The organism is Nocardia sp. NPDC059177 (genome assembly GCF_042755165.1).
In the GTDB taxonomy this organism is placed as follows: domain Bacteria; phylum Actinomycetota; class Actinomycetes; order Mycobacteriales; family Mycobacteriaceae; genus Nocardia.
The window spans coordinates 53681-111351 of record NZ_JBHZBX010000020.1 but is presented as its reverse complement, the minus strand read 5'-3'; the positions used below and the strand labels follow the sequence as shown (position 1 = coordinate 111351).

General features: G+C 69.5%; 51 protein-coding genes and 2 pseudogenes (1 of these 53 cut by a window edge). 35 read left to right on the top strand and 18 right to left on the bottom strand.

Going from position 1 to position 57671, the window contains the following annotated elements; all coding sequences use genetic code 11:
* The 3 genes from ACFXK0_RS23290 to ACFXK0_RS23280 form a co-directional block, all read right to left on the bottom strand.
* Positions 1-1640: the 5' portion of a RecQ family ATP-dependent DNA helicase gene (locus ACFXK0_RS23290; RefSeq protein WP_379412796.1), read on the bottom strand. 493 nt of this gene lie to the left of the window's left edge; only the first 1640 of its 2133 coding nucleotides appear in the window; its start codon is at positions 1638-1640; the stop codon falls past the left edge of the window.
* 152 nt (positions 1641-1792) lie between these two features.
* The gene (locus tag ACFXK0_RS23285) at positions 1793-3004 is read right to left on the bottom strand and encodes an RtcB family protein (protein WP_379412795.1); all 1212 of its coding nucleotides are present in this window, start codon (positions 3002-3004) and stop codon (positions 1793-1795) included.
* A gap of 84 nt (positions 3005-3088) precedes the next feature.
* Positions 3089-3961: a ribokinase gene (locus ACFXK0_RS23280; protein WP_379412793.1), complete on the bottom strand. Its 873-nt coding sequence runs from the start codon at positions 3959-3961 to the stop codon at positions 3089-3091.
* 187 nt (positions 3962-4148) lie between these two features.
* On the opposite strand from ACFXK0_RS23280, the gene ACFXK0_RS23275 reads away from it, so the two are divergent.
* From ACFXK0_RS23275 to lexA, 11 genes are all read left to right on the top strand, one after another.
* Positions 4149-5414, top strand: coding sequence for a glutamate-5-semialdehyde dehydrogenase (locus tag ACFXK0_RS23275; RefSeq protein ID WP_379412792.1), 1266 nt, complete (start codon positions 4149-4151; stop codon positions 5412-5414).
* Positions 5411-6289: an AAA family ATPase gene (locus tag ACFXK0_RS23270; protein WP_379412791.1), complete on the top strand. Its 879-nt coding sequence runs from the start codon at positions 5411-5413 to the stop codon at positions 6287-6289. Before ACFXK0_RS23275 ends, ACFXK0_RS23270 begins: the two co-directional genes overlap by 4 nt.
* Before the next feature lie 2 nt (positions 6290-6291).
* Positions 6292-7683 carry a VWA domain-containing protein gene (locus ACFXK0_RS23265; RefSeq protein ID WP_379412790.1) on the top strand — a complete coding sequence of 464 codons (1392 nt, stop codon included), beginning with the start codon at positions 6292-6294 and terminating at the stop codon, positions 7681-7683.
* A gap of 11 nt (positions 7684-7694) precedes the next feature.
* Complete coding sequence (locus ACFXK0_RS23260; RefSeq protein WP_379412788.1) at positions 7695-8030, top strand: MmcQ/YjbR family DNA-binding protein; 336 nt, start codon at positions 7695-7697, stop codon at positions 8028-8030.
* Between the two features lie 152 nt (positions 8031-8182).
* A complete protein-coding gene (locus tag ACFXK0_RS23255; RefSeq protein ID WP_379412787.1) occupies positions 8183-9160 on the top strand; it encodes a hypothetical protein in 978 nt (325 codons plus the stop codon).
* Between the two features lie 11 nt (positions 9161-9171).
* A complete protein-coding gene (gene nadD, locus ACFXK0_RS23250; RefSeq protein ID WP_379412786.1) occupies positions 9172-9813 on the top strand; it encodes a nicotinate-nucleotide adenylyltransferase in 642 nt (213 codons plus the stop codon).
* A gap of 46 nt (positions 9814-9859) precedes the next feature.
* Positions 9860-10276 carry a ribosome silencing factor gene (gene rsfS, locus ACFXK0_RS23245; RefSeq protein ID WP_379412785.1) on the top strand — a complete coding sequence of 139 codons (417 nt, stop codon included), beginning with the start codon at positions 9860-9862 and terminating at the stop codon, positions 10274-10276.
* On the top strand, positions 10273-10932 hold the full coding sequence (locus tag ACFXK0_RS23240) for a histidine phosphatase family protein (RefSeq protein ID WP_379412784.1): 660 nt from the start codon (positions 10273-10275) through the stop codon (positions 10930-10932). The genes rsfS and ACFXK0_RS23240 overlap by 4 nt, the downstream gene beginning before the upstream one ends.
* Positions 10922-12751, top strand: coding sequence for a diglucosylglycerate octanoyltransferase (octT, locus tag ACFXK0_RS23235; RefSeq protein WP_379412783.1), 1830 nt, complete (start codon positions 10922-10924; stop codon positions 12749-12751). The genes ACFXK0_RS23240 and octT overlap by 11 nt, the downstream gene beginning before the upstream one ends.
* Positions 12752-12754: 3 nt before the next feature.
* On the top strand, positions 12755-13597 hold the full coding sequence (locus tag ACFXK0_RS23230; RefSeq protein ID WP_379412781.1) for a DegV family protein: 843 nt from the start codon (positions 12755-12757) through the stop codon (positions 13595-13597).
* A gap of 60 nt (positions 13598-13657) precedes the next feature.
* Positions 13658-14308 carry a transcriptional repressor LexA gene (gene lexA / locus ACFXK0_RS23225; RefSeq protein WP_379412780.1) on the top strand — a complete coding sequence of 217 codons (651 nt, stop codon included), beginning with the start codon at positions 13658-13660 and terminating at the stop codon, positions 14306-14308.
* A gap of 11 nt (positions 14309-14319) precedes the next feature.
* Here lexA and ACFXK0_RS23220 read toward each other — a convergent pair whose 3' ends face one another.
* On the bottom strand, positions 14320-15282 hold the full coding sequence (locus tag ACFXK0_RS23220; protein ID WP_379412778.1) for a DUF2332 domain-containing protein: 963 nt from the start codon (positions 15280-15282) through the stop codon (positions 14320-14322).
* Positions 15283-15461: 179 nt separating this feature from the next.
* Between ACFXK0_RS23220 and ACFXK0_RS23215 the strand changes: the two genes are divergently transcribed.
* Both ACFXK0_RS23215 and ACFXK0_RS23210 read left to right on the top strand, forming a co-directional pair.
* Positions 15462-16394, top strand: a complete 933-nt coding sequence (locus tag ACFXK0_RS23215; RefSeq protein ID WP_379412776.1) for a helix-hairpin-helix domain-containing protein — start codon at positions 15462-15464, stop codon at positions 16392-16394.
* Between the two features lie 501 nt (positions 16395-16895).
* Positions 16896-18929 (top strand): annotated as a pseudogene (locus tag ACFXK0_RS23210) (ComEC/Rec2 family competence protein); the annotation flags it as partial.
* 547 nt (positions 18930-19476) lie between these two features.
* Here ACFXK0_RS23210 and ACFXK0_RS23205 read toward each other — a convergent pair.
* Positions 19477-19842, bottom strand: coding sequence for a hypothetical protein (locus ACFXK0_RS23205; RefSeq protein ID WP_379412775.1), 366 nt, complete (start codon positions 19840-19842; stop codon positions 19477-19479).
* Positions 19843-19849: 7 nt separating this feature from the next.
* Positions 19850-20202: pseudogene (gene tnpA, locus ACFXK0_RS23200) on the bottom strand (IS200/IS605 family transposase); the annotation flags it as partial.
* On the opposite strand from tnpA, the gene ACFXK0_RS23195 reads away from it, so the two are divergent.
* The 4 genes from ACFXK0_RS23195 to ACFXK0_RS23180 all read left to right on the top strand — a co-directional run bounded on the left by ACFXK0_RS23195 (position 20198) and on the right by ACFXK0_RS23180 (position 24481).
* Positions 20198-21364: an RNA-guided endonuclease InsQ/TnpB family protein gene (locus ACFXK0_RS23195; RefSeq protein ID WP_379412773.1), complete on the top strand. Its 1167-nt coding sequence runs from the start codon at positions 20198-20200 to the stop codon at positions 21362-21364. The pseudogene tnpA and the gene ACFXK0_RS23195 overlap by 5 nt on opposite strands.
* 180 nt (positions 21365-21544) lie before the next feature.
* Positions 21545-22516, top strand: coding sequence for a DNA polymerase III subunit delta (holA, locus tag ACFXK0_RS23190; protein ID WP_379412772.1), 972 nt, complete (start codon positions 21545-21547; stop codon positions 22514-22516).
* A gap of 133 nt (positions 22517-22649) precedes the next feature.
* Positions 22650-23096: an SgcJ/EcaC family oxidoreductase gene (locus ACFXK0_RS23185; protein WP_379412770.1), complete on the top strand. Its 447-nt coding sequence runs from the start codon at positions 22650-22652 to the stop codon at positions 23094-23096.
* Between the two features lie 98 nt (positions 23097-23194).
* Positions 23195-24481 (top strand): LCP family protein, encoded by a 1287-nt coding sequence (locus tag ACFXK0_RS23180; protein WP_379412769.1) that lies wholly within the window; start codon positions 23195-23197, stop codon positions 24479-24481.
* 6 nt (positions 24482-24487) lie between these two features.
* On the opposite strand, the gene ACFXK0_RS23175 is transcribed toward ACFXK0_RS23180, so the two are convergent.
* Both ACFXK0_RS23175 and rpsT read right to left on the bottom strand, forming a co-directional pair.
* Positions 24488-24733 carry a hypothetical protein gene (locus tag ACFXK0_RS23175; protein ID WP_379412768.1) on the bottom strand — a complete coding sequence of 82 codons (246 nt, stop codon included), beginning with the start codon at positions 24731-24733 and terminating at the stop codon, positions 24488-24490.
* Positions 24734-24830: 97 nt separating this feature from the next.
* Positions 24831-25091, bottom strand: coding sequence for a 30S ribosomal protein S20 (gene rpsT / locus ACFXK0_RS23170; RefSeq protein WP_019045815.1), 261 nt, complete (start codon positions 25089-25091; stop codon positions 24831-24833).
* Between the two features lie 396 nt (positions 25092-25487).
* Here rpsT and ACFXK0_RS23165 point away from each other — a divergent pair, with 396 nt between their 5' ends.
* From ACFXK0_RS23165 to ACFXK0_RS23150, 4 genes are all read left to right on the top strand, one after another.
* Positions 25488-27023 carry a circularly permuted type 2 ATP-grasp protein gene (locus ACFXK0_RS23165; protein ID WP_379412824.1) on the top strand — a complete coding sequence of 512 codons (1536 nt, stop codon included), beginning with the start codon at positions 25488-25490 and terminating at the stop codon, positions 27021-27023.
* Between the two features lie 5 nt (positions 27024-27028).
* The gene (locus ACFXK0_RS23160) at positions 27029-28006 is read left to right on the top strand and encodes an alpha-E domain-containing protein (protein ID WP_379412767.1); all 978 of its coding nucleotides are present in this window, start codon (positions 27029-27031) and stop codon (positions 28004-28006) included.
* Positions 28003-28845 (top strand): transglutaminase domain-containing protein, encoded by an 843-nt coding sequence (locus tag ACFXK0_RS23155; protein ID WP_379412765.1) that lies wholly within the window; start codon positions 28003-28005, stop codon positions 28843-28845. The genes ACFXK0_RS23160 and ACFXK0_RS23155 overlap by 4 nt, the downstream gene beginning before the upstream one ends.
* A 65-nt stretch (positions 28846-28910) precedes the next feature.
* Positions 28911-29660: an aquaporin gene (locus ACFXK0_RS23150; protein WP_379412764.1), complete on the top strand. Its 750-nt coding sequence runs from the start codon at positions 28911-28913 to the stop codon at positions 29658-29660.
* A 52-nt stretch (positions 29661-29712) separates the two neighbouring features.
* Here the strand turns inward: ACFXK0_RS23150 and ACFXK0_RS23145 are convergent, their stop codons facing one another.
* Positions 29713-30264: a type II toxin-antitoxin system PemK/MazF family toxin gene (locus tag ACFXK0_RS23145; protein ID WP_379412762.1), complete on the bottom strand. Its 552-nt coding sequence runs from the start codon at positions 30262-30264 to the stop codon at positions 29713-29715.
* A gap of 70 nt (positions 30265-30334) precedes the next feature.
* Between ACFXK0_RS23145 and lepA the strand changes: the two genes are divergently transcribed.
* Complete coding sequence (gene lepA / locus ACFXK0_RS23140; RefSeq protein ID WP_379412761.1) at positions 30335-32218, top strand: translation elongation factor 4; 1884 nt, start codon at positions 30335-30337, stop codon at positions 32216-32218.
* 1 nt (position 32219) lies between these two features.
* Here lepA and ACFXK0_RS23135 read toward each other — a convergent pair whose 3' ends face one another.
* Genes ACFXK0_RS23135 through ACFXK0_RS23125 form a run of 3 tightly spaced genes read right to left on the bottom strand, consistent with a single transcriptional unit; the run spans position 32220 to position 34641 of the window.
* Positions 32220-33485: an ATP-binding protein gene (locus ACFXK0_RS23135; protein ID WP_379412759.1), complete on the bottom strand. Its 1266-nt coding sequence runs from the start codon at positions 33483-33485 to the stop codon at positions 32220-32222.
* Complete coding sequence (locus tag ACFXK0_RS23130) at positions 33482-34174, bottom strand: response regulator transcription factor (RefSeq protein ID WP_379412758.1); 693 nt, start codon at positions 34172-34174, stop codon at positions 33482-33484. Before ACFXK0_RS23130 ends, ACFXK0_RS23135 begins: the two co-directional genes overlap by 4 nt.
* A 35-nt stretch (positions 34175-34209) precedes the next feature.
* Positions 34210-34641 carry a hypothetical protein gene (locus ACFXK0_RS23125; RefSeq protein ID WP_379412757.1) on the bottom strand — a complete coding sequence of 144 codons (432 nt, stop codon included), beginning with the start codon at positions 34639-34641 and terminating at the stop codon, positions 34210-34212.
* A gap of 276 nt (positions 34642-34917) precedes the next feature.
* On the opposite strand from ACFXK0_RS23125, the gene ACFXK0_RS23120 reads away from it, so the two are divergent.
* Positions 34918-36924, top strand: a complete 2007-nt coding sequence (locus ACFXK0_RS23120) for a hypothetical protein (protein ID WP_379412755.1) — start codon at positions 34918-34920, stop codon at positions 36922-36924.
* A gap of 73 nt (positions 36925-36997) precedes the next feature.
* On the top strand, positions 36998-38800 hold the full coding sequence (locus ACFXK0_RS23115) for a hypothetical protein (protein ID WP_379412754.1): 1803 nt from the start codon (positions 36998-37000) through the stop codon (positions 38798-38800).
* A 1-nt stretch (position 38801) separates the two neighbouring features.
* Here the strand turns inward: ACFXK0_RS23115 and ACFXK0_RS23110 are convergent, their stop codons facing one another.
* Entirely contained in the window at positions 38802-40781 is a 1980-nt protein-coding gene (locus ACFXK0_RS23110; protein WP_379412753.1) for a glycoside hydrolase family 15 protein, read from the bottom strand.
* Between the two features lie 112 nt (positions 40782-40893).
* Between ACFXK0_RS23110 and ACFXK0_RS23105 the strand changes: the two genes are divergently transcribed.
* Positions 40894-41136 carry a hypothetical protein gene (locus tag ACFXK0_RS23105; protein ID WP_379412752.1) on the top strand — a complete coding sequence of 81 codons (243 nt, stop codon included), beginning with the start codon at positions 40894-40896 and terminating at the stop codon, positions 41134-41136.
* A 117-nt stretch (positions 41137-41253) separates the two neighbouring features.
* Here the strand turns inward: ACFXK0_RS23105 and ACFXK0_RS23100 are convergent, their stop codons facing one another.
* A complete protein-coding gene (locus ACFXK0_RS23100) occupies positions 41254-42303 on the bottom strand; it encodes a M48 family metallopeptidase (protein ID WP_379412751.1) in 1050 nt (349 codons plus the stop codon).
* A 74-nt stretch (positions 42304-42377) separates the two neighbouring features.
* Between ACFXK0_RS23100 and ACFXK0_RS23095 the strand changes: the two genes are divergently transcribed.
* The 7 genes from ACFXK0_RS23095 to ACFXK0_RS23065 all read left to right on the top strand — a co-directional run bounded on the left by ACFXK0_RS23095 (position 42378) and on the right by ACFXK0_RS23065 (position 49436).
* On the top strand, positions 42378-42467 hold the full coding sequence (locus ACFXK0_RS23095) for an Ms4533A family Cys-rich leader peptide (protein WP_019045829.1): 90 nt from the start codon (positions 42378-42380) through the stop codon (positions 42465-42467).
* A 211-nt stretch (positions 42468-42678) separates the two neighbouring features.
* Positions 42679-43728: a sulfate ABC transporter substrate-binding protein gene (locus ACFXK0_RS23090; RefSeq protein ID WP_379412750.1), complete on the top strand. Its 1050-nt coding sequence runs from the start codon at positions 42679-42681 to the stop codon at positions 43726-43728.
* A 119-nt stretch (positions 43729-43847) separates the two neighbouring features.
* Positions 43848-44672, top strand: a complete 825-nt coding sequence (cysT, locus tag ACFXK0_RS23085; RefSeq protein WP_379412822.1) for a sulfate ABC transporter permease subunit CysT — start codon at positions 43848-43850, stop codon at positions 44670-44672.
* A complete protein-coding gene (gene cysW / locus ACFXK0_RS23080; protein ID WP_379412749.1) occupies positions 44669-45475 on the top strand; it encodes a sulfate ABC transporter permease subunit CysW in 807 nt (268 codons plus the stop codon). Before cysT ends, cysW begins: the two co-directional genes overlap by 4 nt.
* Entirely contained in the window at positions 45472-46467 is a 996-nt protein-coding gene (locus tag ACFXK0_RS23075) for a sulfate/molybdate ABC transporter ATP-binding protein (protein ID WP_379412747.1), read from the top strand. Before cysW ends, ACFXK0_RS23075 begins: the two co-directional genes overlap by 4 nt.
* Before the next feature lie 359 nt (positions 46468-46826).
* Complete coding sequence (locus tag ACFXK0_RS23070; RefSeq protein WP_379412821.1) at positions 46827-47834, top strand: diiron oxygenase; 1008 nt, start codon at positions 46827-46829, stop codon at positions 47832-47834.
* A gap of 12 nt (positions 47835-47846) precedes the next feature.
* Positions 47847-49436, top strand: coding sequence for an FAD-dependent oxidoreductase (locus ACFXK0_RS23065; RefSeq protein ID WP_379412746.1), 1590 nt, complete (start codon positions 47847-47849; stop codon positions 49434-49436).
* Positions 49437-49486: 50 nt separating this feature from the next.
* Here the strand turns inward: ACFXK0_RS23065 and ACFXK0_RS23060 are convergent, their stop codons facing one another.
* Positions 49487-50248 (bottom strand): glucose 1-dehydrogenase, encoded by a 762-nt coding sequence (locus tag ACFXK0_RS23060; RefSeq protein WP_379412745.1) that lies wholly within the window; start codon positions 50246-50248, stop codon positions 49487-49489.
* 525 nt (positions 50249-50773) lie between these two features.
* Here ACFXK0_RS23060 and ACFXK0_RS23055 point away from each other — a divergent pair.
* Both ACFXK0_RS23055 and ACFXK0_RS23050 read left to right on the top strand, forming a co-directional pair.
* Positions 50774-53080 (top strand): Hsp70 family protein, encoded by a 2307-nt coding sequence (locus ACFXK0_RS23055; RefSeq protein WP_379412744.1) that lies wholly within the window; start codon positions 50774-50776, stop codon positions 53078-53080.
* 648 nt (positions 53081-53728) lie between these two features.
* Complete coding sequence (locus ACFXK0_RS23050; RefSeq protein WP_379412743.1) at positions 53729-54526, top strand: HAD family hydrolase; 798 nt, start codon at positions 53729-53731, stop codon at positions 54524-54526.
* Here ACFXK0_RS23050 and ACFXK0_RS23045 read toward each other — a convergent pair.
* Positions 54523-54930: a VOC family protein gene (locus ACFXK0_RS23045; RefSeq protein WP_379412741.1), complete on the bottom strand. Its 408-nt coding sequence runs from the start codon at positions 54928-54930 to the stop codon at positions 54523-54525. The genes ACFXK0_RS23050 and ACFXK0_RS23045 overlap by 4 nt on opposite strands.
* 89 nt (positions 54931-55019) lie before the next feature.
* Here ACFXK0_RS23045 and ACFXK0_RS23040 point away from each other — a divergent pair, with 89 nt between their 5' ends.
* Positions 55020-55958 (top strand): helix-turn-helix transcriptional regulator, encoded by a 939-nt coding sequence (locus ACFXK0_RS23040; RefSeq protein WP_379412740.1) that lies wholly within the window; start codon positions 55020-55022, stop codon positions 55956-55958.
* Between the two features lie 354 nt (positions 55959-56312).
* Here the strand turns inward: ACFXK0_RS23040 and ACFXK0_RS23035 are convergent, their stop codons facing one another.
* Positions 56313-56756, bottom strand: coding sequence for a hypothetical protein (locus ACFXK0_RS23035; RefSeq protein WP_379412738.1), 444 nt, complete (start codon positions 56754-56756; stop codon positions 56313-56315).
* An 85-nt stretch (positions 56757-56841) separates the two neighbouring features.
* A partial coding sequence (locus ACFXK0_RS23030; RefSeq protein WP_379412737.1) for a hypothetical protein occupies positions 56842-57671 on the bottom strand: 830 nt, incomplete at its 5' end.

Here is a 57671-nt window from a genome sequence, read left to right as displayed (position 1 = left end):
TTGCCCGACAACGGGATTCCCAGTTTCGCCATGCCGCTGGGCCACTGTTTGCGCGGGGCGAGGTCGAGGCCGGGGCGGTCGAGGCGGGCCCTGGTCGCGGCGACGGCGGCCGCGTCGACGGTGGTGTCGGCGCGGGTGCCGGTGCAGTTGTCGCAGCGTCCGCAGCCGGGGGTGGCGGCGTCGAGCGCGGCCAGGCCGGGGTCGTCGAGTTGCCTGCGCAGGAACGTCATCCGGCAGGCGGTCGTCGACTGGTAGTCGATCATCGCCTGCTGTTCGGTGTCGCGGGCGGCGGCGAGGCGTTCGTAGCGTTCGGTGTCGTAGGTCCAGTCCTGTCCGGTGGACAGCCAGCCCCCGCGCACCCGGCGGACCGCGCCGTCGACATCGAGGACCTTGAGCACCATCTCCAGGCGCGACCGGTTGAGCTCGACCAGCGGTTCCAGCGCCACCGTCGAGAGGGGCCGGTCCAGGTCGAGCGCGGCCAGCACCGCGCGCACGATGTGTTCGCGCGGGAAGGCCACCGAGGCGAAGTAGCTCCAGATCCGGGTGTCCTCCGGGCCGGGCAGCAACACCACCTCGGCCCGATCGGTGCCACGCCCGGCGCGGCCGACCTGCTGGTAGTAGGCGATCGGCGAGGACGGCGCACCCACGTGCACCACGAAGCCGAGGTCGGGCTTGTCGAAGCCCATCCCCAGCGCCGAGGTCGCGATCAGGGCTTTGACCTCGTTGTTCAGCAGTGCTGCTTCCAGCAGCTCGCGTTCGGCCGGGTCGGTCTGGCCGGTGTAGGCGGCGACGGTGTGGCCGTGTGAGTTCAGGACGTCGGCCAGGTCGTGGGCGGCGGCGACGGTGAGGCAGTAGATGATGCCCGAGCCGGGCAGCCGGTACAGCTGCTCGCTCAGCCAGGCGGTGCGCTGTACCGCGTCGTCGAAGCGCGTCACCGACAGGTGCAGGGATTCGCGGTCCAGCGTGCCGCGCAGCACGAGGGTGTCGGTGCCGATCTGCCCGGCGACGTCGGTGACCACGCGATCGTTGGCGGTGGCGGTGGTCGCCAGCACCGGCACAGCCGAGCCGAGATCGGCGATCAGGGTGCGGATGCGGCGGTAGTCGGGCCGGAAATCGTGGCCCCAGTCCGAGACACAGTGCGCCTCGTCGATCACCACGAGGCCGGCGTCGGCGGCCAGCCGTGGCAGCACCTGGTCGCGGAAGTCGGGATTGTTCAGCCGTTCCGGGCTCACCAGCAGCACGTCGACCGCGCCGTCGGCCACCCGCTGATGGATCTCGTCCCACTCGGTGACATTGCCCGAGTTGATGGTGGCCGCCACCACCCCCGCCCGTGCCGCGGCGGCCACCTGATTGCGCATGAGCGCCAGCAACGGCGACACGATCACCGTCGGCCCGCGCCCGGCGCCGCGCAGCAGTTTGGCGGCGATGAAATACACCGCCGACTTACCCCACCCGGTCCGCTGCACCACCAGCGCCCGCCGTCGCTGCACCACCAGCGCCTCGATCGCGACCCACTGATCCTCCCGCAACCGAGCCACGGGCCCAGCGAGCTCCCGCAACAACTCCTCGGCCCGTTCCCGCAGGTCAGGAGCCATCAAGTCGAGCACGTCACTGCCGGCGGCTGAGGTCATGCCACCCATACTGCCCGACCCCTCCGACACATTGATCTCAGAAGAACATGGGTGACTCACCGGGTACGGGCGAACTGGCCCAGCGACCACACCGCCGGCCGCCATGCCAGTTCACCCCGCACCCGAGTCCGGCCAGAATCCCGGAGAGGCTGGACAATCACCTAACCTTTGACGCAGAGGACCTGACGCAGCGTGGCGACGATGTCGACCAGGTCGGACTGCGCGGCGATCACCTCGTCGATGTCCTTGTACGCGGCCGGGATCTCGTCGACCACGCCCGCGTCCTTGCGCGACTCCACGCCCTCGGTCTGGGCGACCAGGTCCGCGACCGTGAACTGCTTCTTGGCCGCGGTCCGGCTCAGCCGCCGTCCCGCGCCGTGCGAGGCCGACTGGAACGAGGCCGGGTTGCCCTTACCGCGCACCACGTAGGACCGGGTACCCATCGACCCCGGGATCAGCGCCAGATCACCCGCGCCGGCGCGCACAGCGCCCTTGCGGGTCACCAGCATCGGCATCCCGTCGATGATCTCCTCGGCCACATAGTTGTGGTGGCAGCTGACCGGCTCGTCGAAGCGCACCGCCCGCTCACCGAACTCCTCCCGCACCGCCCGGCACACCAGCGACAGCATCACCGCGCGATTACGCGCCGCGTACTCCTGCGCCCAGGTGAGGTCACGCCGGTAGGCGTCCATCTCCGGGGTCCCGGCCAGGAACACCGCCAGATCGCGATCGGGCAGCGACTGATTGTGCGGCAGCGCCCGCGCCACCGCCATGTGCCGCTCGGCCAGCTCCTTACCGATATTGCGCGACCCGGAGTGCAACAGAATCCACACGGCGTCGTCCTGATCGAGGCAGACCTCGATGAAGTGATTGCCCGACCCGAGCGACCCGATCTGCTTGTGCGCCTTGGACTCCAGCGACGACACACCCGGATGCAGCTCGCGGAATCCACGCCAGAACCGATCCCAACCCTTCGTCCGCGCCGACTGCCCGTGCGAACCGGCATGCAGCGCACCGACGTTCACCGCCTCCTTGTGCGCGTTGAACCCGACCGGCACCGCCCGCTCGATCCGCGACCGCAGCGACCGCAGATCATCGGGCAGATCCGAGGCGGTGAGCCCGGTCTTCACGCTCTCCATCCCGCACCCGATATCAACACCGACCGCCGCAGGCGCGACCGCGTCCCGCATGGCGATGACCGAACCCACCGTCGCGCCTTTGCCCAGGTGCACATCGGGCATCACGCGCAGTCCATACACCCATTTCAGTTCCGCGATATTGCGGAGCTGACGCAGCGCTGACTGCTCGATCTCGTGCTCGTTGGCCCACATGAGCGTCTGCGCTCGGGTACCGCGCAGCTCGACGGGAAACATGGTCGGTCCTTTCCTGGATGTACTACCCACGGTAGGACCGCGACAGGTGCGGCGCACGTGAATTTCGCAGCCGGACCGGACGGATCAGTCCGCCGCGAGCGCGCGCTCGATCCGGGCGCGGTCGGGGATCGAGGAGCTGGCGCCGAGACGGGTGGTCGCCAGGGCACCGGCGGCATTGGCCCAGGTCACCGCGGCGTGCGGTCCGGTCGCCCAGGTAGCGACGAGAGCGCCGGTGAAGGCGTCGCCCGCGCCGGTGGTGTCAACGACACCGACCCTGCCCCCGGCGACCGTGAACTCGCTGCCGTCGCTGGACCGATACGCCGCACCGTCGCGACCGAGGGTTCGCACCACATGCCGTACCCGGTTCAGTTCGGCCGAATACCGCGCGGACTCCAGCGAATTCACGATAGCGAGGTCGATGTCGGCCCACAGAGCGTCGGACAGCGGTTGCACGGGTGAGGGATTGATCGCGACGATCGTGCCCGATGCGCGGGCGTGCCGGGTGGCCGCGGCCACCGTGTCGAGTGGAATCTCCAACTGGCACAGCAGGATGTCGGCGGCTGCGATCGCCGCGAGTTCGTCTTCGGTCAGGTCGGTCACCCGGCCGTTCGCGCCCGCGACGACGATGATGCTGTTCTCGCCGGTCCCGTCGACCACGATCGTCGCCACGCCGCTGGGGCCGTCAACCGTGCGCAGCAGGGCGGTGTCGACACCGGCCTCGGCCAGCGTGGATCGCAGCGTGGTCCCGAACGCGTCGTCACCGACGGCGCCGAGGAACCGCACCTGGGCGCCTGAGCGTGCCGCCGCGATCGCCTGGTTCGCGCCCTTGCCGCCGGGGACGGTCGCGAAACCGGACCCGAGCACGGTCTCGCCCGGTGCCGGTCGTCGCGCCGTGGTGGTGACCAGATCCATGTTGATGCTGCCGAGCACGACGACGGTGGATGCGGCGAAGTCCATGGCGGCAAATCTAGTGGCGGCGGCACGGTCGGCGGCGATTTCGAGTGGCGAGCGCGGCGTGACCTGTGGACAAGTCCCACGGCGGCGCGAAATCCTGTGGACAACTCGGTCCCGCCGCCGGTCGGAGCCGTATTCCGGGGTCCGGGTGGCGGCGAACCGGACAGCCGCACTGCGTACGCTGATACCCATGACGGTAGAAGTGACCCCCGAGCTCGACATCCGCGCAGCGGTGCACGACGCCGCCCGCAGGGCTCGCGTCGCGTCCCGTGCGCTGGCGCAGCTGACGACGGCGCAGAAGAACGACGCCCTGCAGGCGGCGGCCGACGCCCTGCTCGCCGCCACCGATCGCGTCCTCGCGGCGAATGCCACCGATATCGCGACCGCGCAGGCCGCCGGCACCGAGGAGAACCTGCTCGACCGGCTGCGGCTGACCGAGGCCCGCGTCGACGGCATCGCCTCGGGCCTGCGCCAGGTCGCCGGGCTGCCCGATCCGGTCGGCGGCGTCATCCGCGGTTCCACGCTGCCCAACGGGCTCGAGATCCGCCAGACCCGCGTGCCGCTCGGCGTCGTCGGCATGGTCTACGAGGCCAGGCCCAATGTCACCGTCGACGCGTTCGGCCTCGCCCTCAAGTCGGGCAACGCGGCACTGCTGCGCGGCTCGTCCTCGGCGGCGGAGTCCAATGCCGCCCTGGTCGAGGTGCTGCGCGAAGCGCTTGCCGCCCAGGGCATCCCGGCCGATGCCGTCCAGCTGCTGCCCAGCCACGACCGCGCCAGCGTCACCCATCTGATCCAGGCCCGCGGCCTGGTCGACGTGGTGATCCCGCGTGGTGGCGCCGGCCTGATCAATGCGGTCGTGCGCGACGCGCAGGTGCCGACCATCGAGACCGGCACCGGCAACTGCCACGTCTACGTGCACGCCGCCGCCGACCTGGACATGGCCGAGGCCATCCTGCTCAATGCCAAGACCCGTCGCCCGAGTGTCTGCAACGCCGCCGAGACGGTGCTGATCGACGCCGCCGTCGCCGAGACGGCCGTGCCGCGGCTGAGCGAAGCGCTCGCGGCCGCCGGTGTCACCATCCACGGCGATCTGCCCGGCCAGGTGCCCGCCACCGACGCCGACTGGGGCGAGGAGTACCTCACTCTCGACATCGCCCTCAAAGTCGTCGATTCGCTCGACGCCGCGGTGGAGCACATCAACACCTGGGGCACCGGCCACACCGAGGCCATCGTCACCGCCGATCTGGCCGCCGCGCGCGAGTTCACCACCCGGGTCGACGCCGCCGCGGTGATGGTGAACGCGTCCACCGCGTTCACCGATGGCGAGCAGTTCGGTTTCGGCGCCGAGATCGGCATCTCCACCCAGAAGCTGCACGCCCGCGGCCCGATGGCACTGCCCGAACTCACCTCCACCAAGTGGATCGTGTGGGGCGACGGCCAGACTCGGCCGGTGTGATCGTGACGCTGGTAGAAGAACCGATCTTCACATCGGTCGACGAGGTCGTGGCGCGGCTCGCCGAGACCGGCTATCTGGCCGACAAGGCCACGGCCACCTCGGTCTTCCTGGCCGACCGGCTGGGTAAGCCACTGCTCATCGAAGGACCGGCCGGTGTCGGCAAGACCGAGCTGTCCCGGGCGGTCGCCCAGGTCGCCGGGGCCGAACTGGTCCGGTTGCAGTGCTACGAGGGCGTCGACGAGGCGCGCGCGCTCTACGAGTGGAACCACGCCAAGCAGATCCTGCGGATCCAGGCGTCGAGCGAGAACGACTGGGCCGAGACCAAGGCTGATGTCTTCACCGAGGAGTTCCTGCTCTCGCGGCCGCTGCTCACCGCCATCCGCCGGGCCGACCCGACGGTGTTGCTGATCGACGAGACCGACAAGGCCGATGTCGAGATCGAGGGCCTGCTGCTGGAGGTGCTCAGCGATTTCGCGGTGACGGTTCCGGAGCTGGGCACCATCACCGCGACCAGGAAGCCGTTCGTGGTGCTCACCTCGAACGCCACCCGGGAGCTGTCGGAGGCGCTCAAGCGCCGCTGCCTGTACCTGCACCTGGACTTCCCCGACGAGGAGCTCGAGCGCCGCATCCTGGCCAGCCGGGTGCCGCAGCTGTCGAGCGCGGTCGCCGAGCAGCTGGTGCGGATCGTGCACGTGCTGCGCGGCATGCAGCTCAAGAAGCTGCCCTCGGTCGCCGAATCCATCGACTGGGGCAACACCCTGCTCGCGCTGGGCGCGGAGGATCTCGACGACGCGACCGTGCGCGCCACCCTCGGTGTCGTGCTCAAGCACCGCAGCGATCACCAGCGCGCGCTGGCCGAGCTGAAGCTGGCCTGAGCATGACCGCGCCCGCACCGCACGGACTCGGTGGGCACGTCGCCGGTTTCGTCGCGGCGCTGCGGGCCCGCGGAATCCCGGTCGGCCCGTCGGAAACCATCGACGCGGGCCGGGTGCTGACGGTGCTCGACCTGCTCGACCGCGAGGCCGTCCGCGAGGGTCTGGCCTGCGCGGTGCTGCGCAAGCCCACCCACCGCGCCACCTTCGACGGCCTGTTCGACCTGTGGTTCCCGGTCGCGGTCGGTGATCGCGGCGCCGACAGCCCCGACCTGCCCCGCACCCCCGACGGGCAGATCGATGTGCCCGCGTTGCGTGAGCTGCTCGCCGAGCTGCTGGCCGACGAGAACGCCGGTGCCCAGCTGGAGGCGCTGGCCGGGCAGGTGGTCGAGCAACTCGGTCAGTACCAGTCCGCGCGCGGCCCGTCCTTCTCGGCGTACCAGGCGATGAAAGACCTCGCGCCACAGACGCTGCTGTCGCGGGTGCTCGCGGGCCTGGCCCTGCCACCGGACGCGAGCGCCCGCGACACCGAGGTCGCCCAGCGGATCGCCAGGGAACGCATCGCCGGGTTCCGGGCCAGCGTGCAGGCCGAGACCAACCGCCGCGTGGCCGAACAGATCGGCCGCGACCGGGTCGCCACCTACGGGGTGGCGCGGCAGGCCGAGGACACCGATTTCCTGCGCGCCTCCGAACGCGAACTCGCCGAACTCAAACGCAGTACCCAGCGCCTGGCCCGGATTCTGGCCTCCCGGTTGGCGGTGCGGCGCAAGCGTTCCCGGCGCGGCGAGATCGACCTGCGCAAAACCCTGCGCGCATCGATGTCGACCGGCGGCGTCCCGATCGATCTGGTCAACCGCAAGCCGCGCCCCGGCCGCCCGGAACTGGTGCTGCTGTGTGACATCTCCGGGTCGGTGGCCGGTTTCAGCAACTTCACCCTGCTGCTGGTCAGCGCGCTGCGCGAGCAGTTCTCCCGGGTCCGGATCTTCGCCTTCGTCGACCGCACCGACGAGGTCACCAGCTACTTCGACCCACACGCCGGCCTCGACGACGTGCTGACCAGGATCTTCACCCAGTCGCACATCATCGACGCCGACGGGCACTCCGACTACGGGCAGGCCCTGAGCAGCTTCGCCGACCATTTCGCCGACGCTGTCACCAGCCGCAGTTCGCTGTTGATCCTCGGCGACGGCCGCACCAACTACCGCAACCCGCGCCTGGACACCCTGCGCGACCTGGCCGGTGCCGCCCGGCACGCGCACTGGCTGAACCCGGAGCCGAAAAACCTGTGGGGCACCGGTGATTCGGCCGCGCGGGAGTACAGCGCGGTGATCGAGATGCACGAATGCCGATCCGCCCGGCAGCTGACCGACGTGGTCTCCCGACTGTTGCCCGTATAAAGGAGCTGGTGGTGGATCCGCTGACCTACTGTTTGACCAAACCCGGTGCCTGGGAAGACGAACCGTGGGAAGGCGATGTGGTGGCCAAGGTCGGCGACAAGATCTTCGCCTTCCTCGGCGCGGGGACCTCGATCGGTCTCAAATGTGGGCGCGACCGCGCCGAGGCCGACGAACTGGTGCACGTCTATCCCGGCGATGTCAGTGCGTCGGCCTATATCGGCCGCTACGGCTGGAACAGCATTCGCGTGGACGGCGCGGTGCCCGAGGACGAATTGCGTGAGCTGATCGACGCCTCCTACGACGCGATCGTCGCCAAGCTCCCGAAGTCCAAGCGGCCGAAGGCCTGAGGCGTTTCAGCGGACGTTAAGAACGTCATAGGGGGATACCACCATGATGCCCCCATGCTGGTAGGGGCGTCGCGCGGCGACGAGCGGTCCGATCGACGGGTATCGGACACCGAGGTGACGCCGTCGACGTCGTGGTGGGCGCGGACCACCCGGTGACCGATCCGCACGCCAACGTCGCCGGCGAACCCGGCGAGACCGTCGACCCCGCCCGGACGACAGCGCCCGAACACCCGCTCGCCCCCGGTCTCGCCGTCGCCGAACAACCTCCGGCACCGCGCCCGCCGCGCGCGGGTTCGGGAGCGCGGGCCGCGCGCAGGCTGGCCGCGCTGGCGGCGGTGCGCCTGCTCGACGCCCCCGCGGCGGCCGAGGAGCAGTTACGGCGCGCCCTGGTGGTCGGCGCGGGGGAGCTGGCCGGCCGGGAACTGGCCGAGCTGCGCACCCAGCTGGTCACCGCGGTCGCCGCCCAGCCCGGCCGCGATCGCGACACCGCCCGCGCGGCGGCCGCGGCCGCGGCCTGCTGGCAGCCGATCTCCCCGGCCGACTCGGCCCATCTGTGGCTGGTCGCCGGCCGGGCCTGGCATCGCGCCGGCAGGCACGCCGAGGCGGTCACCGCGTTCGACCGCCCCCTACTGACCGGGCCGCTGCGCTACCCGCCCGGCGAGCTCGCCCAGGTCCGCGCCGAGTTCGCCGAATCGCTGAACCGGCTCGGCCGCTACCGGCAGGCCGCCTGGCAGTTCGCCGAGGCGGCCCGGCTGCTCGCCACCATCCCCGCCGAGCGGCACCGGCACGCCGATCTGGTGTGGTCCTCGGCCGTCGCCCGCGAATGCTGCGGGCAGGAATCGGCGGCGCTGGGCCTGTATCTGCGGGCCGCGGGGCTCTGGGGTGAGCAGGACCGGATCGTGCCGCGGGCCCGGTGCCTGCGCGCGGCCGCCTGGTTACAGCTGCGTGGGCCGCAGGGCCGGGTCCGCGGGCCGTGGTGGATCACCGTCGACGTCCTGATGCGCGAGCTCAACCGGCTCGTCGCCGAGAACCCGGCAGCACACGTCGTCGACGAGCTGGCGCGCACTCGCGCGCAGTTCGCCCAGATGTGCGCGCAGGCCTCCCGCCCCGGTGATCAGCAACCCCGTTAAGCTCGGACCTCATGCACGAAACAGCTCGGCCGCGCCGCAAGCTCGGCGTCATGGGCGGCACCTTCGACCCGATCCACCACGGCCACCTGGTCGCGGCGAGCGAGGTCGCGAACCGGTTCGAGCTCGACGAAGTGATCTTCGTGCCGACCGGGCAGCCGTGGCAGAAGGCGAACAAGCAGGTCAGCCCCGCCGAGGACCGCTATCTGATGACCGTCATCGCCACCGCGTCCAATCCGCGGTTCTCGGTCAGCCGGGCCGATATCGAACGCAACAAGGTCACCTACACGGTGGACACCCTGCGGGAGATGCAGAGCGCCCATCCCGACGACGAGCTGTACTTCATCACCGGTGCGGACGCGCTGGCCAACATCCTGACATGGCAGGATTGGACCGAACTGTTCGAACTGGCGAAGTTCGTCGGGGTGAGCCGTCCGGGGTACGAGCTGAACACCGACCATCTCGAGGAGCATCTGCGGGACCTGCCCGCCGACGCCGTCACGATGATCGAGATCCCCGCGCTGGCCATCTCGTCGAGCGAATGCCGTCGCCGCGCCGCGGAGGGTCGGCCGGTCTGGTACCTCGTCCCCGACGGCGTGGTGCAGTACATATCGAAGCGGCACCTGTATGTGCCCGCAGGAACGGAAGGTAGCTGACGTTGAGCGAGACGAGCGTGGTTCTGGTCTGTCAGGGGGAGCCCGCATGAGCGCCTCCGCCGAATCGATCGAAATGGCCAAGGTCGCCGCGCTGGCGGCCGACGCCAAGCTCGCCACCGATGTGGTCGTCCTCGACGTCTCCGAGCAGCTGGTGATCACCGACTGCTTCGTGATCGCCTCGGCGCCCAACGAGCGCCAGGTCAACGCGATCGTCGACAGCGTCGAGGAGAAGCTGCGCCAGGCCGGGCACAAGCCGGTCCGCCGCGAGGGCACCCGCGAGGGCCGCTGGGCGCTGCTGGACTATGTCGACATCGTCGTGCACATCCAGCACAACGACGAGCGCAACTTCTACGCGCTCGAGCGGCTCTGGCGTGACTGCCCCGCGGTGCCGGTCGACGGCATCGAAACACCCGCCACCCCGGCGGCCGACGACGACGCGCAGGTAGAGGGAATCACCGAGTGAGCAAGTACGCCCATGTGCGCACGCTGATCCTGCTGCGGCACGGGCAGACCGAATGGAACGCCGCGGACAGGATGCAGGGCCAGATCGACACCGATCTCACCGAGCTCGGCAGGCAGCAGGCCAAAGAGGCCGCCCGCGAACTGGTTTCCCGCAACGCCATCGCGATCCACGCCTCCGATCTGCGGCGTGCCAAGGACACCGCGCAGGCGCTCGGCGACATCAGCGGCCTGCCGGTGATCACCGATCCGCGGTTGCGGGAGACCAACCTGGGCGACTGGGAGGGGCTCACCCATCTCGAGGTCGACGCCGACTACCCCGGTGCGCGCGTGCAGTGGCGGCTGGACGCCACCTACACACCGCCCGGTGGCGAGAGCAAACTCGAGGTCGGTGCGCGGGCGCTGCCGCTGGTGCGCGAACTGTACAACGAGCGACAGGATTGGCCCGGTCGGACTATCATCCTGGTTGCGCACGGCGGGTTGATCGCTGCCCTCACGGCCGCGCTGCTGGAACTGCCGCCACAGAGCTGGCCCGCCCTGGGCGGACTGGCGAATACGAGCTGGGTGCAGCTGTCCAGCCACGGCCCTGACATCGATCGACCCGGCTGGCGACTCGATGTTTGGAACGCAGCGGCGAAGGTAGCTCCCGATGTCCTCTGAAGAGCCCGTCCGATCGGTACCGGACGAACTGTTCCAGCAGGTGACGGCCAAGCCCGGACGGCAATTGCCGGACGCGCTGTTCGGCCCGCCACCCGCTCGCCCCACACGTCCCGAGCGTGAGGAGCCGATCCGTTCGGTACCGGACGAACTCTTCAAGCAGGTCACCGCGCGCAGTACGCGCTCGCTGCCGGATGCGCTGTTCGGCCCGCCACCCGCACCGGTCGTGGCGGAGCCCGAGCAGTCCGAGGCAGCCGGATCCGGCGCCGAGACAGGCGATGCGGCTGCGGTGGACGAGTCCGACGGCGTCGACGGATCGTCGAGCTCGGCTGCCTCGCACGATGTTTCCACGACGGTCGGCTCGTCCGCCGAAGTCGCGGTGAGCCAGGTTGCTGAGGCAGACGGCGTCGATGCCGAGGGTGCCGACGGCTCGGATTCCGTTGCCGCGCATTCGGCTACGGCGAGTGCGGCCTCGGAAGACTCCACCGGTGTCGGACAGGGCGCGGACGACGAATCCGCTATTGCGGCAGCGGCGCTCGCGCTGCCGTCCCCGGCGGCGACGATCGATACAGCGTCCACCTCCGACGCATCCGATGCTCGGGTGGCAGACGTCGAAGCGGCAAGCGTCGAAGCGGCCGTAACCACTGACTCTGCCCCAACGGACAAGAACTCTTCTGCCGGAGCGGCTCCCGCTGAAGTAGCGGCCGGCGCGGGCGTCAGCGGAGTGGGCGTTGCCGCCGAGACCACCGTCGACAAGGGAGTTGTCGATGAGGCCGGTGCTGTTGTCGGCTCCGGGGCTGTTGTCGAGGTGGCCGAGGGTGTTGCCGATGCCGGCGGAAGCGGCAGTGCCGCAGCCGATGTCGGCACGCCGCTCGGTGCAGGCGCTGCGGCCGGTGCCCTCGTCGAGGGTGGCATCGGATCCGAAGCCGTCGACGCGGTGCCAGGTTCCGCTACAGCGGACGCGAATTCCGTCGACAACCTGGTCGCCGCCCCGGTCGCCGGTGCCGAGACGGTCCCGGAACAGGTGGTCCCGCAGGCCGAATCGGTGGTCGCGACGGCTGATGGTGCGGGGCTCGTAGAGCCCGCTGCCGCCGAGCTGCCGGAAACGCAGGTGGCGCCGCGTCCGGTGCTGCTGGTGATCGCGGACTCGCTGTCCTACTACGGACCCAAGGGCGGACTGCCCGCCGACGATCCCCGGATCTGGCCGAATCTGGTTGCCGCCGAGCTGGACTGGGATGTCGAGCTGATCGCCCGGATCGGCTGGACCTGCCGGGATGCCTACTGGGCGCTGATCGGCGATCCGCGGGTGTGGGCGTCGGTGCCGCGTGCCGGCGCTGTCGTCTTCGCCGTCGGTGGTATGGACACCCTGCCCTCGCCGCTGCCGACCGCGCTGCGCGAGCTGATCCGCTACATCCGCCCGCCGCGGCTGCGTCGTGGTGTGCGGGCCACCTACAACTGGCTGCAGCCGAAGCTGTCGAAGCTCGGCCGTCCCGTCGCGTTGCCGCCGCGGGTGAGCGTGGACTACCTGGAGCAGTCGCGTGAGGCGCTCGAGCATCTGCGTCCCGAGCTGCCGGTGGTGGCGGTGCTGCCGTCGGTGCACCGGTGTGATGCCTACGGGCGGGTGCATCGGGGCAGGCCGAAGGCGGTCAAGGCGCTGCTGGCCTGGTCCTCGCGCACCAAGGTACCGCTGGTCGACCTCGGCGAAGCCGTGCGGGAGGACATCGACTCCGGGTCGGCGAACCCCGACGGCATCCACTGGGGCTGGGCGGGGCACACCGCCGTCGCGACGGCGATGACCAAGACGCTGCAGGAGGTCCGGTAGTCCGTGACCGTTGTGGTGGTCACCGATTCGGCGGCCGGCCTGTCCGCCGACGTCGTCGCCGAGCTCGGTATCGAAGTGGTGCCGTTGCACATCCTCGTCGGAAAGCGGGAGATCCGGGAAGGGATCGATCCCGTCGAGATCGACTACACCGCGGACTCCGTCACCACCTCCGCCGCCTCGCCCGGTGAGCTGCGCGAAGCCTACGAGCGGGCGCTCACCCACAGCGGCGGCGACGGTGTGGTGGCGGTGCACCTGTCGCGCCGGTTGTCGGCGACCTGGGAGTCGGGCCGCCAGGCGGTCCGCGACATGGGCGCCGAAGACCGTGTGCGCCTGGTCGATTCGCTGGGCGCCGGACTGGCGACCGGGCTGCCCGTCCTCGCCGCCGCGCGTCGTGCGCGGGCCGGGGACGCGCTGGACGCGGTCTACGACCGCGCGGTGGCGGCCGCGACCCGCGCCCGCACGTTCATCCTGGTCAACCGCACCGAACAGCTTCGTAAAGGCGGCAGGCTGAGCAGCGCCGCGGCGTTCTTCGGCAGTGAACTGGTGACCAAACCACTGCTGCAGCTGGTCGAAGGCAAGCTGGAGCTGCGCGAGAAGGTGCGCACCAGGTCGCGGGCCTACGCCAAGCTCGTTGCCGCCGTGGTCGAGGCGGCCGGCGGGGACGGCGCCGCGCTGGGCATCCAGCACCTGGGCGCGCCCGAGGCCGCCGAGAACATCGCGGCGCAATTGCGCGAACAGGCGCCGGACATGACCGAACTCCATGTCGCCGAGTTCGGTCCGACGCTGGGTGTGCACCTGGGTGTCGGCGCGCTCGGCGTGGTGGTGCTGCCCGGCGGCTGTTCCTGAACGGACCGGACCGGCCACGTGGTGCGGCCGTGCGCGCCGCCGGGGATCTACGATGCCCCGGTGACCGCATTCGACGACTTCGACTACCTCGACACCGCGAACCTGCCGCCGCGCAGGCAGCACATCCTCGCCGTGATCAGGGATTCGGTGCTCGCGCACGGCTATCCGCCCAGCGCCAGGGAGATCGCTGACGCGGTGGGCCTGCGGTCCACCTCCACGGTCTCCAAGCATCTGAAAGCGTTGGAGGAGGACGGTTTCCTGCGCCGCAGCGCGGCGATGACCCGCCCCATCGACGTCCGCCTGTTCCTGCGCACCGGCCCCGGCGCCACCACCGACGCCGCGGTGAACGTGCCGGTCGTCGGTGACATCGCCGCGGGCACCCCGATCCTCGCCGAACAGCACACTGACGACGTCCTCACCCTGCCGCGCGAACTCGTCGGCCGCGGCGAGGTTTTCGGCCTGCGCGTGCGCGGCGACTCGATGATCGACGCCGCCATCTGCGACGGCGACCTGGTCGTGGTCCGTCGCCAGCAGGAGGCGAACTCCGGCGACATCGTCGCGGCGATGATCGGCGAGGAAGCCACCGTGAAGGTCTTCCGCCGCCGCAACGGCCACATCCACCTCGAACCCCGCAACCCCGCCTACGCCACCATCGACGGCGACGAAGCAGTCATCCTCGGCCGCGTCGTCTCGGTCATGCGCAGCCTCTGACCACACCGGCGCTACCCCACCCCGAACCAGTCCAGCGACTGCCCGTGCGGGGCGGCGTAGGCCAGCGCCACCTCGTCGAGTGCCGACACCAATCGTGCGGACGGCCAATCTCGTTCGGGCAGTGTGCCGGCCAGCCAGGGCAGAACACCGGTGCCTTCCTGGGAGATCCAGTGACACGGCAGTCCCCGCACTGTCGCCCGGAACTCCGCTCTGGCCGACGGCGGCAGATAGGTGAGGACGGCGCTGTGGAAGACCACCACCGTGCTGTCGCGGGGTGCGGCGCGCACCAGCTCGCTGATCTTGTCGTTCAGGTCGCCGGCGACCAGGGTCGGTGGGTCCGCTGCCGCGATCGCGCAGGCGGCACGTAGGCGTGCCTGCCGTTCGTCCTGGCCCGGCCAGATCAGGGCTGAGAGCCAGTCGCGGTCGGCACTGTCGGAGGCGTCGAGTGGATTCAGGTCCAACCCGGCGCGATGCACTACCTGCGGCAGCCTGCTGGGGATCGGTACCGCGCCGGTTGTCGCGCAGGTCAGCACCACCTGGGACGGGCCGTCGACGGGATCCAGCGCGATGTCGCCGTACCGATAGCTGAATCGGTCCGGGTAGAGACACAACCCTGCCGATGCGCCGGCTTCGATGAGGGACAGCGGTCCTGGTAGCGAGGCGAGGACCGGCAGCAGCGTCGCCGCCCGGCCTGCCTCGTTCGTCTGTGTCCGGCGGGCCATTGCTGTCGCCGCGATCGCCGCCCAACCGACGGCGACCTGCTCGCGGAACTCCGTGTACGGCACTGCGTTCGCGCCGTGTATCCGTGCGGCGGCCAGGATCAGGTTGGGTTGCTGCTTGTCCGAGGGTAATTGGGCGATCAGGGCCAAGATGTCGGGGTCGGCGGCGATGTCCAGGGCTCGCCGATGGTAGAGCGGGGAATTGCCGCGTGCTTCGCGGAGCGCGAACTCGCGGAATCGTTGTGCCAGGTGCATACCGTCCTGCGTACTGCGGATTCGTCATGCGCGCACCGTATCCATTCACGCCGTGCCGAACGGGTGCGTGAAGGCCGGGAAATGCCGAGTTGTCCACAGGCTCGGAGTTATCCACAGGTTGATTGAAATGCCAGGTCGCCGCCGCGGTTGTCGGTGGCGGACGGCATAGCGTCGGCGCCATGTCACGACACGAAGAGCACGAGCGGGTACGGCAGCGGCTGGGCGGGATGGCGGTTCGCGACGGGGTGCGGGTCGGTGGGCCGCCCGGTCGGGAAACCGGAAACGGCGCCGGTGCGCGCGACGGGCACTGGGACGACGATGAACTCACACACGAACGGGCAGGGGAGGTGCGGCTGCCGAGCTGGCTCGACGACGGGGAATCCCGCAAGCGGAATCGATTCGTGCCGGAGCGGTTTCGTGAGGCCCGGCTCGACCCCGGCCGCCGGGGTGCGATGGCGCTGGGCGTCGTCGGGATCCTCGCGGTGATGGTGACCGGTGTGCTGGTGCTGCGCGATCAGCCGATCGCGCAATCGGTTCCGCCGGTCCCGGTGGTGCGCGCCGAAGCCGCCGCCGCGCAACCCGAGACGGTGGCGGCGCTCGCCGCCGTGGCGGGTGCCGGGCCCGCCACGAGTTCCGAAGTGGTGGTCAGTGTCGTCGGGTTGGTCCGGCACGCGGGCCTGCATCACCTGCCCAGCGGATCCCGGGTCGCCGACGCGATCGAGATGGCGGGCGGCACCCGAGAGGGCGCCGACCTCGCCGGCCTCAACCTCGCCCAGCGCCTCGCCGACGGCGACCAGGTCGTCGTCGGCGCCGCCACACCACAGTCGGATCCACGCCTCGGCAGCGCCATGATCAGCTCCGGCGCTCCCGCCGCCACGTCGGCGGGTGGCACCAGCGCTACCCCGAGCACCCCCGGCAAGTCCCGCGTCGACCTGAACACCGCCACGGAATCCGACCTCGACGCCCTCCCCGGCGTCGGCCCGGTCACCGCCAAGGCAATCCTCGCCTGGCGCACCACCAACGGTCGCTTCACCGATGTCGCCCAACTGGGCGAAGTAGACGGCATCGGCCCCGCTCGTCTGGCCCGCCTCCGAGACCTGGTGACGACATGACCGCCCACCCCCGCACCGTCCTACGCACCGAAACCCTGTGCCGCGCAGGGGCACCAGCGCACGACGATTCCCCGTCGAAGCAATCCGCCGGCAGCGGTGATGGTGCCCGGAGCTGCCAGTCGTCCGGTTCCGCCGATGTCCAGCCGGACAACAGCACATACCCCGGCCTTCGCCGAACCGAAGGGAGTGACGGTGGTTGTTCACTTTCTGCTGTGGAGAGCCGGGGCGGTGGCGTGGCTGTGGATTGTGTTGAGGGGTGGCCGTGGCGATCCGGTCGGTCCGCCGGATTCGCGGGGACGGGTGTGGGCGGGCTCGGGTGGTCGTGGCCGGTCGGTGCGGTGCTGGGATGAGCGGTCCGGCTGGGATGAGCAGTCCGGCTGGGCTGGGTGGTCCGGCTGGGCTGGGTGGTCCGGCTGGGCTGGGGTGGGGTGAAAGCGGGTGCAGGAGAGTGCGATCGGAGGATCGGGATGAGGTCGCCGGGCCGGGTTGTGCGGTGAGTGGATGAAGGTGGGGGTGGAGGTCGACGCGAGGGCCGATGAAGGGGAGCGGCAGGTTCTGGATATGCGGCTGGTGCCTGCCGCGGTGGGGTGCTGGGTGGTGACGATCGTCGCGATCGGCGGCGGCTGGTTGGTGGGGGCGGTGGTCGCGGTGGTCGCCGTGGGGGTGGCGATCGGGCTGTGGGTGGTGTTGCTGTGGGCGATGGCGCATCGGCGGGAGCGGTGGCGGGTGGTGGCGGTGGCCGGGCTGGCGACGATGGTGCTGACCGCGGGGTTCGGGGCGGCGGGGGCATGGCGGGAGCATCAGGTGCAGGCGCATCCGTTGCGGGACATGTTCGGGCGCTCGGTGAGTGTGGTGGCGGTGGTCACCGATGACGCGAAGCCGATGCGCGGGGGCGGGTTCGGTGGACAGCGGCGGTGGATCGTGCACGCCGAGCTGCGGGAGTTCGGTGGGAGTGCGGGATCGACACGGGCCGGTGGCGCGGTGGTGGTGCTGGCCGGCGGTACCGCATGGGCCGAGCTGTCACCGGGGCAGACGGTGCGGTTCCGGGCACAGGTGAGCCAACCGAATCGGGCCGATCTGACCGTTGCCGCACTGAACGCCTCGGCGCCACCGGAGCGGCTCGGCGAACCACCGTGGTGGCAGCGGATGGCCGCGGGGGTGCGGGCGGATCTGGTGGCGGCGTCGGCGCGGGCGCTGCCACCGGACGCCGCCGGGCTGTTGCCCGCGCTCGTCGTCGGTGACACTGTGGCGCTTCCCGATCACGTGCGGGATGCGTTCGAAATCGCAGGCCTGCAACACCTATGCGTGGTCAGTGGCGCGAACTTCACGATTCTGCTGACCGCTCTGCTGGCGCTCACTCGACTGCTCACGGCGGGTCCACGGATCAGCGCCGCGGCGGCGGCAGGTGTGCTCGTCGTGTTCGTGGTGCTCGCGCGTCCGGATCCGAGCGTCCTGCGGGCGGCGGCCATGGGGTCGGTGACCGTGCTCGCGTTGCTCACCGGGCGGCGTAAGCAAGCGCTGCCCGCACTGGGCGGCGCCGTGATCGGATTGCTCGCGATTGCACCACAATTGGCGATGAGCGCGGGATTCGCGCTGTCCGTGCTGGCCACCGCCGGGCTGATCCTGCTCGCGCCGAGCTGGGCCGACTGGTTGCGGGCACGGGGCTGGTGGCGGGCGCCGGCGGAGATCGTGGCGGTGTCGGCGGGCGCCTTCGTCGTCACCCTGCCGCTGATGGTGGCGCTGTCCGGACGGGTGAGTCTGGTGGCGATCGTCGCGAATGCCCTGGTGGCGCCGGTCGTCGGGTTGATCACGGTGATCGGGGCGGTGGGCGCGGGCGTGGCGTGTGGGTGGGGTGATGCGGCGGTCTGGGTGCTGTGGTGTGCGCGGCCGCCACTGTGGTGGTTGCTCGAAGTCGCCGATCGCGCGGCCGCGGTGCCCGGGGCGACGGTATCGGTGCGGTCCGGTGTCATCGGGGGAGTGGTGACGGCGGTGATCGTCGTCGTGCTGGTGGCGGCGCTGCGGTGGTCGCGGGCGCGTCGGCTCCTCGCCGTCGTCGTCCTCGGTATCGCGATAGTCCTCGTCCCGGTGCGCCTGTGGAATCCCGGCTGGCCGCCCGCCGGGTGGGTTCTGGCCATGTGCGATGTGGGCCAGGGCGACGGGCTCGCCCTGGCGGTCGGTCCCGGCGCCGCCGTGGTCATCGACACCGGCCCCGACCCGCGGCTCATGCGGCGCTGTCTCGACCGCCTGCACATCACCCGCGTCCCGCTGCTCGTCCTCACCCACCCGCACGCCGACCACATCGACGGTCTGCCGGGCGCGGTCCGCGGCCGCACGGTCGACGCCATCGCCACGGCCCCGGGCGAATTACGCGCCGACCCGACCACCATGGACGCGCAAGTCGCTGGCCCGGCGACAGCACCGGATCGACAGCTCGAAGGAGGGGATTCCGCAGTGGCGAGTGCGAATTCCGACAAGGCGATATCGCGCGAACACTCCGGGCACGGGCACGGGCACGGGCACGGGCACGGGCACGGGCACGGGGAAGGGCACGGGCACGGGGACGGGGCAGGGGACGGGGACACGGATGAGCAGGGCGGGATCAAGGCAGTCGCCGCGATCGCGCACGCCGAGGGCATTCCCACCATGGAGCTGTACGCAGGCCAGGTGATGACCTTCGGGACAGTCGAATTGGCCGTGCTGGCACCGGCAATCCGGCAGCCGACAAGTCTGTCGGTCGACGAGGCCAACGATCGGTCACTGGTGCTGCGGGCACGAACGACGATCGGCAGCATTCTGCTCACCGGCGATATCGAGGCACCCGCCCAGACCCGGATGATGCGGGACCACGACCTCCGCGCCGACATCCTCAAGGTGCCCCATCATGGATCTCGGACCACCACGCCGGAGTTCTTCCGAGCCGTCCATCCCCGGCTCGCACTGGTCAGCGCGGGCGAGGACAACACTTTCGGCCACCCGCACCCGACCGTGACGGCAGCGCTCACCGAACTCGGCGCCACCATCGCCCGAACCGACCGGGACGGCGATGTGGTGGTCTACGGCAGCACCGCGAACCTGCGGATCGTCACCGCTCGCCGGCGCGCTCCGCGACCGCGCGACGGACCCGTTCCTCGATGGCATCGAGCACATCGACCTGCCCGGCCGGAACGCCGATGCGCAGGACCACGTCGGCACCGGCACGGAAATCGAAGGCGAAGAACGAGCAGCAGCCCGACTCGCGCGCCGTGAGATCCCGGGCACCGGCCTCGGCATCGCGCGGCAGGGTCAGCTCGAGCGCGGTCGGTCCGGGCCGGGCGAAGGACAGGACGGAGGTCGCGAACAGCTGATCGAATTCGGCGATGCGCAGCGGAACCTCGCTGCTCGGCAAGGTGCACGAGGACGGCGCCCAGCCGGTGACCAGGAAACGTAGCGCGCAAGCCCGGTCCTTCATGGCCGGGTCAGCGCATCAACTTCGGCCTTCCTGGGGCACGAGGTGGCCGTTGCTGTTGCTCGATGTACTGCCTCACGATCGAGATCGGCGCGCCACCGAGGACGCGGCGAGGTAACTGGGACTCCACAGGTGTCCGTCCATGCTGTGCTGGTTCACCCAGTACCGGTACTCGTCACGAAGGCGGCGAGCCGACACCCCCTTGAGGCTGTTCACCAGCCTCGATACCGCGACCTTGGGCGGGTACTCGACGAGCAGGTGCACATGGTCGGTTTCGCCGTTGAATTCGACCAGGGTCGCTTCGAAGTCGGTGCACACCTCGCGCATCACCCGCTCGCAGGTGGTGAGCATGTCGTCGGTGAGTACAGTCGATCTTGTGCAGCTCCGGTACAACTACCGCGTGTATCCGACGTCGAGCCAACAGGATTCGTTGGCTCGGGTGTTCGGTTGCGCACGGGTGGTGTACAACGACGCATTACGCGCCCGGCGGGATGCGTACGCCGCGGGGCTGCCGTACATCAAGGATTCGGTGTTGCAGACCAGGGTGATCACCGAGGCCAAGCGGACACCGGAACGGGCGTGGCTGGCCGAAGTGTCGTCGGTGGCATTGGTTCAAGCGTTGGGCGACCTGCACACCGCGTACCGCAACTTCTTCGCCTCGGTCACCGGGAAACGCAAGGGCGGCAGGGTCGCGGCTCCGAGATTCCGGTCGCGCAAGGACAACCGGCAGGCGGTCCGGTTCACCCGCAACGGTTTCTCGCTGCGCCGGAACCGGCGACTGTATGTCGCGAAGGTCGGCGAATTGAAGGTCGCGTGGTCGCGGGAACTGCCGGCCGACCCGTCGTCGGTCACGATCGTCAAGGACGCGGTGGGCCGGTATTTCGCGTCGTTCGTTGTCGAAGTCGCCGCGCAGCCGCTTGCGCCGGTCGACCCCGAGGTCGGTATCGACCTGGGTCTGACCACGTTCGCGGTCCTGTCGAACGGGAAGATGATCACCTCGCCGAGGTTCCTGCGGCAAGCGCAGCGCCGGTTGCGGAAGGCGCAGCAGTCGTTGTCGCGCAAGGAGAAAGGTTCGAAGAATCGGGTCAAGGCGCGGCTGCGGGTCGCGAAGGCTCATGCGAGGGTGGCCGATACGCGCCGGGATTGGGCGCACAAACAGTCCACGACGATCATTCGCGACAACCAAGCGGTGTATGTCGAGGACTTGTGTGTGAAGGGTTTGGCGCGGACCCGGTTGGCGAAGTCGGTGCACGACGCGGGGTGGGGCATGTTCATCTCCATGTTGGAGGACAAAGCTGCCCGGTACGGGCGTACCTTCGGCCGGGTGGATCGCTGGTTCCCGTCCACCCGCTTGTGCTCGGTGTGCGGAGTCGTGGGGGAGGGTAAGCCGTTGCATGTGCGGGAATGGACGTGTGGGTGCGGTGTGGTCCACGACCGGGATCGCAACGCCGCGATCAATATCCTCGCCGCCGGGCAGGCGGAGAGGCTAAACGCCTGCGGAGGGACGGTAAGTCCGGCCGCCTAGCGGAAGGTACGTCCCTGTGAAACAGGAACCCACCGGAGGACCGCGAGGTTCAGGAGGAATCCCGGCCCTTCAGGGCCGGGAGGATGTCAAGGGAAGGTCGATGGCCATAACCAAGGGTAGGCGCGCGAACCACGGCACGCGGTCGGACCAGTTGTCGGAGCCGCTACGTAGGATCGGCTCGTGAGCGAACGCCCTGCCGCGGTACATCTGGTTCTCGGTGACGAGGAGCTGCTGGTCGAACGCGCGGTAGCGCAGGTGACCGCGGCCGTCCGGGCGAACGCGCCCGATCCGGAGTCGGTTCCGGTCGACCGGTTGCGCGCCGGTGACGCGAGCACCGCCGAACTCGCCGAACTGCTCAGCCCCTCGCTGTTCGCCGAGGACCGGGTGATCGTGCTCGAGTCCGCGGCCGAGGCGGGCAAGGACGCCGTGGCGGTGATCACCGAGGCCGCCGTCGACCCGCCCGACGGCGTGGTGCTCATGGTGCTGCACTCCGGTGGCGGCCGAGCCAAGGCGCTGGCGCCTGCCCTGCAGAAGCAGGGCGCTCTCGTGCACGAATGCGCCAAGCTCACCAAGGCCGGTGAGCGGATGGAGTTCGTGCGGGCTGAGTTCCGGGCGGCCGGGGTCAAGGTCCCGGCCGATGCGGTGCAGGTGCTGATCGAGTCCGTCGGCTCGGAACTGCGCGAATTGGCCGCGGCCTGTTCGCAACTGGTGGCCGACACCGGCGGCCGGATCGACGTGCACGCGGTCCGCCGCTACTACTCCGGACGAGCCGAGGTGACCGGATTCGACGTCGCCGAGCTCGCCGTCGCGGGCGATCGGCCCGCCGCGATGGAGGCCCTGCGCTGGGCCACCGACCGTGGCGTTCCGCACGTGCTGCTCGCCGATGCGCTCGCCGATTCGGTGCACACCATCGCCAAGGTCGGTTCGGCGGGCCGCGGCGATCCGTTCAAACTCGCCCAGCAACTCGGCATGCCACCGTGGAAGGTGAAGAAGGCGCAGGCCCAGGCTCGCGGCTGGAACCCCGCGACCATCGGCACCGCGCTCCAGGTCGTCGCCACGCTCAACGCCGACGTCAAGGGCGGCGCCGCCGACGCCACATACGCCGTCGAACACGCGCTCTCCCGCATCCTCGACCTGCGCGCCACGAGCTGAGATCCACCCTGTTCGGGCCGCCGCCTCGGGTCGCTCGGACATGGGTGCCCGGCGACGCGACGGGACCGTCGAAAGTGCGGTCACTCACGAATCTCTTGACCTCAACCATGGTTCAGGAAAGACGATTTCGGCCATGGACACGAACACGACACAGCCCCCGGTTCTCGGCGATCACACCGTGGATCACACCGCCGACATCGCCGCGATCCGCCAGATCATCGCCGACAACCAGACCGCGATGAACACCAACGACGCCGAACTCCTGACCGCCCCGTTCGCCGCGAACGCGACGGTCGGCAATGCGGTGGGCATGTTGATCAGCGGCCGCGACGCCGTGCTCGCGGCGAATCAGCGCGGGCTGGCGGGGTTCCTGAAGGACGAGTACGTCCGCTATGACGTCACCGACATCCTGTTCCTGCGGCCCGACGTCGCCCTCGCGCACAAGACCGCCCGCGCCACCACCCCCGAGGGCGACCTGATCGACACCGAACCGGCCATGGTCGCACTGTATGTGCTGGTCAAGGAGAACGGCCGGTGGTGGACGGCCGCCCGGCAGAACACTCCGGTCCCGGCAGCCTGATCCCGATCGCCACGGCCGTGCCGGCGATCCGCCGCCATCCAATCGGGACGTAATCGCGATCTCCGGTCACTCCTCCCGCTGGCAGAGTCGATCATGACATGGACGAGCCGAGCGCCAGCCGAACCGATGAGCGCGCGAGTGGTCGACGCGCTCGTCGTTCGGCGAGGGAATGGACCAGGGGAATCGTCAAAGGCGTCGCCGCCGGGTTGTCGGCGGCCGTCGTCGCGGTGACCGCCTACGGCTGGTCGACCGCGGGAAACTTCGACGACGGCTTCCTGCGCTCCTACGCACTCGGCGAGGACGCGCCCCATTCGCTCGGCGGCGACCTCAATGTGCTGCTGATCGGCCTGGACACCCGGCGTGATCAGAACGGGGACGAGCTGGCGCCCGAGGTGCTCGAACAGTTGCACGCCGGTGACGGCGACGAGGGCGGCTACAACGCCAATACCCTGATCCTGGTGCACATCCCGGCGGCCTTGGACAAGATCGTCGCGGTGTCCATCCCGCGCGACAACTATGTGCCGGTCAGCGGTATCCCCGGCTACACCCACGTCAAGATCAAAGAGGCGTACGGGTTGAAGAAGGCCGCGGTGCAGGACCAGCTGATCGCCCGCGGGGTCACCGACCGGGGCGAGCTCGAACAGGCGGGGCGGGAAGCGGGCCGGGCCTCGATCGTCGGCGCGGTACGCGAGCTGACCGGGGTGCCGATCGACCGCTTCGCCGAGATCACTCTGGCCGGTTTCTACGATCTGGCCTCGGCCCTCGGCGGAGTGGAGGTGTGCCTCAACGAGCCGGTGCGCGACACCGAGTTCTCCGGGGCCGACTTCCCGGCGGGCAGGCAGCGGCTGGACCCGGCGCAGGCGCTGGCGTTCGTACGGCAACGGCACGGGCTCGACAACGGCGACCTGGACCGCACCCACCGCCAGCAGGCCTTCCTCACCGCGGTCGCCCAGCAGTTGCGCAGCGCGGGCACCCTCACCGATCCGGGCAGGCTCTCGGCGCTGATGGACGTGGCGCACCGCAATATCGTGCTCTCCGACGGCTGGGACATGACCGAGTTCGTCCGCACGCTCGGCGGCGCCGAGGACCCGCAGGTCGAGTTCCGCACCCTGCCGGTGCTGCGCTACGACGTCATCAACGGTCAGGACGTGAACATCGTCGACCGCGCGGCCGTCCGCCGCGAGATCGCCACCGCATTCGGCACGCCCGTCGCCGCGCCGACGACCACCCGGTCACGCCGGGCGACCCCGCCGGCGGCCCTGCCCGCCGAGGCGACCACGGGCGCCTGGCAGACCGGCACGACCACCTCGGTGACCAAGACACCCGACGTGGGCAGACCGGTCCGCAGCGACATCACCTCGGGGAAGATCCCCTGCGTGAACTGAGCCGGATCACTCGCCGACGAGCGCGAGCTCGTCGTCGGAGTCCTCGATGTCCTCGTAGCGGCCCTCCCACTCGTCGTAGAGCGGGACTTCCTCTTCGCGGGTGACGATCCAGGCCGCGGAGTAGCCGCCCTCCTCGTCGGGCACCATCACGTTCTCGATCTTGAGGCCGAACCCCAGGATCTCCGCGGCGCGGATCACCTCGGCCAGGTCGTCGCCTCGTACCACCGTCTGATTCGCGTACACCGTCAACATGCGCGGAATGGTAGCCGACGACAAAAGCCGCCGTGGTCATCGAGGCCACGGCGGCTGCGTCTTGCGAAGTATTGCTGAGCGGGTAGGCCCGCTCCGATCAGATCTTGTTCAGAGCCAGCGCGAGCGCGGACTTCTTGTTGGCCGCCTGGTTGGCGTGGATGACGCCCTTGGAAGCGGCCTTGTCGAGCTTGCGGCTCGCGAACTGCAGCTGCTCGGCAGCCTTTTCCTTGTCACCGCTCGCAGCGGCTTCACGGAAGTTGCGGATCGCGGTGCGCAGCGCGGACTTGACCGACTGGTTGCGCTTGCGCGCCGCCTCGTTGGTACGGATCCGCTTCATCTGGGACTTGATGTTGGCCACGCCTGTATCCTCTGGTTTCCTGTCGCTGGGTGGTATGTCTTGAAAGCTCGTCGGGCGCGCGCCCACGATGCAGCAGATGGTGCTGAACTACGGGTAACACCGCGCCGAAGATCGAGGTTACCAGCTCGGCACCGCCCGGCGAAATCGGCCCTGATCCACGCCGCCGCCCGCACACTCGATTTCACCCGTTTCAGGTGATGCAAGAAATTTACCCGTGTCTCACACGACCCTGCGGCCAGGTGATGCACAGTTTTTCTCATGACCTCCACCACAGCGCCGAGTACTGCTCGATCCGCAACACCGGCGTTGGTGAGATCGAACGGGCACCCGGTCACCGCGCACACCGGCCTGTTCGAGGGCTACCGGCCCGGCCGCTTCGCCGAGGCCTTCGACGAGATGTTCGACGCGGCGGGCCGGGTCCGCGCGCCGTACCGGGGCATCCACGCCGCGATGGCCGCCAACGATGTCGACGACCTGGCCAAGCGGTCCGACGCATTGGACCGGGCCTTCATCGACCAGGGCATCACCTTCTCGCTGTCCGGGCAGGAGCGCCCGTTTCCGCTGGACCTGGTGCCGCGGGTGATCGCGGCCGCGGAGTGGGCCAAGCTCGAGCGCGGCATCAAACAGCGGGTGACCGCGCTCGAGCTGTTCCTGGCCGACATCTACGGCGAGCAGAACATCCTGCGCGACCAGGTGATGCCCAAACGACTGGTCACCTCGTGCGAGCACTTCCACCGTCAGGCGGCCGGGCTGGTGCCGCCGAACGGGGTGCGTATCCACGTCTCCGGCATCGACCTGGTGCGCGACGAGCGCGGCGACTTCCGGGTACTCGAGGACAACCTGCGCTCACCGTCGGGGGTCTCCTATGTGATGGAGAACCGGCGCACCATGGCGCGGGTCTTCCCCGACCTGTTCTCCTCGCACCGGGTGCGCGCGGTCGGCGACTACCCCGGGCACCTGCTGCGCGCGTTGCGGGCCTCGGCCGCACCCAACGAGGCCGACCCGACCGTGGTCGTGCTCACTCCCGGCGTGCACAACTCCGCCTATTTCGAGCACTCGCTGCTGGCCAGGCAGATGGGCGTCGAGCTGGTCGAGGGGCGTGATCTGTTCTGCCGCGACAATGTCGTCTACATGCGCACGACCGCGGGCGAGCGCCAGGTCGACGTGATCTACCGCCGCATCGACGACACCTTCCTCGATCCCATGCACTTCCGCCCCGATTCGGTGCTGGGCGTGGCCGGGCTGCTCAATGCCGCGCGCGCGGGCACTGTGGTGATCTCGAGCGCGGTCGGCAACGGGGTGGGCGACGACAAACTCATCTACACCTATGTGCCGACGATCATCGAGTACTACCTCGGCGAGAAGCCGATCCTGCCCAATGTCGACACCTTCCGCTGCTGGCTCGACGACGAACGCGCCGAGGTGCTCGACCGGGTCGGTGAGCTGGTGGTCAAGCCGGTGGAGGGGTCGGGCGGCTACGGCATCGTGATCGGGCCGGACGCGAGCCCGCGCGAGCTGGAGGCGGTCCGGCGCAAGATCAAGGCCGACCCGCGCGGCTGGATCGCCCAGCCGGTGGTGCAGCTGTCGACGGTGCCGACCAAGATCGGCAACGAGCTGCTGCCCCGCCACGTCGACCTGCGGCCGTTCGCGGTCAACGACGGCGACGACATCTGGGTACTGCCCGGCGGACTCACCCGCGTCGCCCTGCCGGAGGGCTCGCTGGTGGTCAACTCCAGCCAGGGCGGCGGCAGCAAGGACACCTGGGTGCTGGCGGGCCGCTCGGGTCGAGCCGAGCGGGAACTGGCAGGCTCGGAACTGGTGAGCGACCCGCCCCAGGCCGATTCCTTCGAGATCGGCCGCGAGCTCAGCGCGCCGCAGGCCAATCAGCAACAGCAGCAACAACAACAGACGCAGCGGCTGATCGGGGAATAACAGACATGCTTGCCCGTAACGCCGAATCCCTCTACTGGATCGGCCGATACGTCGAGCGCGCCGACGACACCGCGCGCATCCTCGACGTCGCCGTGCACCAGCTGCTCGAAGACGCCACCGTCGACGCCGACCGCACCTCCCGGGTACTGCTGAAGGTGCTCGGCATCGAAGCGCCGGAAGGGCTGCGCCTGGATGTCTGGTCGGTGACCGATCTGGTCGCGTTCAGCCACGACCACGGCGTCTCGATCAGCGACTCCATCGGCAAGGCCCGCGAAAACGCCCGTGGCGCACGCGAAGTCACCTCCAGTGAGATGTGGGAATGCCTCAACGCCACCTACAACGGGCTGCCCGCGGCGGAGCAGGCGGCGCGCGGTCTCGGCCCGCACGAGTTCTTCTCCTTCATCAAGGACCGCGCGGCCATGTTCACCGGGCTCACCGACTCGACGCTGAGCCGCGACGACGGCTACCGCTTCCTGCTGCTCGGCCGCTGCGTCGAACGGGTGGACATGATGGTGCGCCTGCTGCTCTCGCGCGCCGGTGACCGCACCTCCTCACCGGCCTGGGTGACGGTGCTGCGTTCGGCCGGCGCCCACGACACCTATCTGCGCACCCATCGCGGCGCGCTCGACGCCGCCCGGGTCGCCGAGTTCATCCTGATCGACCGGCTCTTCCCACGCTCGGTGTTCCACACCCTGCGGGTGGCCGAGGACTGCCTGACCGAGCTGGACCAGCGGCCGGGCAGCCGGGTCGGCGCGCGGCACGAGGCGCAGCGCGTGCTCGGCCGGGCCCGCAGCGAGCTGGAGTTCCTGCCGCCGGGTGTGCTGCTGGAAGACCTGCAGAACCGGCTGCTGGCCCTGCAGAAATCCTGCCGCGAAGTCAGTGAAGCAGTGTCGCGCCAGTACTTCCACGCCGCCCCGTGGGTGGCCTGGACCGATGTGCGCAGCGGCCAGGATGTCCGGGTACAGGTGGAGGGGGAGCTGTGAGCTGGCGGATCAGGGTGGTGCACACCACCGGCTATGTCTACGACGCGCCGGTGACGCGCTCGTTCAACGAGGCCAGGCTCACGCCGCGGGCCGACAGCAGGCAGAACGTGATCCTCAATCGCGTCGAAACCGTGCCAGCCACCAGGTCGTATCGCTACACCGACTACTGGGGCACCGCGGTCACCGCCTTCGACCTGCACGCCCCGCACACCGAACTCGAGGTGACCGGGTCCTCGGTGGTCGAGACCGAGCCGTTCGCCGAACCCGCCGGGGAACTGACCTGGGAGCAGTTGCGCGGCGGTCGCGTCGTCGACCGGTTCGACGAAATGATCGGTCCCACCGCCTATGTGCCGCGCGACCGCAAGCTGGCCACCGTCGCCAGGCAGCTGTCGCGGGGTGAGCCGCCGGCCAAGGCCGTGGTGCGCGCGGCGGAGTGGGTGCACAAGGAGATGGACTACATCGCGGGCACCACCTCGGTGCACACCTCGGCGCTGGAGGCCTTCGCCGAGCGGCGCGGGGTGTGCCAGGACTACGCCCATCTGACGCTGGTGTTGTTGCGCAGCATGGGGATTCCGAGCCGGTACGTGTCGGGCTATCTGCATCCGAAGGCGGGTGCGGAGATCGGCGAGACGGTGGCCGGGCAGTCGCACGCCTGGATCGAGGCCTGGACCGGGCAGTGGTGGGGGTACGACCCGACCAACAATCTCGCCGTCAACGAGCAGCACGTCTCGGTCGGCGTCGGCCGCGACTACGCCGACGTCCCACCGATGAAAGGGGTGTTCTCCGGCGGCGGCTCGACGGATCTGGAGGTCGTTGTGGAGGTCACCCGGCTCGCGTAATCTCCGAGACGATCGTGCGGAACCCCGCTCGTCGCGGGGTCAATCCTCCTCGAAGGCGGTGGCCGATGTCCGATGTTGTGCCGGATACCAAGAAATGGGCGGCCGAAGGACTCGGCACCTTCGTCCTGGTGATCGGCGGTGTCGGCACCGCGGTGCTGGCCGGTGACCGGGTGGGCGCGCTCGGGGTGGGCCTGGCGTTCGGTCTCACCCTGATGTTTTTGGTGTACGCGCTGGGCCCGATCTCGGGCTGCCACGTGAACCCGGCGGTCACCCTCGGCCAGTTGCTGCTCGGCCGGATCACGCCGAAGAACGCGGGCTTTTACGCACTCGCCCAGGTGGTGGGTGCGCTGCTGGCCGGTCTGGTGCTGTTCGCGATCGCCAACAACCTGCCCGCCTACGACCGCCGCGTCGACGGGCTCGGCGCGAACGGCTGGGGTGCGCACAGTCCCTCGGCGGTGACCGGACCGCTGAGCGAGGTAGTGGTGCAGAACGGGTACGGGCTCGCGGCCACCATCATCATGGAGGTGATGCTCACCGGTGTGCTGGTGTTCGTCGTGCTGGCCTCCACCGATCAGATCTCCGACGCGCCGCTGGCGGGCATGTCGATCGGCGCGGCGTTCGCGATCGTCAACCTCGTGGCCATCCCGGTCGACAACGGGTCGGGCAACCCGGCGCGCAGCATCGGCGTCGCGCCGTTCCAGGACGGGGCGATGGGTCAGCTGTGGGCGTTCATCCTGTTCCCGCTGATCGGCGGGGCGCTGGGTGCGCTGGTGTACGGCCTGATCTTCGGGCGATCCAAGGAGATCGCGGCCTGAACCGCGGACGGGCGCCCCGATCCGCGCTGCTGCGGATCGGGGCGCGCTGCGGTCAGCTCCAGTGGTATTCGGCGACGAGCCGGTGCGCGACCAGGTCGAAGGTCTTGCGTTCGACGATCGCGCCCTCGCGCCGGATGCCGTCCTCGGGCACGTCGAGCACCCGATCCAGGCGCACCCAGCTGGGCCTGCCCTCGTTGTCCCACGGGCCCGAACCGATACCGACCCAGTTGCGGTCGTGCGCGCGGTCGGCCTTGGACGACAGCATCAGCCCGAGCAGGGTCTTGCGGTCGCGCCCGACCACCAGCACCGGGCGGTCCTTACCGTTGGTGGGGTCCTCCTCGTAGGGCACCCAGGTCCAGACGATCTCGCCGGGATCGGCGCGACCGTCCAGCTGGGGGCAGTAGACGATCTGGCGGGCACGGTGCGCGGTGGGCACCGGAGTCGATGCGGTCGGGCGGACAGCCACGGCGGGGGCGGGCTTGCCGCCCAGCGCCTCCGCGAGCTTCTCCAGCAACCGCGGCCCCTGCTTGCGCACGATCTTCGGCCCCTGCTCCTTGGCGATGACGCCGAGCTGCTTGCCGAGTGTGTTCCAACTGCTGGCCATCCCTGAAATATAACGGTGACTCGGCGCTTCGGTGCACCGGTGACAGGGCGGCCGATCCGGCCATGGGACGATGGACCCAGTTCGCCGATACCCCTCGAGGAGTGGAGTGGCTTCCAGTTTTGCCGATACGACGTTCACCGATCCGTCCCGGATCCGGAACTTCTGCATCATCGCGCACATCGACCACGGCAAGTCGACGCTGGCCGATCGGATGCTGCAGCTGACCGGTGTGGTCGAGGAGCGGGCCATGCGCGCGCAGTACCTGGACCGGATGGACATCGAGCGCGAGCGCGGCATCACCATCAAGGCCCAGAACGTGCGCCTGCCGTGGAGTGTCGAGGGCGAGGACTATGTCCTGCACATGATCGACACCCCGGGCCACGTCGACTTCACCTACGAGGTGTCGCGTGCGCTCGAGGCGTGTGAGGGCGCGATCCTGCTGGTCGACGCCGCCCAGGGCATCGAGGCGCAGACGCTGGCGAATCTGTACCTGGCGATGGAACGCGATCTGGTGATCATCCCGGTGCTCAACAAGATCGACCTGCCCGCCGCCGACCCGGACCGCTACGCCGCCGAGATCGCCCACATCGTGGGCTGTGAGCCCGACGAGGTGCTGCGGGTCTCCGGTAAGACCGGCGTCGGTGTCGACGCGCTGCTGAACAAGGTGATCGCCGAGGTGCCGCCGCCGGTCGGAGACGCCGACGCCCCGGCCCGCGCGCTGATCTTCGACTCGGTCTATGACACTTACCGCGGCGTGGTCACCTACGTGCGTGTGGTCGACGGCAAGCTGACCCCGCGCCAGAAGATCAAGATGATGTCCACCGGTGCGCAGCACGAGCTGCTCGAGATCGGCATCGTCTCGCCCGAGCCCAAGCCGACCCAGGGTCTCGGCGTCGGCGAGGTGGGCTACCTGATCACCGGTGTGAAGGACGTGCGCCAGTCCAAGGTCGGTGACACCGTCACCTCCGCGCGCGACGGCGCCACCTCGGCGCTGGCCGGCTACCAGGAACCGCGCCCGATGGTCTACTCGGGCCTGTACCCGGTCGACGGCTCGGACTACCCGGATCTGCGCGACGCGCTGGACAAGCTGCAGCTCAACGACGCGGCGCTGACCTACGTGCCCGAGACCTCGGTGGCGCTCGGCTTCGGTTTCCGCTGCGGCTTCCTCGGTCTGCTGCACATGGAGATCACCCGCGAACGGTTGCAGCGCGAGTTCGGCCTGGACCTGATCTCCACCGCGCCCAACGTGATCTACCGGGTCGTCATGGAGGACGGCACCGAGCACATCGTCACCAACCCGTCGTACTGGCCCGAGGGCAAGGTGCGTCAGACCTTCGAGCCGGTGACCAAGTGCACTGTGATCGCGCCGAGCGAGTTCGTCGGCACCATCATGGAGCTGTGCCAGAGCCGCCGCGGCGAGCTGCTGGGCATGGACTACCTGTCGGAGACGCGCGTGGAGATGCGCTACACGCTGCCGATGGCCGAGATCATCTTCGACTTCTTCGACTCGCTCAAGTCGCGCACCCGCGGTTACGCCTCGCTCGATTACGAGGAGGCGGGCGAGCAGTCCTCGGCGCTGGTGAAGGTCGACATCCTGCTCCAGGGCGAGGCTGTCGACGCGTTCAGTGCCATCGTGCACAAGGACGCCGCCCAGGCCTACGGCAACAAGATGACCACCAAGCTGCGCGAACTCATCCCGCGTCAGCAGTTCGAGGTGCCCATCCAGGCCGCGATCGGGTCGAAGATCATCGCGCGCGAGAACATCAGGGCGATCCGCAAGGACGTGCTCGCCAAGTGCTACGGCGGTGACATCAGCCGTAAGCGCAAGCTGCTCGAGAAGCAGAAGGAAGGTAAGAAGCGCATGAAGACCATCGGCCGGGTCGATGTGCCGCAGGAGGCCTTCGTGGCCGCGCTGTCCTCGGACGCGGCCTCGGACAAGCCGAAGGGCAAGTAGCTCAGTCCGGTTCGGCGGTGACGCGCACCAGCAGGCGCGTCCCGCCGAGCGGGCTTTCGGCGAGTTCGGCGGTGCCGCCGTGCAATTCGGCCTGCTGCCGGACCAGGGCAAGACCCAGGCCCGAACCGGGGGAGCCCGGGCGTTTGGCGAAGCGGTCGAAGGCGGTGGGGGACAGGTGTTCCGGTATGCCCGCGCCGTTGTCGTCGATGGTGATCTCGATGCCGTCGGCGCCGGTGCTCGCCGCCACGGCGATCTCGGTGGCGTCCCCGTGCGCGACCGCGTTGGCGACCGCATTGGTGACGATCAGCAGGATGCCGCCGGGCAGGCCGGTCATCGGGACCGGATCGCAGGCGGTCAGGGTGATGTCGACGCCGGGGTGCGAGCGCCGGGCGTTCTGGACGGCGCGATCGAGGGTTTCGCACAGTTCGAACGGTTCGAACGCGCCGGAGTCGGTCAGTTCGCCGACGGCGAGACGTTCGAGATCGGTGAGTGTGCGCTCGATCTGGTGTTCGGCGGCCAGCACGTCGGCGAGGACGGCACCGCGCTGGCCGGCGGGGAGGTCGTCACCGGCGAGGACTTGCAGGTCGGTGCGCATGGCAGTGAGCGGGGTGCGCAGTTCGTGTGCGCAGACCGCGGCGAAATCACGGGCGCCCGCCAGTGCCTGTCTGGTCTCGCCGTGCGCGGTCTCGAGTCGTGCGAGCATGCGGGTGATCGCGTCGGAGAGTTCCTCGGCCTCCCTGACACCGCGACCTGACAGCGGTGGGAGCTCGTCGAGGGTGTCGATCTCGTGGGTGGCGGTCGCCAGCCTGCGCAACGGGCGCGCGGCGAAACCGGCCAGCACCCAACCCAATCCGGCGGCCGCGAGTACGCCCGCGACGCCGATGCCGAGGCCGATCAGCTGGCTGCGGGTGATGGCGGCATCGACGATCTCACGATCGGCGTCGAGCCGCACCACCAAACCCGGCGCGCCCTGCACCTCCGCGAGTGTGGTGTCGATCGTTCGGCTGGGTTCCAGCAGCGCTGGTTCGCCCGGCATCAGGGCATCGGGGAGGGGGCTCGCAGGCGCCGGAAGCGGCAGCGCGGGAACACTGTCGGGCTGATCGAACATCTGCACATGCATGGTGGACACGGTCTGATCGAGCTGTCGCGTACCGGTCACTGTCAGCAGGGCCGCGTAGGTGAAGCCGAGGGTGATCGCCACCAGGGCGGCCACCACCGCCGAGACGAGCGCGACCCGGGTGCGCAGCGACCACGAACCGGTACTCACGGCTGATCCCGCAGCACGAATCCGACCCCGCGCACGGTGTGCACGACCCGCGCGATACCGTTCGCCTCCAGCTTGCGCCGCAGATACGAGACGAACACGTCCACGACATTGGTGTCGGTGCTGAAGTCGTAGCCCCACACCGTGGACAGGATCTGCTCCCGGCCGAGCACGATGCCGGTGTTGCGGGCCAGCATCGCCAGCAGCTCGAACTCCCGTTTGGTGAGCTCGACCGCTGCGCCGCCCGCATGGACCCGGTACCCGGTGAGGTCGATCACCACCTCGCCCACCTGAACCGTCTCCCCGGCCGGTGCGGCGGTCACCGGCCTGCGCCGCAGCAGCGCCCGCAGCCGGGCGACCAGCTCGCCCAGGTCGAACGGTTTGGTGAGGTAGTCGTCGGCGCCCCGCTCCAGCGCGGCGATCCGGTCGGACACCGCGCTGCGGGCACTGAGCACGCAGATGGGGATGTCGTTGCCCATCGCCCGCAGCGCGGTGACCACGCCGACACCGTCGAGTTCGGGCATGTTGACATCGAGCACCATGGCGTCGGGTGCGGCGGAGCGCACCAGGGTGAGTGCCTGCGCGCCGTCGGCGGCGGTGATGACGTCGAAGCCCGAGAGCTCCAAGCCCCGGCGCAGCGACGCGAGCACCCGGACCTCGTCGTCGACGACCAAGATCTGCTGTCCGGTCATGCACTCACCCTAGTGTGATCCATTGTTGCCGCTGGTCAGCGCGGAATCACCGGCTGCGCGACAGCCGGGCCGCCGGGTGCGGGCAGTGTCACCATCGGCCCGTCGGGGCTGTTCTGTACGCACACCGCGCCCCCTGTCTCCGCCGGTGCGGCCGGCAGCAGCGGCATCGCGGGGATGGACTGCACAGCGCCATCGGGCTGGACGAGGATGGTCTGCGCGTGGGCGCCGTCACCCGGCTGTGCCAGGGTGTACTGCTCGACGGGCATGCCGGGCATCGGCGCGGCGGGGGCGACCGGAATCGGCAGGCCCGGTTCGCCGGGCGCGGCGCAGACGGCCACCATGCTGCCGTCGTCGGCAGTGGTGGCCGGGTCGGCGGTGGCGACACCGGCGGCAGCGGCGGTGAGCAGGGCGGCTCCACCGAACAGGGCGGCGGTGCGGATCCGGCGGCGGGGCGAGGACGGGGTCATTGTCGGTCTCCTGACGTGGGTTTCGCCGATCGGCTCGACCGGCTGAACCGACGCTAAGCAGCCGATCTTCACGCTCCGTTGAGCAATCGTTAGAGTTCTCTCGGGATCCGGATCCCCCTGGTTCCACGGGCTCGCCGAAAGCTGTTGCTCGCCATAGGGTGGTAACCGACCGTTCTGGACGAAATGACAGTGCGGTCTTCCGGAAATAGTGTTGGATGATTCTCACTTCGCCTCGATCGGGTGGGGAGTAACAGCGATGCGAATGTTGGAGCTTTGATGACGCGTGATCTGCCTACGGATGACGGTGCCGCGCGCGCAGAGGGCCCGGACACCGCGTACCGGGTCGCCAACGGTGTGGCCAGGGTCGCCCGGGCCGGCGCCTATGTGACCGGTGGCGCGCTGGTCGCGGCCAACGGCACCACCCCCGAACACGGGACGAGCAACGACGCCAGCCGCTACGCGGGCTGGTCCTCGCATGTTCCCGCCGATCCGGACCCGGATGTGCCGAGCCCGATCGTCACCTTCCCCGACCTCGAATACGACCCCACGCCCGCGCCGGTGACCCCGCACACGCCCTTCGGCGGGCTGCCGCCGATGGACGGCGACGTCGCGATGGTCGCGCGCGCGAGCGAACGCGGCGAATCCGACTGGCACCCACAGATTCCCGGTTCCGACGGGGAGACCTCGAACGGCATCGGTATCCCGTCCTACGCGCACACCCCGACCATCCCGGGCTACGGTGCCGGCGCCGGTGACGGCCTCGACAACGGCATCGGCCTGCCCGGCCTCGACCCGGGCGCAGGCCTGCCCGGACACGGCATCGGCATCCCGGGTTTCGACGGCCTGCCCGGCAACGGCGTCGGCATCCCCGGTTTCGACGGCATCGGTCTGCCCGGTCTGCCGGATGCGACCAATCCGGTGGCCGGTGGCGGTACCGGCGCCGGCGGCTCCGACGGGCTCTTCGACGGCATCGGTGACCTGGGCGGCCTGTTCGACGGCTACGGCGCGATGGTCACCTCCGACTGGCAGGTCGACATGCACGCCGGGCTCGACGGTGTGTGGTTCACCTCGCAGATGAAGCTCGACGTGCAGGTCGGCAAGGTCGGTGACCAGCTCGACGACTACGGCCAGTACCTGGGCAGCGGGATGAAGGTCCCCGGCGCCGACACCGCGAGTTCCGGGCAGAACGGCACCGGGCTGCCCGGATCGTCGTCCTCGGGCCCCAGCCTGCCCGGGTCGTCGCCGTCCGGTGTCGGGCTGCCCGGTTCGTCCACGGCGCCCGCGCCCGCCGCCGGGCCTGCTCCGATCGCACCCGCCGGGCCTGCCCCGATCGCGCCCGCCGCCCCGGCGCCAGCGCCTGTCGCGGCGACCCCGTTCGCGCCGGCACCAGCCCCTGCTCCTGCCCCGATCGCCCCCGCGCCGGTCGCCCCGGCCGCGCCAGCCCCCGTCGTGGTGAGCCCGGTGGTGAACACGCCGCTGCAGACGACCATCCAGCCCGATGTCGCCTCCACCCCGATCGCCAATGTGCTCGGCGGTACCGGCGGTGCGCCGCTGACCGCGCCCGCCGCGGCCGTGCCCGCGCTGTTCGCCCCCGTGACGCCGACCCAGCCGGTGGTCGTGCCCGACCTCTCCGGCGGTACCGACACCACGCCGTCGACCGCGCCGGTCACCACGAACTCGCCGTTCCCGACCATCGATCTGCCGACCACACCGTCGACGGTGCCGCTCCCGACGCCGACGGCGACCATGCCGGAGATCACCAAGGTGCCGATCACCACGGCGCCGACCGCCCCGACCGCACCGACGGGGCCGTCCGCCACCGTCGAGCCGACCCTGCCGGACGACGACACCGTCACCACGCCGGGCACCACCGGCGAGGTCAGCACGCCGTCGACCGCGCCGAGCACACCGTCGGTGGACGTACCCACCGCGACCCAGCCGCAGCCCACCCAGCCGCAGCCGACACCGTCGCAGCCGACGGCCGAGGTGCCGACCCAGCAGCCCACCCTGCAGCCCGTGCCCACCAAGCAGCCGACCGCCGACATCGATCCGCCGGCGATCGTCACCCCGCCCGCGGTGACCGTGCAGCCGACCCCGGCCGCCCCGATCAAACCCCCGGTCGTCGACGCCAAGCCGATCGCCGCCGACTTCGACCAGCACGGCGGCAGCTACCATGGCATCTCGGCCGGACTGTTCGATTCGGGTTCGGTCGGGATCGATCCCACGGCCGCGGTTTTGCCCGCCGCCCATCATCATGGTTACGACTACGCCACGTGGGTATGACTCCGTCATCTGAAATGACGTCGTCTCGCCTCGGTGATACGGCCGGGTACGTGCAACGAGAGTGAGGGACAGGTTGTCTGCCGCAGCCGGACTGCAGGCCGCGACGGTGAAGCATCCGGATGTGATGGCTCCGGTCGTGTCGCTGGTCGACGAACTGCGGGAACTGGTCCGCTCGGGCGGCCGCGACGACCTCGACGCCCGCCTCGGCATGGTGCGGGCCCGCCTGAGCGATCCCCGGGTGCGCCTGGTGGTCGTGGGTGAACCGCAGGCCGGGATGAGCACGCTGGTCAACAGCATGGTCGGGAGCCCGGTCAGCGCGACCGAGGGCAAGCCCAGCGTTCCGGTGATCGTCGAATACGGGCCGACGCCGACGGCCACCCTGGTCAAGTCGGCGCCGCGCGGCCGGGTCGAACGGGTCCCGGTCGACCCACAGAACCCGGGCCCCGCCCTGACCACGCTCGGCGTGCTGCGCGCGGAGTTCGCCGAGCCGAGCCCTCTGCTGGCCGACGGCCTGGTGGTGATGGACGCGCCCGGCCCGGTCGCCCGCGAGAGTGCGGCGTGGTCGATGATCGCGGCCGCCGACGTGGTGCTCTACGCCGCCGATTCCGCCGCCGAACTCACCGAAGCCCAGCTGGACTACCTGCGCCGGGTCGAGCAGGTGTGTCCCTCGGTGGTCTGCGTGCTCACCAAGATCGACCGCAACCCGCACTGGTCGCTGACCCAGCGCCGCAACCGCGCGCTGCTCGACGGCGCCGGGCTGAACTTCGCGGTGGCGCCGGTCTCGGCACTGCTGCACCAGCAGGCCGCCGACACCGGCGACCAGCAGCGCGATGCCGAGTCCGGGGTGCCCCAGCTCATCGACCACCTGCAGGATTACGTGGTGGCGCAGGCGGATTCGGTCGCCATCGCCGCCGCGGTCCGCGATATCGCGCTGGTCACCGACCAGCTCACCGTCACCCTGCGCGCCGAGGCCGACACCCTGCGCGATCCGCGCCGGCGCGCCGAGATCACCCAGCGTCTGGCCGGGGCCCGCGCCGAGGCCGATCAGCTGCGTCAGCGCACCGCGACCTGGCAGGTGACCCTGGTCGACGGCAGTTCCGAGCTGGGCGCCGACATCGAACACGACCTGCGGCACCGCCTGCGCACCCTGGTCCGCGAGGCCGAGACCGAGATCACCCGCACCGACCCGGCGCGCAAATGGACCGATTTCGCCACCGAGCTCGACGCCCGGATCTGCGAGGCGGTCGAGGAGAACTTCGTGATGGCGCACTACCGCGCCGTGGAGCTCGCCGAGCAGGTGGCCGCGAAGTTCCCGCCGGACAACCGGACTCCGCCGCTGCCCGAGCTGCGCCTGACCGATCCCGGCGAGGTGCTCGATCCGGTGCAGCCGCTGGAGACGCTGGAAAGCGCCAAAGCCAGTGTCGGGCAACAGGCGCTCTCGGCGCTGCGCGGTTCCTACGGTGGCATCCTGATGGTCGGTCTGGCCACCAGCCTGCTCGGCATGTCGCTGGTCAACTGGTATTCGGCCGGCGCCGGTGTGCTGCTCGGTGTGAACGCGCTGTGGGACGACCGGCGCAATCGTAAGCAGCGCAGGCAGGCCGAGGCCAAGGTCGCCGTCGCCCGGCTCGCCGACGACGTGATCTTCCAGGTCGGCAAGGAATCCCGCAACCGCCTGCGCACCCTGCAGCGGGTCCTGCGCGATCACTACACCGAGATCGCCGCCGAGGTCTCGCGCACCGCCGAGGAGGCGCTGCGTGCGGCCGAGGAGACCGGCCTGCGCTACGGCAACCAGCGCGAGCTGCGCATCACCGAGATCGACGCGGGCCTGCGCACCATCGCGGGTCTGCGCGAACGCGCCGAACGGCTGTCGTACTGAATCAGGACCGGTGCGCCGGGGTGTGCGCGGGCTGGAACTGACCCGCGTTGCGCGAGTCCTCGGCGCGGATCACATGGGTGACCGCGTTGATCAGCGCCAGATGGGTGAACGCCTGCGGGAAGTTGCCCAGGTGCCTGCCGGTGCGTGAATCGATCTCCTCGGCGTAGAGCCGCAGCGGACTCGACAACCCGAGCAGCCGCTCGCACAGATGTGTCGCGCGTTCCAGCTCACCGATCTCCACCAGCGCCGACACCAGCCAGAACGAGCAGATGGTGAAGGTGCCCTCCTCGCCCTCGAGGCCGTCGTCGGTGGTGTCGGTGTGGTAGCGCAGCACCAGCCCGTTGACGGTGAGCCGGGTCGCGATCGCGAGCACCGTGGCGCGGATCCGGTGGTCGTCCGGCGGCAGGAACCGGGTCAGCACCGCCAGCAGCAGCGAGGCGTCGAGGGTTTCGCCGCCGTAGGTCTGGGTGAACACGCCCTCGTCGTTGACCCCGTGGGCGAGCACGTCGTCGCGGATCTGCTCGGCGATCGCGAACCACTCCGCCGCGCGCGCGTGCTGCCCGTGCAGCTGCGCCAGGCGGGCGCCACGGTCAAGCGCGACCCAGCACATGATCTTCGACGAGGTGAAGTGCTGCGGTTCGCCACGCACCTCCCAGATCCCGCGATCGGGGGCCCGCCAGTTGGCGATCGCCGCCTGCACCGTGCGTTCCAGCAGCGGCCACAGGTTCTCCGGCACCTGCCCGCGCGACTTCACGTGCAGGTACACCGCGTCGAGCATGGTGCCCCAGATGTCGTGCTGGTCCTGGTCGTAGGCGGCATTGCCGACGCGGACCGGGATCGCGCCGTCGTAGCCGGTCATCGCGGGCAGTTCGTATTCGGTGATGCGGCGTTCACCGCCGATGCCGTAGAGCACCTGCAGTGGCAGCGCGTCGCCGTTCTCGCCGGTGGTGACGTCGTCGAGGAAGGCGAAGAAGTCGTTGGCCTCGCGGTCGAGGCCCAGCGTGTACAGGCCCCACAGCGCGAAGCTGGCATCGCGCACCCAGGTGTAGCGGTAGTCCCAGTTACGTTGTCCGCCAGGGGTTTCCGGCAGGGAGGTGGTGGCGGCGGCGAGCAGGGCCCCGGTCGGCGCGTAGGTCAGGCCCTTGAGTGTCAGCGCGCTGCGCTGCAGATAGCTGCGCCACGGATGGTCGGGGAAGTCACCGAGGGTGATCCAGCGCCGCCAGCATTCGGTCGTCGCCCACATCTTGTTCGCGGCATCGTCGAAGGTCGCCGGGGCGGGCAGCTCGGACCAGGTGAGCGCGACGTACACCTGGTCGCCCTCCGACATCCGGGTGCGGGCACGGGCCTCGCGGCCCTCCAGCCCGAGGCGCAGGTCGGTGGTGAGCACCAGCGACGGGCCGGCGTCGGCGTCGGCGGAAGCCCGCGCGGTCGCCTGCTCGTAGACCTTGCCGGTGTACTCCCACTGCGCGCCGCCCTGGTGATAGTCGAAGGAGGGCTGGCAGCTCATCTCCAGTTCGACGGTGCCGCTGACACACTTCACCATCCGCAGCAGCATGTGCTCGGCATCCCAGTCCATCGGGGTCCGGCGGTGCGTCTTGGAGCGCTGATCGTTGTTGTGCCACGGCCCGAGCACCAGCGCGTCGCGCACGATCAGCCAGCCGGTCTCGGTCTGCCAGGTGGTTTCCAGGATCATCCCGCCCGGCAGATACCGGCGCGCGGCGGGCACATTCTTGCCGTACGGACCGATCCGGAAATGCCCCGCGCTGCGGTCCAGGATCGCGCCGAACACGCTGGGGGAGTCCGGGCGCGGCACGCACATCCACTCCACCGACCCGCTGCTGGCGACCAGGCAGCTGGACTCGCAGTCGGACAGGAAGGCGTAGTCGTCGATCGGCGGGAACGCGCCCCGGCGGCCGCTGCTGGACACCGGGCTCAGGATGGGCAGGAAATCGGCCGAGGGCGGATCGTCGGTGGACGCCATCACCCCATCTTCACGGCAGCGGCGCGCGTCGTCCACCGCGAGCGGCGGCCGGTTGTCGTTCCGTGACCAGCGCGATCAGGGTCCGTGCCGGTGCGCGGGATAGGCTGGCGCTGTGCAACGCATCGCAGGTTGGTGGGACGGCTTCGAGCTCTGGGTGGCCGGGCTCCCCTTCATTCCGCAGTTCCTGGTCGTGCTGGTCGGCATGGTCCCGATCAGCTTCGCCATCGCCTACCTGCTCGATCGTGCGTTGCGCGCGGTCTTCCGGATGCTCGGGCGTGACGACCGGGTCGAGGTGGCTGAACCGCAGCCGGTGCCTGCTGCCGTGCGCCCGACTGTTGGTAGTGGTGCGCGCTGATGCCACGTTCTCGCGTACAGCTCGCTCTTGTCGCTCTGCTGGTGCTGGTTGTCATCGCGTGGTTCTTCACGCGATAACGGGTGCGCGCCGGCGCGGTGTCCGCGCCGGCGCGCTGTGCTAGTTCTTGCGCCAGTCTTCGAAGCGTTTGCCGAGGTCGGCGACCGTGCGGCCGACCTCCTGGCCGACGGTGCTGACCGCTGAACCCACGTCTTTGCCCAGGTCGCGGACGGTGCGGACGAGCATGTCCTCGGACTGGTCGAAGGTTTCGCGGTAGCTGCGGGCGGCCTCTTTGACCTCGTCGCCGATGCGGGCGTTCTTGTCCTGGTCGCGGCGTGGGTAGGTGCCGCCCAGGATCCGGTCGTAGTCGCCGGACTGGATCCAGCGGCGCAGTTCGGCGGCGCGCAGCACCGAGAAGGGGTGCGACTGCAGTTCCAGGTTGAGCAGTTTGAGGACGCCGTCGCGCAGGTCGCCCGAGCGCAGGTAGTCGTCGGCCTGGTCGAGGAAGGCGCCGTGGTTCATCTCCGGCAGCCAGGCGCCGCCCGCGGTCTTCATGTGCACCCGGACCGAGGCCTCCACATCCTGGCAGCACAGCAGACCCGCCCGGTCGCCGGACAACTCCGACTTGCGGCTCCACTCCATCAGCGCCGCCACGATCGCTCGCAGCGCCCAGCCGCCGACCGGCATCCAGCCGACCGAGGCCGACAGCCGCATCAGGTGCATGAGCATCGTGCGGTACACCGCGTGCCCGGACAGCGCGTGCCCGAGTTCGTGGCCGATCACGAAGCGCAGTTCCTCGGTGTCCATCAGTTCGAGCAGGCCGGTGGTGACGACGATGAACGGCCGATCCATCCCGATGGTGAACGCGTTCACCGCCGGGTCCTGCAGCACGAACATCTCCGGGGTGCTCTGCGCGTCGAGCACCCCGACACAGTCGGCGCGCAGTTCGTGCAGCGTGCGGAACTGGCGATCGTCGACGCGCACCGCCGTCGCGAGGTACATCAACCGGTGCTGACGTTCCCGCAGCAACCCCGACAGCGTCCGCAGCACGGTGTCGAAGCCGCTCAGCGAACGCAGGGTCACCAGCGCGGTGCGGTCGGCGGGGTGTTCCCAGGCTCGCGTGCTGATCTCCGGCAAACGCACACGTACCCGGTCCGGCGCAATGGTCATGATGTGAAATCCCCCCTCGGTGTGGAACTCTCGTCGATTCGAATCATCATGTCGCAATCTGCTACAGTCTGCCTGTGTCGTCGAGTGTCGCCCCGCAGATCCGCCATGAATTGGCGTTGATCGCTGTCGGCAACCTCGCGGTCGCGGACATCCTCTGTCGATGATCGGCCATCGAACTCGTCTGCGCGTTCCTGCCCAGTAGACTGGCGCGCGCCTTGTTTTCGCAGTCGTAGTTCGTCACTCCGGGGGCCAGCGGGCCCGAGTCGCGCCAACTGCCGTGTATCCACTACCCGGCAGGTCTACCGATCGACATGTGCGAACCCTGCCGTCGCGACCGACGTCGCCGGCCAGGGTCTTTCCGAAAGGTTCACCCCGATGTCTCGCAACACCTGGATCGGCTCGCGCCGTCGCGCGGCCGCCGTCGCTCTCACCGCGGTCGCCGCGATCGCGCTGACCGCTTGCGGCGGTGGCGCCAGCGATTCGGTCGACGGCGAGGCGACCGCCGACGGCAGCGGCGGCACCATCAACCTCTACGCCTACGCCGTGCCCAAGCCGGGCTTCGACAAGGTCATCCCGGAGTTCAACAAGACCGACGCGGGCAAGGGTGTGCAGGTCCAGGCCTCCTACGGCGCCTCGGGTGACCAGTCCCGCAAGGTCAAGGACGGCGCCGAGGCCGATGTGGTCAACTTCTCGGTCGAGCCCGACGTCACCCGCCTGGTCGACGCCGGTCTGGTCGAGGAGAGCTGGAACGCCGATGCGACCCGGGGCATCCCGTTCGGTTCGGTGGTCACCCTGGTCGTGCGCGAGGGCAACCCCAAGAACATCAAGGACTGGGACGACCTGCTCCGGCCGGGCATCGAGGTCGTCACCCCGAACCCGTTCAGCTCGGGCTCGGCCAAGTGGAACCTGCTCGCGCCGTACGCGGCCAAGAGCGAGGGTGGCAAGAACCCGCAGGCCGGGCTGGACTACCTGACGCAGCTGATCTCGCCCGAGCACGTCAAGGTGCAGCCGAAGTCGGGCCGCGAAGCCACCGAGACCTTCCTGCAGGGCACCGGTGACGTGCTGCTGAGCTACGAGAACGAGGCCATCTTCGCCGAGCGCAACGGCGACCCGATCGAGCACATCAACCCGCCGGTCACCTTCAAGATCGAGAACCCGGTCGCGGTGCTGAAGAACGCCAAGAACCTGGCCAAGGCCACCGCCTTCCGCGACTTCCTGTTCACTCCCGAGGGCCAGCGAGCCTGGGCCGAGGCCGGCTTCCGTCCGGTCGACCCCACCGTCGCCGCCGAGTTCGCCGCCGACTTCCCGCAGCCGGCCAAGTTGTGGACCATCGATGATCTCGGTGGCTGGAAGGCCGTGGACAAGGACCTGTTCACCCAGGACACCGGCAAGATCGCCGTCATCTACGACCAGGCCACCAGGTAGGCCGTGACCCAGCACACACGCGATACTGGACAACTGTGACTGACAGCAGTGGGCCCGCCGGGACCGGGGACACCCCCGATCCCGGCGCTGCCGTAGAACCCGAAAAACCGGCGGTCGCGCTGCCGGGCCGTCGCCGGAGCTGGCTGCGGGTCACCGGCTCGGTGGGCCCGTTCGGCATCGGCGTCGCCGTGCTGTGGCTCAGCGTGATCGTGCTGCTGCCGCTGGCCGCGCTGACCGTGAGCTCCTTCGATGACGGCTGGTCCGGCTTCTGGGACGCGGTCACCGCGCCCTCGGCGCTGGACTCGTTGCGGATCACCCTCGGCGTCTCCGTCGTGGTCGCGATCATCAATGTGGTGATGGGCACGCTCATCGCCTGGGTGCTGGTGCGCGACGACTTCCCCGGCAAGGGCATCGTCAACGCGCTGATCGACCTGCCCTTCGCGCTGCCGACCATCGTCGCCTCGATCGTGCTGCTCTCGCTCTACGGCCCGAACAGCCCGATCGACATCCACCTCAACGCCACCCAGCCCGGTCTGATCGTCGCGCTGGCCTTCGTCACCCTGCCCTTCGTGGTGCGTTCGGTGCAGCCGGTGCTGATCGAGGTCGACAAGGAAGTGGAGCAGGCGGCGCTGTCGCTGGGCGCGAGCAACTGGATCACCTTCCGCCGCATCGTGCTGCCCACGCTGGCCCCGGCGATCATCTCCGGCGGCGGCCTGGCCTTCGCCAGGGCGATCGGCGAGTACGGCTCGGTGGTGCTCATCGGCGGCAACATCCCGCGTGAGACCCAGATGACCTCGCAGTACATCCAGCAGCAGATCGAGGTCGACCGGCCGGTCAACGCCGCCGCGGTGTCGGTGGCGCTGCTGGTGATCTCCTTCGCCAGCCTGCTGGTGTTGCGGCTGCTCGCCGAGCGCACCGCGCGTAAGGAAGAGGCCGCCCGATGAAGCTGTCGCTGTTCACCCGGCTGTCGTTGCGCACGGTCGCGCTCGGCTATCTGGGCGTACTGCTGGTGCTGCCGCTGGTGATCATCCTGCTGCGCACCTTCGAGAACGGGATCGGGGCGTTCATCGACCAGATCACCACGCCCGCGGCGATCTCGGCGTTCCAGCTGTCGATGATCATCGTGGGCATCGTGGTGCCGTTGAATGTCGTGTTCGGCGTGGTCACCGCGCTGGCGCTGGTCCGCAGCAAGTTCCCGGGCCGCAGCCTGGTGCAGGGCATCGTCGACCTGCCGTTCGCGGTGTCGCCGGTGGTGGTCGGTGTTTCGCTGATCCTGCTGTGGGGTGCGGGTGGCTGGTTCGGCGGGCTGGAGAACATCGGGTTCAAGGTGATCTTCAGCCTGCCCGGCATGGTGATCGCGACCATCTTCGTCACCCTGCCGTTCGTGGTGCGCGAGGTCGAGCCGGTGCTGCACGAGATCGGTGACGACCAGGAGCAGGCCGCGGCCACGCTGGGGGCCTCGCGCTGGCAGACCTTCTGGCGGATCACCCTGCCCGCCATCCGCTGGGGCCTGACCTACGGCGTGGTGCTGACCGTGGCCCGCGCGCTCGGCGAGTTCGGCGCGGTGATCATGGTCTCGACGGCGATGCCGGGCAAGTCGCAGACCCTGACCCTGCTGGTGCACGGCCGCTATATCGACGACCACAACACCTTCGGCGCCTACAGCGCGGCCACGCTGCTGATGGGCATGGCCCTGGTCGTACTCCTTCTGATGACTCTCCTCGAACGCAAGCGGGGCACCGAATGATCACCGTGACCAACGCGCGCAAGAACTACGGTTCCTTCGCCGCTCTCGACGATGTCAGCATCGACATCCCCTCCGGCGAACTGACCGCCCTGCTCGGCCCGTCCGGTTCCGGCAAGTCGACGCTGCTGCGCTCGATCGCCGGGCTGGAGTCGCTGGATTCGGGCATCGTCCGGATCGCGGGCAACGACGTCACCCATGTGGCGCCGCAGAAGCGCGATATCGGTTTCGTCTTCCAGCACTACGCGGCGTTCAAGCACATGACGGTGCGCGACAATGTCGCCTTCGGCTTGACCATCCGTAAGCGGCCGAAGAAGGAGATCGACAAGCGCGTCGACGAACTGCTCGGCATCGTCGGCCTGGACGGCTTCCAGCACCGGTATCCGGCGCAGCTGTCCGGCGGTCAGCGTCAGCGCATGGCGCTGGCCCGTGCGCTGGCCGTCGACCCGCAGGTGTTGCTGCTCGACGAGCCGTTCGGCGCGCTGGACGCCAAGGTCCGCACCGATCTGCGGCAGTGGTTGCGCCGGCTGCACGAGGAGGTTCATGTGACCACCGTGCTGGTGACCCACGATCAGGAGGAGGCGCTCGACGTCGCCGACCGGATCGCGGTGATGAACAAGGGCCGCATCGAGCAGGTCGGCTCCCCGGAGGACGTCTACGACCGACCTGCCAACGAGTTCGTGATGTCGTTCCTCGGCGCGGTCGCCCGGCTCAACGGCCACCTGGTGCGCCCGCACGACATCCGCATCGGCCGCGATCCGAGCATGGCGCTGGCCGAGCACGAGGGCACCGCGGAGTCCGCCGGGGTCACCAGGGCCACCGTGGAGCGCATCGTGCGGCTGGGCTTCGAGGTGCGCCTGGAACTGCGCAACGCGGCCACCGGTGACCAGTTCGCCGCCCAGGTGACCCGGGGCGATGCTGCGGCGTTGCGGCTGACCGAGGGCGAGACGGTTTACGCACGCGCCACGAAGCTCCCGGATCTGCCCGCGACCTGATCCACCGATTCCCGGCCGGGCCCCGCGACACGACGTCGCGGGGCCTCTGTCGTGTGGCCGGTCGGGTCATGGACCGCCGGTCGTGGTCGATCGCCGCAGGTTGACCGGTACCGGCGGTCCGTTTCCCGCCGTGACGCGCTCGGCCGGGGAGAATTTTCGCCGTCTCACCACACGCCGTGGACGACTGTCCATGACGCAGTGTCACAGGTAGAGCCATTTTTACTGGTGAGTAGCTTTTTCGGTGGCAGTTTCGACGCGCCGAAGGGGTCAATTCGAGTCGTTCGCAGAGTTGACGTGACTCCTCGTAGGTGTAACTATTGGAAACAGTAAACGTCCCTTGAGGAGAGGCAGTGACGACGATGTCTGCGCCCACCACCCCTGACGTCGATCCCGTAGTCGCGGAGGCTCAGGCGTACGCCGAGAAGTTGCTGATGCTGTCGGAGGCGTCGGTCGACCGCCACTTCGACCCGTTCGAGGACATCGACTGGGACAACCCCGAGTTCGACCCGGACCACAAGCCCGAGCGCTGGGTCCTGGTCACCTCGGCCGACCCGATCGGCCGTCACCCCTGGTACCAGGCGCTGCCGCTGGATCAGAAGATCGAGATAGGCAAGGTGCGCCAGGCCAATGTCGCCAAGGTCGGCCTGCAGTTCGAGGCCATCCTGATCATCGGCATGATGCAGCACATCTTCAACCTGAAGAACAACGATCCGGAATTCCGGTACTGCTCGCACGAGATGATCGAAGAGCACAACCACACCCTGATGTTCCAGGAGATGGTCAACCGCGTCGCCGACGTGCCGGGCATGAACCCGCTCGTGCGTCAGCTGCGCCACCTGGCAGCCCCGGCCGGCGCGCTGTTCCCGAACTTCTTCTTCATGGCCGTGCTCGCCGGCGAGGAGCCGATCGACCACATCCAGAAGGACATCCTGCGCTCGGGTGACGACATCCACCCGATCATGCGCGGCGTGATGGCAATCCACGTGGCCGAGGAAGCTCGCCACATCTCCTTCGCCCACGAGTTCCTGAAGAAGAACGTGCCCGCCCAGCCCGCCTTCAACAAGGCCGTGCTCTCGGTGGCCATGCCGATCATCATGTTCGTGCTCGGCCGCGCCATCGCGACCCCGCCGAAGACCTTCTTCAAGCAGTTCGACATGCCGGCCGAGGTACGCAAGGAACTGTTCTACGGTTCCAAGGAGGCCAAGCAGGTCTTCGCCGACTACTTCATCGACGTGCGCGCGCTCGCCGAGGAGATCGGCCTGATGAACCCGATCGCCAAGCGGGTGTGGAAGCTGCTCGGCATCGACGGCCCGTCCAGCCGGTACCGTTCGGAGCCCAAGCGCTCCGCCAAGCACGCAGCAGCCTGAGACGGTAGCGACATGCCCTACGTTGTCACCCAGTCATGCTGTAGTGACGCCTCGTGCGTCTACGCGTGCCCGGTCAACTGCATTCATCCCACCCCGGACGAGCCGGACTTCCTCACCGCGGAGATGCTCTACGTGGACCCGGCGGCGTGTGTGGACTGTGGCGCCTGCGCCACCGCCTGCCCGGTCGACGCGATCACCTCGTCGAAGAAGCTGACCGCGGAGCAGAAGCCGTTCATCGAGATCAACGCCGACTTCTACCGCGTGCAGCGCGATCGGCCGACGCTGGCCCGCCCGGTGATGCCGCCCGCGATCGACACCGAGCGCTCGCCGCTGCGGGTCGCCGTGGTCGGCTCCGGCCCGTCGGCGATGTACGCCGCCGACGAGCTGCTGACCCAGCCCGGCGTCTCGGTGACCATGTTCGACCGGTTGCCGCAGCCCTACGGCCTGGCCAGGCTCGGTGTCGCGCCCGATCACAAGCGCACCCGCAAGGTCGCCGACCTGTTCGACATCATGAGCGAGCAGGACGACTTCGGCACCTACCTCGATGTCGAGATCGGCAAGCACATCAGCCATGCCGAGCTGCTCGAGCACTTCCACAGCGTGATCTACGCGGTGGGCGCGTCCGCGGACCGCAAGCTGGGCATCCCCGGTGAGGGCATGCCCGGCAATGTGTCGGCCACCGACTTCGTCGCCTGGTACAACGGCCACCCCGAGCACGCCGACGACCGGTTCGACCTGGACCAGAAGCGCGTGGTCATCGTGGGCAACGGCAATGTCGCCCTCGATGTCGCCCGCATCCTGACCGTCGACCCGGCGACCCTGGCCGCCACCGATATCGCGCCCTACGCGCTGAAGGCGTTGCGCGAGAGCAAGATCGAAGAGGTCGTCATCCTGGGCCGGCGCGGTCCGGCCGAATCGGCTTTCACGGTGCCGGAGTTCGTCGGCCTGCTGGCCGCCGATATCGACATCGCGATCGAGGGCGAGCTGCCCGAGGTCACCGCCGACCTGCCGTACAAGGTCGAGCAGAAGCTGCGCCTGCTGCACAGCGTCGCGAATCGCCCGTTCGGCGCGCGTAAGCGCATCGTGTTCCGCTACCTGTCCTCGCCGGTGGAGATCGCCGGCACCGACACGGTGACCGGGGTGCGGGTCGAGCGCAACGACCTGGTCACCGATGCCGAGGGCCGCACCAGTGCGGCGCCCACCGGTGAGATCGACCTGCTCGAGGCCGGCGTCGTGCTCACCTCGGTCGGCTACCGAGGGGTGCCGACCAAGGATCTGCCGTTCGACGACGCGCGCGGGGTCATCCCGAACGCGCAGGGCAGGGTCCTGTCCGCGCCGGGTGGCGAGGTCGTCCCCGGTGCCTACGTCACCGGCTGGATCAAGCGTGGCCCGACCGGCTTCATCGGGACCAACAAGTCCTGTGCGCAGGAGACCGTCCAGCAGCTGGCCGCGGACTTCAACCGTGGTGCGTTGCGCGCTCCGGCACGCAGTGCGCAGGAGTTCGACCGCCTGGTGCGGGCCCGTCGCCCGCAGGCTGTCGCCGGTGGCGCCGCGGCACCGCGCGAGGGCTCGATCAAGCGGCTGTTCGCGCGCAGCAGCTGACCTACCCGCATCGAAGGCCCGTCATCGCAGATGGCGGGCCTTCGACGTGCTCACTGCGCGGTGAAACCGCCGTCCACCGCGACCGCGGCCCCGGTGACGAACGAGGCCTCGCCGCTGAGCAGGAACGCGCACAGCGCCGCGATCTCCGTGGGCTGGGCGATCCGCCCGATCGGGTGCAGTGCGGCGATCGCGGCCTCGCCCTCGGGGGTGGCGCCCATCGAGGAGCGGAAGGCGGGGGTGTCGACCGCGCCGGAGACCAGCGCGTTGACCCGCACGCCCGCGGCCGCGGTCTCCAGCGCCACCGACCTGGTCAGCCCGATCACGCCATGTTTGGCCGCCGCATAGGGTGCCACCGAGGCCATCCCGACGACGCCGAGATTGGAGGCGTTGTTCAGGATCGCGCCGCCACCGGAGGCGATGATCGCGGGCACCTGATGCCGGAGTCCATGGAAGACCCCGGTCAGGTTGAGGTCCAGGTCCGCCCGCCAGGCCGCCTCATCGATCTCGGCGATCGGGCCGAACGCGTTGATCGCGCCTGCGTTGTTGAACGCGGCGTCGAGCCTGCCGTATTCGGTCAGCGCGGCCTGGGTGAGCCGGGCCGCGTCGGCGTCGACCGTCACGTCGGTCGCGACGAACAGCGCGCGTCCGCCCGCGGCCCTGATCTGCTCGGCGACCTGCTCGCCCTGGTCCTTGCCGCGTGATCCCAGCACCACGGCGGCGCCCTCGGCCGCGACGCGCAACGCCAGCGCCCGGCCGATGCCCGAACCGGCGCCGGTGACGAGGACGACCTGGTCTGCGAAACGAGTGGACATGCGAATTCCCTTCTCTGCCTTGGCTATCCGGAGCCGTATCTGTTCGTCTCCGTGGCTCCAGTCAACGGGCCGCGCTGTCGCGCCGCTGGCGGGAATTCGTCGTTGCGTTGACGTGTCATCGGAATATGCGTGTACTTCTCGGCGCGGCACCGCATTTCGCTGTCAGGAAAACCTTCTCGGCATCAAATGAATTGATTACCAGTCGGTAAGTCCATTCGGATGCGGCTAAAACAAACCGGAAGAATGCAATTCGGCGACGTGTCAGGTGATTACTCTCCGGTAGCTGAATCTCGGAGTCTGTCAGTCGATTTGACACCGTCCAGGGGACTGGACGGTTGTCCGTATGCGTACTCACCTGCGGTGATCCCCTAACAAGGGCCGAAGGTCACGTCTTTCGTATCAATCACGCAGCAATTCCTCGGATGCCCGGTTAATCTGTGCGAGCTGTTTGGAAGACGACCGCGGCCACATGGTGCGCTCGCGTGCTGGACGTGGTCACGGTGCGTTGACGGGATAGCAAAAAACATGACCAGAGGTCTGGGCTTGAGTATCGGTGCGGTCAATGCGATTTCGGCGGTGATCGCCGACGATCCGGCCAAACCGGCGGTGCGTACACGGCGCACCGCACTCACTTTCGACGACGCGGGGCGGCCCCGCATCGGCGCGATCAACGACTTCGCCTCGGCGATCACAGATTTCGCCGACCTGAGCCGCGAACCGGAGCCGATGGTGATCGGCGGGCGGTTCTATTCGGCGACCAACCTGATCGCCGCGGTCGTCACCGGTCTGATCGAGCTGACCGAACCGGCCGCGGGCATCGTGCTCACCTATCCGGCGGTGTACACCGACAAACAGGTGTCCCTGCTCGGGCAGGCATTACACCTGGCGGGTGCGGGCCAGGTGCTGCTCGCGCCGGAGCCGGTGGCCGCCGCCGAATGGCTCGAAACCGAAAACGGTCCGCTGGACCCGGGTTTCGTCCTCGTCTACGACCTGGGCGCCACCAGCCTCGACCTCACCGTGCTGCGCGTCGGACCCGACTGGCCGAACCACCCGATGGTCGGACCGCCGGTACGGTCCACCGACTTCGGCGGAAAACCGCTGGGGGAGATGGTCGCTCGCTACGCCGGAGAGCCACGCGGCGGTCGCGCGACCCAGACCCTCACCGCCATGGTGAACATCGAAGCCCTGCGCAGCGAGCACATTCGCGACACCTTCCCGCTGGTCAGCAAGACGGTCGCGGCCGCGGGGCTGCGGCTGGCCGATCTCTCCCGGATCATGCTCGTCGGTGGTGCGACGCGCGCGCCCGAAGTCACCCGGACCCTGGCCGAACTCGGGGTCCCGCTGGTCACCGTCGCCGATCCCGGCCAGGTCGTCGCGTCCGGTGCCGCGGCGCTGGCCGCGCGCACCTTCGCCCCCGTGCAGCCCTCCGGTGGGGCCGGACCCAATGTCGCCGTCTTCTCCAGCGCCGCGGTGGTTTCCGCACTCGCCATGTCGGCGATGACGGTGTTCGGCAGCCCGTTCGATCCCGGCCTGACCCCCGTGCTCGACCGATTCCCGGCCCTCGGCGCACCGGCCGACGCACTGCTCTACGACATGAGCGCCGACCTGGTCGCGGCCCGCAACGCCGGCCTGCTCAGCGCCATCGACCCGGTCACCGGCCGGGTCGCCGTGGCGGGCGCCACCGCCGTGACCGCGGCCCGCACCGCCTACGAACGGTTCATCGGTGGTGCCGAGGCCGCCGGGGAGTCCGTCGGTGGCGGCGAACGCGGTGGTTCCGGCCAGCCGAGCACCGGCGACGACTGCCGCTCACCGCTGCTGGCCAGATCCACCTACGGCAACCCGGCCACCTTCATCAATCCCTTGCCCTTCGCGAACCGCACCCAGCCGGACAACACCCCCACCGACCCGGGCAGCCCCGACCTCTCCGATCTCGGCCCGATCGCCGGCCCCGGTCCGATCACGGGAACCCCGTCGGTCCCCGGTACTCCGTCGACGCCCGGTGCCCCGACATCGCCCGGATCCTCGACCCCCGGGTCCTCCATCCCCGGCGTCCCCGCCTCGGACACACCGTCCGGCGGCACCACGATTCCGGGCGCCGGCGACATCGGCACGCCCGGAACCTCCGCCGGCACAGCACCTTCCGGCCCTCAGCCGGGAACCGGTACCTCTCCGGGTGGAACCGATGGTTCGACCGACGGCGGTGCGTCCACCGGGGGAGGTGCGTCCACCGGCGGGTCGACCGGTGGTTCGACAGGCGGCGCAGGTGATGGGGGGGCGTCCGGCGGTGGTGCCTCGGGTGGCAGCGATTCGGATGGTGCCTCGGGTGGGGGTGCGTCCGGCGGTGGTGCCTCGGGTGGCAGCGATTCGGATGGTGCCTCGGGTGGGGGTGCGTCCGGTGGCGGGGCTTCGGGTGGTGGCGGTTCCGGTGATGCTTCCGGCGGTGGTGCTTCCGGCGGTGGCGGAGGCGGCGGTGATGCATCAGGTGGGGGCGGTGGCGCTTCGGGCGGCGGCGATTCCTCCGGTGGCGGAGGAGCTTCCGGCGGCGGAGGTGCCTCAGGTGGTGGCGCCTCGGGTGGTGGTGGATCCGGTGGCGGTGCCTCGGGCGGTGCGTCCGGCGGTGGCGATTCCTCCCGTGGTACCTCGTCGGGAGGTACTTCCTCCGGCGGTTCGTCCTCGACCGGCGGTTCGTCCTCGGGCGGCTCGACGGGCGGTTCGTCCTCGGGCGGCTCCAAGGGCGGTTCCTCAACCGGCGGCGCATCCTCCGGCGGCTCGAAGGGCGGCGGCGCAGGCGGTGGCGGTGGTGGCGGCGGTGGTGGTGGTTCCCGCCGCTGATGCGTAGCGGCTCGGGAGTCGTGGCAACCTCACGATCGGTACGCAGCGGACCGTACTTCGGCGGGTAGGTCTGCGTGTCTGAGCACAGTGCGCAGTGGTCTGTTCCTCGACCGGCGGTTCGTCCTCCGGCGGCTCGAAGGGTGGCGGCGCAGGTAGGGGCTCTCGTCGTTGCTGCCGAGCGGCTCGATAGCTGCGGCGACTTCACGATCGCTACTCAGAGGAAAGGACTTCGATCTCTGTCCTGCGTGGCTGCGCGCAGTGCTCAGTGCGGGGTTGGTGGACTCGGGTGGTTGTCGCCGCCGGCAACGGCGCCCGTCGATGGCGAGGCGTTGCGGGTCGCCCGAGACGATGGTCGATTCGGAATCGGAACGCGGGTAGGCGTGCGGCTGACCCTGGGGACAGGTTCACACGAATCGACCGCCCGGGTGGTGGTCGCGCGTCGGTGTCGAAGCGGCCGCACTGTGTCGGCTGAAGCCTTTGTCGCTGAGGAAGATCTGGTCCGCCATGGTTTGGGCAATCGTGTAGGTGGCCGGATTGTGCTGGTGGGTCGGGTAATTCGTGGTGATTCGGCGTGTATCGGATCGGGGCCGCGCAGGTCAGGGTGCTGAAACCGAGGTGGGTGTCGGTGGGGGCGGGCACAATGGGCTGGTGGCTGTACTCGGGGGAGCGCCGGAACTGATTGCGCTCGATGTGGATGGGACCCTGCTGGCGACAGGGTTCGCGGTGCGCGCGCGGGTGGTCGCGGCGGTGCGGGCGGCGGTGGCGGCGGGCGCGCATGTCGTGGTGACCACGGGTCGCACGCTGCTCACGACACGGCCGGTGCTGCACGAGCTGGGGCTCACCGAGGGACATGCGTTGTGTTCCAACGGGGCCGTGCACATCGACGTTGCCAGGGGCGAGCCGGTCGCGGTGCAGGCGTTCGATCCGGGACCGGCGGTCCTGGCGCTGCGTGCGCTGTTCCCGGCGATGATCTTCGCCGCAGAACGGGTCGGTGTCGGGACCTGGGCGACCGGACACGGCCCGGGGGAGTTCTCGATCGGGGAGTTCCAGCTCGTCGACCATCAGGTCCTGAGCAGCGAACCGACGCCCCGGCTCAACGGCTGGTGGCCCGACGGATCCCCGGAGGAGATGCTCCGGCTGCTGGCGTCGCTGGAGGTGCCGGACGCGTCGTGGGTGCACGGCGAGTTCGGTCCGTGGCTCACCGTCTCCCGGCGCGGGGTGTCGAAAGGCTGGGCGCTGGAACGGCTCCGGCGCGCACTGGGTATCGCACCGGATGCCACCCTCGCCATCGGCGACGGCTTCAACGACCGGGAGATGTTGCGCTGGGCAGCGCATTCGGTCGCGATGGCCGGATCGCCGGACGACGTACTGGCCCTGGCCGACGAGGTCACCGGTGACGTCGCCGAGGACGGCGTCGCCACCGTCCTCGAGCGCTGGTTCGGTTAGCGCGCCGCCGCCGTCATGGCGACGAAGTGCGGGTTGCTCATGATGCCCAGCACGTTCCCGAACGGATCCAGCACCGCCGCGGTCGCGAATCCCGCACCGTCACCACGCTGGGTGATCGGCTCGTACTCGGTCGCGCCGAGCGCGAGCAACCGGTCGAACGTGGCCGCCAGATCGTCGACGTGCCAGAACACCACACCGCCACCACCGGGCGCGTGCCGCGCGCCGGCCGGAGCGTAGGCGCGATTGATGATGCCGAGTTCGGCCTGCATCGGTCCCACCCGGAACTCGTAGTATCCGCCGGGCACCTCGTAATACGGGGCGAGGCCGAGGAATTCGGTGTACCAGTCCTTGGCGGCGGCGAGATCGTCGGCGTAGTAGGTGGTGGTGGCCATTCCGCGCAGCATGGGGAGCTCCTGGGTAGTCGGTGTGATGCGAACAAGATTGCCAGTCAAAGTGCGCAACGAATGAGCACTTTTATGGGCAGAATCGAAGGATGCGAGCGGACAGACTGGTGGCCACCCTGCTGTTGATGCAGGCACGTGGCCGGGTGACGGCGGCCGAGGTCGCCACCGAACTCGAAGTATCGGTCGCGACGGCCCGCCGGGATCTCGAGGCCTTGTCCGCGGCGGGCATCCCGGTGTATCCGCAGCCCGGCCGGGGTGGCGGATGGTCGTTGATCGGCGGTGCCCGCACCGACCTGTCCGGCCTGACCGCGGGGGAGACCCGGGCCCTGTTCCTGCTGGCCGGTCCGGCCGCTCAGGCCGCGCCTGAGGTGAAATCGGCCCTGCGCAAACTGGTGCGCGCACTCCCACAGACCTTCCGTGCCGACGCCGCTGCCGCCGCCGACGCGGTCGTCGTCGACCCGGCGCGCTGGGGACGTCCGGACCCCGAACAACCTGTCCTGCTCACCGACCTCCAGCGCGCGGTCGTCGACCGGCATCGGGTGCGGATCGGATACCAGCGCGCGGGGGTGCGGACCGAGCGCATCGTCGAACCGTGGGGTCTAGCCGAGAAGGAGACGATCTGGTATTTGATCGCGGGCACCGACCACGGGCAGCGCACCTTCCGTCTCGACCGGATCACCGAGGTGACGACGCTGGACGAAATATATGCTTGCCCAGTGGATTTCGATCTTCCCGAGGAGTGGTCGCGAATCGTCACCCGCATGGAGGAGCGCCGCGCCGCCGTGGCCGCCACAGTGCTGGTCTCGGCTGCCCTCGCCCCGATCCTGGCCGACCAGCAGGGCCGCAACTGCACCCTGCTCGGCCCCGCCGACGACGGCCGGGTCCGGGCCCGGATCACCGCGGACACGGCGAAGATGGTCGCCCGGCAGCTCGCGGGTTGGGGCGCCGATGTCGAGGTCGTCGGTCCGCCTGCGGTGCGGGCGGAACTAGTCACGCTGGGCACCGAGCTGGTGCACGGCAACAGCTGAGCGCAACCGTTGGCGACATGTCCGTCCGCTCGCCACCTCGGCCGCGGCCCAGCTGGTCGTGAATTGGATGAGATCGGCGCTCAACACTGCCAGACCCATCGCCGGGACTCCGAGCGCTGTGGTGAGATACCGGTGGCGGACGTTCGGTACTGGTCGCGCTCGGTCGATCCCGAAGTCCCGCGGCGGGTGTCGGCTGATCGCGCGGGCGAATCGGTGGCGGACCGGATTCGGTGCTGGTCGCGTGCGGTGAATCGCGGAGGCCCGCGGCGGGTGTCGGCTGATCGTGCGGGTGTTTCGGTGGCGGACCGTTCGCGGGGATCGGCGCGGGCGGTCGATCGTGGCCCGCAGTGGGTGTCAGCTCATGGCGCGGGCGTAGCGGGCTGATGCCAGGACGGCGTCGATATCGATCGGCAGGTCCGGGTTCGCGTTCTGCAGGTCGAGGAATTCCGCCCGCACGTCGTCGAGTGTGGGGTTACGTGCCGCGACGACGAGTTCGTGCCGTACGTAGTCGCTCACCGGCTGGGCTGACGCCGCCGCTCGTCGGCACAGGACTTGCCAGGTGTTCGCGGGCAGGCTGTACACCGTTGTCAAGGCCGTCGCGTGCGCGTCGATCACCGGTGCCGGGGCACGGTGCTGCTCGACGAAACGCACGACGGCGTCGATGGCCACGGGACGCTCGGCGATGCGGATCAGTTCCGCGCGTACCTGTTCGGTGATCGTGGATCCCGCGTGCCGGGCGCGGCGGGCGAACAACGCGGTGACGGCCTGCGGAAGATCTTCGAGCAGTAGCGATGCCATTCCTGCACAGTACGGACGGTTCAGGTGGCGCGACAAGGGATCGGGCGGCTCGGCTGCCGTCCGATCCCTTGTCGCGCCACGGTGATCAGCCCGCGGAGAGGGTGAATGCCGCGGTACGGACCACGTCCTTGTGCCGGAAGTCGAGGAACAGGCGGTAGGTGCCGGGCCCGGGAACCGCGGTGTGGAAGGTGATCTCTGGTCCCGCCGGGGTGATGCCGTCGCCGGGTTCGCCGTTCGGGTGCACGTGGACGTAGGCGAGATCGCCGGCGCGCAGGATCACCAGGTGGCCGAAGGCGGCGAGGTAGGGCTGCAGATCCGTCACGGGTGCGCCGTCTTTGCGGACGGTCAGTGTCAGGAGTTCGCCCTCGGTCCGCAGGTCGGCGTCGACGGTGACCTCGTAGCCGTCCACCTCGGCTCGTCGCGCCACCGCCGGAACCGGTTGCGGTGCATAGTGTCCCGCGACAGCGAGGTCGGCGCCCAGGGTGATTGTCCGGCCGAGTGCCCGGGGTGCGATATCGGTGAACACCCGGTAAGCGCCCGCCTCGGGCAGATTCACGCTGATCACCCAGGTCCCGTCGTCCTCACGCCGCGGGTGTACATGCCAGAACCCGGTCAGCTCCCGCCGCGCCACGATCAGATGCAGCTCCCGATCGTGAATCGGATCGAACTCGGTCACCGCCACCCCGTCGGGCCCGAGAATCCGGAACCGGAAGTCGATATCCCCCGGCCGCGCGATCACGGTCTCCAGGTCCAGCGTGTACCCATCCTGCGAAACCTGCAGCCCACCCGGCACCCCACCACCGTGCCCGGCGTGGGCAGCGTGCCCGGCGTGGGCAGCGTGCCCGGCGTGGGCAGCGTGCCCGGCGTGGGCAGCGTGCCCGGCGTGGGCAGCGTGCCCGGCGTGGGCAGCGTGCC

Coding starts and splice junctions, on each gene's coding strand:
- ACFXK0_RS23285 (WP_379412795.1), bottom strand. CDS start 3,004: ATGTTTCCCGTCGAGCTGCGCGGTACCCGAGCGCAGACGCTCATGTGG.
- ACFXK0_RS23280 (WP_379412793.1), bottom strand. CDS start 3,961: ATGGACTTCGCCGCATCCACCGTCGTCGTGCTCGGCAGCATCAACATG.
- ACFXK0_RS23275 (WP_379412792.1), top strand. CDS start 4,149: ATGACGGTAGAAGTGACCCCCGAGCTCGACATCCGCGCAGCGGTGCAC.
- ACFXK0_RS23265 (WP_379412790.1), top strand. CDS start 6,292: ATGACCGCGCCCGCACCGCACGGACTCGGTGGGCACGTCGCCGGTTTC.
- nadD (WP_379412786.1), top strand. CDS start 9,172: ATGCACGAAACAGCTCGGCCGCGCCGCAAGCTCGGCGTCATGGGCGGC.
- rsfS (WP_379412785.1), top strand. CDS start 9,860: ATGAGCGCCTCCGCCGAATCGATCGAAATGGCCAAGGTCGCCGCGCTG.
- octT (WP_379412783.1), top strand. CDS start 10,922: ATGTCCTCTGAAGAGCCCGTCCGATCGGTACCGGACGAACTGTTCCAG.
- ACFXK0_RS23220 (WP_379412778.1), bottom strand. CDS start 15,282: ATGCACCTGGCACAACGATTCCGCGAGTTCGCGCTCCGCGAAGCACGC.
- ACFXK0_RS23215 (WP_379412776.1), top strand. CDS start 15,462: ATGTCACGACACGAAGAGCACGAGCGGGTACGGCAGCGGCTGGGCGGG.
- ACFXK0_RS23205 (WP_379412775.1), bottom strand. CDS start 19,842: ATGAAGGACCGGGCTTGCGCGCTACGTTTCCTGGTCACCGGCTGGGCG.
- ACFXK0_RS23185 (WP_379412770.1), top strand. CDS start 22,650: ATGGACACGAACACGACACAGCCCCCGGTTCTCGGCGATCACACCGTG.
- ACFXK0_RS23180 (WP_379412769.1), top strand. CDS start 23,195: ATGGACGAGCCGAGCGCCAGCCGAACCGATGAGCGCGCGAGTGGTCGA.
- ACFXK0_RS23175 (WP_379412768.1), bottom strand. CDS start 24,733: ATGTTGACGGTGTACGCGAATCAGACGGTGGTACGAGGCGACGACCTG.
- ACFXK0_RS23165 (WP_379412824.1), top strand. CDS start 25,488: ATGTTCGACGCGGCGGGCCGGGTCCGCGCGCCGTACCGGGGCATCCAC.
- ACFXK0_RS23160 (WP_379412767.1), top strand. CDS start 27,029: ATGCTTGCCCGTAACGCCGAATCCCTCTACTGGATCGGCCGATACGTC.
- ACFXK0_RS23150 (WP_379412764.1), top strand. CDS start 28,911: ATGTCCGATGTTGTGCCGGATACCAAGAAATGGGCGGCCGAAGGACTC.
- ACFXK0_RS23145 (WP_379412762.1), bottom strand. CDS start 30,264: ATGGCCAGCAGTTGGAACACACTCGGCAAGCAGCTCGGCGTCATCGCC.
- lepA (WP_379412761.1), top strand. CDS start 30,335: ATGGACCCAGTTCGCCGATACCCCTCGAGGAGTGGAGTGGCTTCCAGT.
- ACFXK0_RS23130 (WP_379412758.1), bottom strand. CDS start 34,174: ATGACCGGACAGCAGATCTTGGTCGTCGACGACGAGGTCCGGGTGCTC.
- ACFXK0_RS23125 (WP_379412757.1), bottom strand. CDS start 34,641: ATGACCCCGTCCTCGCCCCGCCGCCGGATCCGCACCGCCGCCCTGTTC.
- ACFXK0_RS23120 (WP_379412755.1), top strand. CDS start 34,918: ATGACGCGTGATCTGCCTACGGATGACGGTGCCGCGCGCGCAGAGGGC.
- ACFXK0_RS23110 (WP_379412753.1), bottom strand. CDS start 40,781: ATGGCGTCCACCGACGATCCGCCCTCGGCCGATTTCCTGCCCATCCTG.
- ACFXK0_RS23100 (WP_379412751.1), bottom strand. CDS start 42,303: ATGACCATTGCGCCGGACCGGGTACGTGTGCGTTTGCCGGAGATCAGC.
- ACFXK0_RS23090 (WP_379412750.1), top strand. CDS start 42,679: ATGTCTCGCAACACCTGGATCGGCTCGCGCCGTCGCGCGGCCGCCGTC.
- cysW (WP_379412749.1), top strand. CDS start 44,669: ATGAAGCTGTCGCTGTTCACCCGGCTGTCGTTGCGCACGGTCGCGCTC.
- ACFXK0_RS23075 (WP_379412747.1), top strand. CDS start 45,472: ATGATCACCGTGACCAACGCGCGCAAGAACTACGGTTCCTTCGCCGCT.
- ACFXK0_RS23070 (WP_379412821.1), top strand. CDS start 46,827: ATGTCTGCGCCCACCACCCCTGACGTCGATCCCGTAGTCGCGGAGGCT.
- ACFXK0_RS23065 (WP_379412746.1), top strand. CDS start 47,847: ATGCCCTACGTTGTCACCCAGTCATGCTGTAGTGACGCCTCGTGCGTC.
- ACFXK0_RS23060 (WP_379412745.1), bottom strand. CDS start 50,248: ATGTCCACTCGTTTCGCAGACCAGGTCGTCCTCGTCACCGGCGCCGGT.
- ACFXK0_RS23055 (WP_379412744.1), top strand. CDS start 50,774: ATGACCAGAGGTCTGGGCTTGAGTATCGGTGCGGTCAATGCGATTTCG.
- ACFXK0_RS23045 (WP_379412741.1), bottom strand. CDS start 54,930: ATGCTGCGCGGAATGGCCACCACCACCTACTACGCCGACGATCTCGCC.
- ACFXK0_RS23040 (WP_379412740.1), top strand. CDS start 55,020: ATGCGAGCGGACAGACTGGTGGCCACCCTGCTGTTGATGCAGGCACGT.
- ACFXK0_RS23035 (WP_379412738.1), bottom strand. CDS start 56,756: ATGGCATCGCTACTGCTCGAAGATCTTCCGCAGGCCGTCACCGCGTTG.